This window comes from Pseudofulvimonas gallinarii (genome assembly GCF_004343305.1).
Taxonomy (GTDB): Bacteria; Pseudomonadota; Gammaproteobacteria; order Xanthomonadales; family UBA2363; genus Pseudofulvimonas; species Pseudofulvimonas gallinarii.
Genome location: NZ_SMAF01000002.1, coordinates 80,137 through 137,807, shown reverse-complemented (window position 1 = coordinate 137,807; position 57,671 = coordinate 80,137). Strand labels below are relative to the sequence as shown.

Here is a 57,671-nt window from a genome sequence, read left to right as displayed (position 1 = left end):
AGGCGCGCTGCGTCGCCGGCCGGGCGTTGATGGCATCGAACCAGCGGCGCAGGTTGGGGAAGTCTGCCAGGTTCTGGCCGTGCGCCTGGTGCGGCGCGATCCACGGATGGCAGGCCATGTCGGCGATCGAGTAGTCGCCGGCGATGAACTCACGGTCGGCGAGGCGGCGGTCGAGCACGCCGTACAGGCGCGTGACCTCGCGCGTGTAGCGGTCGATGCCGTAGGGCACGGTTTCCGGCGCGTAGATGCGGAAATGACCCGCCTGTCCCGCCATCGGTCCGAGGCCGCCCATCTGCCAGAACAGCCATTGCAGCACTTCCGCGCGGCCGCGTACGTCGCCGGGAATGAAGCGCGACGTTTTCTCGGCCAGGTAGAGCAGGATCGCGCCGGATTCGAACAGGCTGACCGGTTCGCCGCCACCGACGGGATCGTGGTCGACGATCGCGGGGATGCGATTGTTCGGCGAGATCGCCAGGAACGTCGGAGCGAACTGCTCACCCTTCCTGATATCGACCAGGTGCGGCGTCCAGGGCAGCCCCGTCTCTTCCAGGAGCAGCCGGACTTTCATTCCGTTCGGCGTCGGCCAGTAATGCAGGTCGATCATGGTGGCGTTCCTTGTCGATGCGCTCAGATGTCCAAGGCGGCAAGGTTGCCCTTGCTTTCCAGCCAGCTCTTGCGATCGCCGGCACGCTTCTTCGACAGCAGCATGTCGACCAGTGCCTTCGTTGCGACCGGATCATCGACATCCAGGCGCAGAAGGCGACGCGTGTCCGGATGCAGCGCCGACTCGCGCAGCTGCGAGGGATTCATTTCACCCAGGCCCTTGAAGCGGGTGACGGAGACCTGGCCGCGCATCTTCTCGCGCTCGACGCGTGCCAGCAGTTCGTTCTTCTCGCCCTCGTCGAGCGCATAGAACACCTGCTTGCCGACATCGACGCGGAACAGCGGGGGCATCGCCACGAAAACATGGCCGGCCTCGACCAGGGCCGGGAAATGGCGCAGGAACAGTGCCGACAGCAGCGTCGCGATGTGCAGGCCGTCGGAGTCGGCGTCGGCGAGGATGATCACCTTGCCGTAGCGAAGGCCGGTCAGGTCAGGCTTGCCGGGATCGACGCCGATGGCGACGGCGAGGTCGTGCACTTCGGTGCTCGCCAGCACGCTGCCGGACTCGACTTCCCAGGTGTTGAGGATCTTGCCGCGCAGCGGCAGGATGGCTTGGAAGTCCTTGTCGCGTGCCTGCTTGGCACTGCCGCCGGCGGAGTCGCCTTCAACCAGGAACAGCTCGGTACGCGACAGGTCCTGGCTGCTGCAGTCGGCGAGCTTGCCGGGCAGCGCAGGGCCCTGCGTGACCTTCTTGCGGACCACCTGCTTCTCGGTTTTCAGGCGCGCGGTGGCGCGTTCGATCGCCAGCTGCGCGATGGCCTCGCCCTCGGCGACATGCTGGTTGAGCCACAGTGAAAAAGCATCGTGGACCGTGTTCTCGACCAGCGCCGCGGCAGTGCGCGAACTCAGGCGCTCCTTGGTCTGGCCGGAAAACTGCGGATCGGCGATCTTCACCGACAGGATGAAGCACAGCCGGTCCCAGACGTCCTCCGGCGCCAGCTTGACGCCGCGCGGCAGAAGGTTGCGAAAGTCGCAGAACTCCCGCAGCGCTTCCGTCAGGCCGGTGCGCAGGCCGTTGACATGGGTGCCGCCCTGCGCGGTCGGAATCAGGTTGACGTAGCTTTCCTGCACCAGCTCGCCTTCCGGCAGCCAGGCCAGCGCCCATTCGCAGGCATCGGTCTCGCGCTCGACGCTGCCGAGGAAGAGGTCGGCGGGCAGCACCACCTGGTCCACCAGCAGGCCGCGCAGGTAATCGCGAAGGCCGTCGGCGTAGCACCATTCGTCGCGTTCGCCGCTGGCCTCGTCGTGCAGGCGCACGGTCAGGCCGGGGCAGAGCACCGCCTTCGCCCGCAGTACGTGGCGCAGCGCACGCAGGCTGATGCGCGGCGAATCGAAATATTTCGGATCCGGCCAGAAGCGCACGCGGGTGCCGGTGTTCTTGCGGCCGACCGTGCCGACCACGGCCAGCTCGCTGGTGCGTTCGCCGTCGGCGAAGGCCATGTGGTATTCCTGCCCGCCGCGCTTGACGAACACTTCCAGCTTCTGCGACAGCGCGTTCACGACCGACACGCCGACGCCGTGCAGGCCGCCGCTGAAGCGGTAATTGCGATTGTTGAACTTGCCGCCGGCATGCAGTCGCGTGAGTATCAGCTCGACGCCGGGAATGCCCTCCTCGGGATGGACGTCCACCGGCATGCCGCGGCCGTCATCGGCGACCTCGCAGGCGCCGTCGCGGAAGATGGTGACCTCGATCGTGCGGGCATGGCCGGCCAGCGCCTCGTCGACGGAGTTGTCGATGACTTCCTGCGCCAGGTGGTTGGGACGCGCGGTATCGGTGTACATGCCAGGCCGGCGCTGGACCGGCTCAAGACCGGAAAGGACTTCGATATCGGCGGCGTCGTAACGGCTCATCGGTTGCAGGCGTATGCGGGTCAAACGGGTGCGCAGCATGGCCCGTGCCGGGTCACCGCGCAACACCCGACGGCGGCGCCGGGTCCAGTTTCCGACCGCAGGCGTGTGCCGCTGACAGGATCGGTGTGTCGGCCCCGTATTCCCCGCAAAGGCGCACAATCGGCGCCACGGGCGGGGGTGGTGCGATGGCCGGTTGGAAGGTGTGCCTGTTGGGCGTGGTCGTTCTGTGCACTCCAGCACAGGCCGCCCAGTATTTCGTCAACACGGTCGAGGATACGCCTGATGCGACACCCGCCGATGGCCTCTGTGCCGACAGCGCCGGGCGCTGCAGCCTGCGCGCGGCGGTCATGGAGGCCAATGTCGCGCCGGCGCCGGTTCCAGCGATCATCCATCTTCCCGCCGGCGATTTCCTGCTGGCGCTCGCCGGCACCGGCGAGGATGCCGCGCACAGCGGCGACCTCGACATCCTTCACCCTGTCACGGTGATTGGTGCCGGTCCGGCACTGACGCGCATCGATGGCGCGGCCCAGGACCGCGTCTTCGAGGTCCATGCCGGTGCGACGCTGCGCCTGCGACGCCTTGCGGTGTTGAACGGTCAGCTTGACGGCAGCGCGTCGGGCGGCGGTGCCGGCGTCAGGGTCGGCGACAGCGCGGCCCTGCACCTGCAGGAGGTCGAGGTGGCCGGACACCGGATGCGCGATCGCCCTGGCGGCATTGCGCTCGACGTTCGCGGTTGCGTGCAAGGCCGATACGTCCGGATCCGCGACAACGGGGACAAGGAAACGCCGGCGGCAGCGGGTTCGGTCACCATCCGGGTCGGGTCGCAGCCAGGCGATGAGGGTGCCTGCCTGCTGCTGGACGACAGCGAGATCAGTGGCAATTCCGCCGACGCCGCCGGCGCGATCCAGGCCGGTCCGGCCGGGGTGGTGCTGAGGCGAAGCCTGCTCAGCGGCAACACGGCTTCGGGCGCGGGCGCGCTGCAACTCGCGGCCGGCGTCGAGGCCCGGCTGGAGAACGTCACGATCAGCGGCAACCGCGGCGATCCGGGTGCCGTGCTGGTGGCGGTGGGCGCCCGGGTGGAAGTGCAGGGCAGTACCGTCACCGCGAACGGGCCACGCAGTGGCACGGCATCGCAGGTCGGCGGCATCCGTGACCTCAATGCGCCCCCCGGCCAGACCAGCCTGGCCAATTCCATCCTCGCCGGCAACGGCCCCGGCCTGCTGGCCGATGACTGCGCCGGCGTGGTTTCGTCAGGTGGCGGCAACCACTATGGCGACTGCAGCGGCCTGCAGTCGCTGCCCAACGATCGCCTGGAGGTCGCAGTGGCGCTGGGTCCGCTCGGCGACCACGGTGGCTTCACGCGCAGCCATCTTCCGCATGCCCAGGCGATCGATGACGGCTGGGCGGCCGGCTGTCTTCGCACCGACCAGCGCGGACAGCCGCGGGCGTTCGACCATGATGGCGACGACGACCCCGGCTGCGATGTCGGTGCGGTCGAGATGCAGTCGCCGCAGCCGACCTTCACCGTCAACACGCCGGACGACAGCGCGGACATCCTTCCCGGCGATGGGCACTGCGACGAAGGGCGGCAGCGCTGCAGCCTGCGCGCCGCGATCCATGAGGCCAACGCGCGGCCCGGTGTCGATATCGTCGCGTTGCCGCCGGGCATCTTCGTGTTCGGGCTGGCCGGCCAATCCGAGGATGCGGCGGCGACGGGCGACCTCGACGTCACCGATGACCTGGTGCTGCTCGGCGCCGGCTCGGCGTTGACGACGATCGATGCCGGCGCGCTGGATCGCGTCATCGATGTCCATGATGTGGGCGGTGGGCGTCATGTCGCCCTGCGCGGTGTCCCCTTGCGCAATGGCAGGTTCGCAGCCGGCGCAGGCCTGCAGGTCGCGGCCGGCGCCCAGGTCGATCTCGAGGACATCATCCTGCGTGACCACCGGAGTGACGGACCCGTGGCGGCGACGGCCTTGGCTGTGGGGGGACGGGTTTCAGGGCGTCATGTGCGGATCCTTGGAAACGTGGATGAGGGATGGGGTGCGACCATCGCGGTGGGAACGCTGGCAGGCGCCTGTGATGCAACCGGCGAAGAGGATCCGGACGCCACCCTAGATCTGGAAGATTGCGAGATCAGCGGCAATGTGGCCCTGCTGGCCGGCGCCCTGTCCGCGCGCTGCGGCCGCACGGTTCTGCGTCGATGCCTGGTTGCCGGCAATCAGGGGGGGGCAATGTCGGGGCGATGGTTTTCGACATCGGTGCGGCGGCGCTCCTGGAGAACGTGACGCTGACGGGAAACGGCGGCGGCGCGGTCGGGGCGATCTCCAACGACGGCTTCTCGCGGCTGGACATCCTCAACGGCACCATCACGCTCAACGGCGGCGTCGCTGGCATGCCGCTTCCGCTGACCGGCGGCATACGCGACGTCCATGGCGGTGCCGGCCTGACCTATCTGGCGAACACCTACCTGGCCGGCAATTTCGCGCAGACGGTTGCAGGCGTTCCGGACTGCAACAACGGCTTTTCGATGGGCGGCAACATCATTGGCGATGCGCAGCGCTGCCAGCAGTTCGCGCCGCAGCCGGACGACCAGCTCGACGTGGTGCCGCCGCTGCTGGCGCTGGCCGATCACGGCGGATTCACGCAGACGCACCGTCCAGCACAGGGCGCCAGTGCCATCGACCGTGGACGTGAGGCGCACTGTGCCACGGCGGACCAGCGGGGCGTGGCGCGGCCGCAGGATGGCGATGGCGATGGCACGCGCGCCTGCGATGTCGGTGCCTTCGAAGTCGAGGTCGACACGATTTTCGCAAGCGGGTTCGAGACGTCTGCGCCGGCGCGGGACCTTCCACCCCCGTAGCGGACGGCCCCGCGTGTTGTCGCGCAGCATCGGCAACGGGTTCGTTTTGATGGCGGGTGCGCTGCCGGTCCTGGTCGCTCGCATCCAGGGGTTCTTCTGGCGACCATGACCGGTGTCGACTCGCCCGCATTGGAGCGGTGCCATCGTCACGCGGGTTTGAACGGCGATCGACCACGACGGTCAACGCCGGCAATGTCGGCATGCCGGTATCGAGCCGGTGTCGACTGTTTCGAACGCCCGATCGCCTGCATCGGAACGATGATGCTTTTTGCCGGCGAGGTTCGCGTCGGTTCGCCTGCATCCTGTGGGCTGGAATCCTGGCGTCGCGAACGCACCGTGCGCAGCCGATGGATGCATGTGGAGGGCTATGCGACTAGTCTTTGTCCAAATCCAGGTGAAGCGGAGTACGCAGCATGCTGTCCACATTGCGGTGTCGAAGTTCACGAGACCATTGCGGTGCCGTTCCGGTCCGGTGGTTGGCTGGCTTGCTTCTGATGCTGCTCAGTGGTGCAGTCCCCGCCGCCGGCATGCCGATCACGTCCGGCCATGCCGGCCACTGGTTCGCGGTGGATCGCAGCGGCGAGGGCTGGGTGCTGGAAATGCGCAGCGCAGACAGTGCCTGGCTGTACTGGTTCACCTACGACGAAACCGGCGGGCAACGCTGGATGACCGCGACCGGGCAGGTGGTGGACGATGGCGAGGGTGGCCAGCGGATCGACTTCCCGCAACTGGTGGTGACGCGGGGAGCGCGCTTCGGCGCCGACTTCGATCCGGATGACGTCGTGCGCGAACTGGCCGGTTCGGCGCGGATCGAATTCAGCGGCTGCGACCAGGGCCATTTCAGCTACGAGGCCTTTGGGCAGGCACAGGCGTTTCCTGTGCAGCGACTGGCGCGGGTGATGGGCAGCCGCTGCGAAACGCCGCATGGCGTGACGGGCCGCGAGGTCGCCGATCACGCGGGGCAGACCGGTTCCTGGTACGACCCCGCCCACAATGGCGAAGGCTTCGCCGTCCATTGGTCGACGCCGACGCAGGCAATCGTGACCTGGTACAGCTACGACAGCGAGGGCCGCCAGCACTGGGTGCTGGGCACCGGCCGCCTCGATGCGGAAGAACGCCTCCGGATCGATGACCTGCACTCGACGCGTGGCGCGCGTTTCGGCGCAGCCTTCGATCCGGATGATGTCGAACGGTTCGCCTGGGGCACGCTGGACTTCGGGCTGCGGTGCGACGCGGGCGATGCCCGTTGCGCTTCGGTGATCCCCGCCTTCGGTGAAGGCGTCGCTTGACCTGCAACGCCTGACTTCACCGCACGAGGTGGCCTGTCCGTGGCAGCGCCCGAAGCTGGAGGACCTCTACGACGTCGAACAATTCGAGTCGCCGCACCTGGAAGATCCGCACACGGCAGGCGTGCGGATGGACGTGCTCGTCAACGACGGAAGAGTTCTGGGTGTCGAATTTGTCGAGCACAAGCTCTATGCGTGGCAACCGGGCAGCGGGCAGCTGGCCGTGGAGGACGACGATCTGCCAGAGGGAGGGATCGTCTTCGCGCCCTATGGCCAGCGCACATCGACGCTGGCCTCGTCCGACGGGTCGACGCTGGCCGTCACTGTCGACCATGCGGGACGGCAGCTGCCGTATCTCAAGCAGGCCGATGGCTGGTCGCTTCTGCCGGGGCTGCCCGAGGATGCCTGGCAACTTCACGCCATGAACGTCTCGCCGAACGGCGAGTGGGTCGTGGGCGGACAGATCGCAGCTGTCGTTGGTAGATCGTGGATATGGGGAGGCACGGAAGGTTTCGCATTCCTGCCGCCTTTGCAGGCTGCTGACTCGCAGCTGCTCCACACGGGCGCCTGGCTGCCGCTCCACGTCTCTGCCGACGGCCAGGTTCTGGTCGGCCATGGCTATGTTCCAGGACCTTTCACGGCGTCATCGATTCCTGCCTACACGGTGCGATGGAACAGGCGCGAAGAACCGGTTCTGCTTCGCGATGGCGAGGGGAAATTGCTGGACCAGGCGCGAGCGGCGAGTGGTGACGGACGTATCGTGTTCGGCGCGGGCCGTGAGCGGGGGAATCCGTTGCATCCCTATTGGGGCAACCCCTGGTACTGGATCGAGGGCGGCCAGCACGCCTGGCTGGGTCGGGACCTCGACGGTGAGGGAATGGGGGAATGGCGGTACTGCATGCCGAAAGACAGCAGTGCGGACGGCAGCGTGATGGTGGGGGTGTGTTCGCGCAACGACGGCAGCCATCGAGAGCGGGCATTTATGTGGACTTCCCACACGGGCCTGGTTTCGCTTCCGGTCGATGGGGATCCGGACATCTTTGTGGACATACCAACGTGGGCGTGAGTGCCGATGGGCGCGACATCCTGCTGGTCGACCGCATCAACGATGCGCCACCACGTTGGCGCAGCCGCGTGATCCGGCTGAAGCCGCGAGGATTCGCCGGCACGCCCTGACCACCAGCGTCGGGGCCTGCCGATGTACCGTCGCCTTCCCTGAGGTGGCGCGGCGCAGGCTGAGCGCCGAACGGCTCGAATCGGGCGCGCCATCGCTGGCCAAAAGGCTGTCTGGTTGCCGGGGATCGGCAAAGCCACACCCAGGCGTCGCCCGGTCGCGTCGCCTTCAGGATACACAGCAGTGCATGGGTGGTGGGCGTGGTGCTCGCCTTGACGTTCCGTCCGGGCGATCGACGAGCTGTGCTGTTCGTCACGAAATGTGGTTCACAGTTGTGTCTTGCGACACAGCTTTTTCCATGCGTTCCGGTATGGTCAATCGCGGCGCACACGGGAGGTGTGGCCACGGTCCATAAGATCAGAGTGCCGAGGGAGATACTTCATGGTTGGACGTACACATGTATTCGCCAGCATGGCGCTGGCGTTGGGCTTCGCCTTTCCGGTGATCGCGCAGGATGAGGACGCGGCGCTGCTGGCGCATCTGATGGCAGAGGAAGCGCAGCTGGTTTCCATCCGCGCGGCGTTCCCGCCGCTGTTCGCCGAAGCCTACGCGCGCTATCCGCAGATTCCGGCCGGCGTGCTTGAAGCCATCGCCTATTCGCAGAGCCGCTGGCTGCCGCTGGCCGGTGATCCTGGCCACGAGAACCATCACCACATGCCGACGGCGTGGGGCGTGATGGGCCTGTATGGCGGCGAAGGTTTCACCGACCAGCTTGCCCGGGCCGAAGCATTGATCGGCGTGCCCGCCGAACGCATCGCCAGCGACCCGCGTTACAACATTCTTGCCGCCGCAGCCCTGCTGGCGCGCGAGATCGATGCCGACCAGGTCGGCAAGCGCGGCGGCACGCCCGACGTGGCTTCCATCGCCCCGGCACTGGCGCGTTACGCCGGCTTCACTCCGGACACGGCGAAGAGTGCGGTCGGCGATTTCGCGCGCGACAGCTTTGCCTACGACGTGCTGCTGGCGATCGACCGCGGCGTCAACGAAAAGGGCATGGTCGTGCCCGAGCGGGCGGTCGAATGGGAAAACGCCTTCCCGGTCGAGAAGCTCGTCCAGCTGAAGGCGCCGTTCGTCCGCCTGGACGTGACGCGTGACGTAATCGATACCGGCGGCTATGCGCTGGATCCGGTGAGCGAAACGCTGGTCGACCTGGAAGCGCTGAAATCCGGCGAGCCGGCACCGGCGCTCAAGAGCACCGACTATGGTCCGGCGATCTGGGATCCCGCGCATTCCACCAACTACACCGCGTCGCGCAGCGCGGCGGTCAGTGCCGTGACCATCCACACGGCGCAGGGCAGCTACGCCGGGACCATCTCGTGGTTCAAGAACTCCACGGCCAATGTCAGCGCGCACTATGTCATCCGCAGTTCGGATGGCCAGGTGACGCAGATGGTGCGTCACGCGCACACTGCCTGGCACGTGGGCAGCCACAACTCCTACACGCTGGGCATCGAGCACGAGGGTTACGTCAACAACAGCTCCTGGTACACGACGGCGATGTACAACGCCTCGGCGGCGCTGGTCCGGCACTTCTGTGCGACGTACAGCGCGATCACCTGCTCGTCGGCGTACAAGGGTGCGGCCAGCAGCGGCATCAACGTGCTCGCCACCAGCGTGAAGATCAAGGGCCACCAGCACTTCAGCAACCAGACCCACACCGATCCGGGCATCAACTGGAACTGGGCGAATTACTACAACCTGCTCAATCCGGGCAGCGGGGGTGGCGGTGGCACCGGCACCACGCGCGTCCTCGACTCCTTCGAGAGCAGCGTCGGCCACTTCAACACCTCGCCGGCCTACTCGGGCAGCACGACCGGCATCGCGACGTCGTCCACCGCGCAGCGCGACTGCACCATGCGCCGGAACGGCAGCTGCTCGCTGCAGGTGAAGCTGGTCGACAACGCCAGCAGCTCGGCGGCCTGGGCGGTTAGGCTGCTGTCGGGTGGCGGTACGCCGTCCGCCAACACCAGCCTGTCGAAGGCCAACGGCCGCATCGGCTTCTGGGTGTACTCGGGTGGTACCGGCATGACGGCCGCCGTCGGCATCGACGACAGCGACGGCACCGAGCGCTCGATCAGCCGCAGCATCCCGGCCAACACCTGGACCTACCTGGAGTGGAACCTGGCGGATGCCGCGCAGTGGAACGCCTGGGTTGGCGGCAACGGGGCGATCACCGCCTCCACGGTGACCCTGGACGCGATCTGGCTGTTCCGCGCCCAGACCAGCTACAACGTCTTCGTCTATATCGACGACGTCCAGATCAGGAACTGACCGGACAGCGGGGGTGAATTCGGCCGCGTCCGGCGGGGACTCGGCCTTTTTCTTTCCGATCAATGAATTGCGGGGCGGCCAAGGCGGCTGGCCGGGCGCGGGGAGGCGCGCGGCGCGGCGGGAACTGCTAGAATTCGCCTTTCCCGGCGCATCTCCCATGACTCCACTGATATTTGTGACCGGCGGTGTCGTGTCCTCCCTGGGCAAGGGCATCGCAGCGGCGTCCCTGGCGGCCATCCTCGAATCACGGGGGCTGAAGGTGACGCTGATGAAACTGGACCCCTACATCAACGTCGATCCGGGCACCATGAGCCCGTACCAGCACGGCGAGGTCTACGTCCTTGACGACGGGGCCGAGACCGACCTCGACCTGGGTCACTACGAGCGCTTCGTGCGCACCCGGCTGACGCGCCGCAACGCCATCACCACGGGGCGGATCTACGCCAACGTGCTGCGCAAGGAGCGTCGTGGCGACTATCTTGGCGCCACGGTGCAGGTCATTCCGCATATCACCGACGAGATCAAGCGCTGCATCGACGAGGCCGTTGCCGGCTACGACGTCGGCCTGGTCGAAATCGGCGGTACGGTGGGCGACATCGAGTCGCTGCCGTTCCTGGAGGCGATCCGCCAGCTGCGCAGCGAGCGCGGTCCGGAGAAGACGCTGTTCATGCACCTGACGCTGGTGCCCTACCTGAAGGCCGCCGGCGAGCTGAAGACCAAGCCGACGCAGCATTCGGTGAAGGAGCTGCGCTCGATCGGCATCCAGCCGGACGTGCTGCTGTGCCGTTCCGAGCAGCCGATCCCGGAAGGCGAGAAGCGCAAGATCGCACTGTTCACCAACGTGCCGGAGAAGGCGGTCATCGACGCCATCGACGTGCCGAACATCTACCGCATCCCGATGTGGTACCACGCCAAGGGTCTGGACAACATCGTCATCGAGCGGCTGCATCTGGCTGGCAAGGTGCGCGAGGCGGACCTGTCCGAATGGGAACGCGTCGTCGAGGCCTTCGAACATCCGCGCGAATCGGTCAGCATTGCCATCGTCGGCAAGTACGTCGAGCACAAGGACGCCTACAAGTCGATCGCCGAGGCACTCACGCACGGCGGGATGAAGCAGGGCGTGCGCGTCGACATGCGCTGGATCGAGGCCGACGACATCGAGGCGCAGGGCGTCGGACTGCTTGCCGGCGCCGACGGCATCCTGGTGCCGGGCGGCTTCGGCCAGCGCGGTTTCGAGGGCAAGGTCATGGCGGCGCGTCATGCGCGCGAGCGCGGCGTGCCGTATTTCGGCATCTGCTACGGGCTGCACGCCGCCGTCGTCGAGTTCGCCCGCAACGTCGCCGGACTGGGCGGCGCCAACAGCACGGAGAACGACCGCGCATCGCCGCACCCGGTGATCGCGCTGATCACCGAGTGGCGCACCGCGACCGGCGCCGTCGAGCGCCGCGACGAAACCTCCGACAAGGGCGGCACCATGCGCCTGGGCTCGCAGCTGTGCCGGCTGCAGCCGGGCACGCTGGCGCAGCGCCTGTACGGCGCCGATGAAGTCCATGAACGTCATCGTCACCGCTACGAGTTCAACGACCACTACCGCGAGCAGCTGGGCGCGAAGGGCATGGTCATGAGCGGCGTGTCCGAGGATGGCAGCCTGGTCGAGATGATCGAGCTGGCCGACCACCCGTGGTTCCTGGCCTGCCAGGCGCATCCGGAGTTCACCTCGACGCCGCGCGACGGCCACCCGCTGTTCGTTGGATTCATCAAGGCCGCGCTGGCCGAGCGCGGGCGCCGCCAGGCTGCCGCCGCGCCGGCAGTCGCAGCCGGCAAGGAGGCGGTGGCGCCATGAAACTGTGTGGCTTCGAGGTCGGCGCCGACCGGCCGTTCTTCCTGATCGCCGGCCCCTGCGTGGTCGAGTCCGAACAGCTGCAGGTCGATACCGCCGGCAAGCTGAAGGAGATCACCGGCCGCCTCGGCATTCCCTTCATCTTCAAGAGCAGCTTCGACAAGGCGAACCGCTCCTCCGGGCAGAGTTTCCGCGGGCCGGGCATGGAGGAAGGGTTGCGCATCCTCGCCGAGGTGAAGCGCCAGCTCGACCTGCCACTGATCACCGACGTGCATGAATACACGCCGATGAACGAGGTGGCCGCGGTCGTCGACGTGCTGCAGACGCCGGCCTTCCTGTGCCGGCAGACCGACTTCATCCAGAACGTCGCCCGCGCCGGCAAGCCGGTGAACATCAAGAAGGGCCAGTTCCTGGCGCCCTGGGACATGAAGCACGTCGTCCAGAAGGCCTTCGACGTCGGCAACCACGACATCATGGTCTGCGAGCGCGGGGTCAGCTTCGGCTACAACAATCTCGTTTCCGACATGCGCTCGCTGGTGGTGATGCGCGAGACCGGTTGCCCGGTGGTGTTCGATGCCACCCATTCGGTGCAGCTGCCGGGCGGGCAGGGTGCCAGTTCCGGTGGCCAGCGCGAATTCGTGCCGGCACTGTCGCGCGCCGCCGTCGCCGTCGGCGTCGCCGGTGTGTTCATGGAAACCCATCCCGATCCCGACAAGGCGCTGTCCGACGGCCCCAACGCCTGGCCGCTGGGCAAGATGGAAGCGCTGCTGGAAACGCTGCTCGAACTGGACCGCATCGCCAAGCGGCCCGGATGCCTTTGAGATGAATCGCCTTGCCGCGCTCGCACTTGTGCTGCTCGTCCTTCTGTCCGGTTCCGTTCGGGCGGCGGAAAAGATGGCCGACCCCAGCCGCGTCCGGGTGACGGGCACGCGGATCGCGCCGGGCGAACAGGACAACAGTGGCGCCGTCGCCCATGTCGGCAAGCGCGGCATCATGGGCGTGCTGTCCGAGGGCGTCGACAACTGGTGTGCACGCGACTCGCTGAGCGTCGCGCACGAGGAGGCGTCATTCCAGCTGGACGGCCAGACCTTCGATGCCGCCGCCTTTGCCGATCATGTCGCGACCCGCGCCGACGGAATTCGCTGCATCGTGCTGACCGGCGAGCGCGCCGGACAAGCCGACATGACCCTGCTGCAGGAAAAGCTGGTTACCGGGCTGGGATTGACGATCCAAATCAAGACGGCGGACTGATGGCCGTCGAACCGGTCGGGCGTGTACCAAAAAGGGGTGCGCGCCGGCGGGTCGTGTCAATACGGATTCTTCAACAGATTGGATGGGAAGCCATGACTGCAATCACCAAGATCCACGCGCGCGAGATTCTGGATTCGCGCGGAAATCCCACCCTCGAAGCCGAAGTGATCCTCGACAACGGCGTGACCGGCCGCGCCGCCGTGCCGTCCGGCGCATCGACCGGCGCCCGCGAGGCGATCGAGCTGCGCGACGGCGACACGTCGCGCTACCTGGGCAAGGGCGTGCGCAATGCGGTGGCCAACGTCAACGGCGAGATCGCCAAGGCGCTGGCCGGCTTCGACGCCGCCGACCAGCGCGGTCTGGATGAAAGGCTGATCGCGCTGGACGGCAGCGAGAACAAGGGCCGCCTCGGCGCCAACGCGCTGCTGGGTGTGTCCATGGCGGCCGCACATGCGGTCGCCACCGCGGCCGGCAAGCCTCTGTGGGCGCAGCTGCTGGGTGACCGCGAGGCGGTGCTGCCGGTGCCGATGATGAACATCATCAACGGCGGCGCGCATGCCGACAACAACGTGGACATGCAGGAATTCATGATCCTGCCCGTGGGTTTCGACTGCTTCTCCGAGGCGCTGCGTTGCGGCGCGGAGATCTTCCATGCGCTCAAGTCGGTACTGAAGAAGCAGGGCCTGAACACCGCCGTGGGTGACGAGGGCGGTTTCGCGCCGGACCTGAAGTCCAACGAGGAAGCGGTGGAGGTCATCCTCCAGGCCATCGACCAGGCCGGCTACAAGGCCGGTTCGCAGGTGATGCTGGGCCTCGACGTCGCCAGCTCGGAGTTCCACCGCGAGGGTCTTTACGACCTGGCCGGCGAAGGCCGCAAGCTGGATGCCGACGGCTTCGCTTCGCTGCTGGCCGGCTGGTGCGACCGCTATCCGATCGTCACCATCGAGGACGGCATGGCCGAAGACGACTGGGCCGGCTGGAAACTGCTCAGCGAGCGCCTCGGCGACCGCGTGCAGCTGGTGGGAGACGACCTGTTCGTCACCAACCCGGCGATCCTGCGCCAGGGCATCGACCAGGGCATCGCCAATGCCATCCTCATCAAGGTCAACCAGATCGGCACGCTGACCGAGACCTTCGACGCCATCGCCATGGCCGAGCAGGCCCGCTACGCGCAGGTCATGTCGCACCGCTCCGGCGAAACCGAGGACACCACCATTGCCGACCTGTCGGTGGCCACCAGCGCCACGCAGATCAAGACCGGCTCGCTGTGCCGCTCCGACCGCGTCGCCAAGTACAACCAGCTGCTGCGCATCGAGGAGGCGCTGGGCAGCCGGGCGCGCTACGCCGGCCGCCAGGCTTTCCCCAATCTGAGCCGCCTGCCGGGCTGAGCGCGACAGTGGCGACATTGGCTCTAAACTGCGATCTGGTCCGATCCGGCCCCGCGGCGGAGCTGCCGGGGCCGGCCCCACGTCGTCAGCGGAGCCGCCATGTCGCCAGCACCGATGCCGCACGCTCCGTTCACCCGCGATCCCCCGCCATGCAGCGCGTGCTGATTGTCGTGATGCTGTTCCTGATCGTGTTCCTGCAGCTGAAGCTGTGGGGACGCGACGGCGTGCCCAAGGTGCGGGCGCTGGAGCAGTCGATCACCGCGCAGCAGGCCGAGAACGCCCGACTGAAGGCGCGCAACGCTGCCCTGGAAGCCGAGGTACGCAACCTCAAGGAAGGACGCGAGGCCATCGAGGAGCGCGCCCGCGCAGAGCTGGGCCTGATCGGCCGGGACGAGACCTTCTATCACGTCATCGATGGCGCGGCGGTGCCCGCACGGCCAGAACGCAAGCCATGAGTGGCGAGGTGTGGGTGGTGGTGCCGGCCGCGGGCATCGGCCGTCGCACCGGACTGGACTACCCCAAGCAGTACGTCGAGCTGGCTGGCCGGCCGCTGCTGTACTGGACGCTGGAAGTCCTGTTGCGGCATCCGCGCATCGCCGGCGCCGTGGTCGCTCTGTCTGCGGACGACAGGCACTGGCCGGGCTGGTCGGCGCTGGAGGGCAAGCCCGTGCTCACCGCGACCGGCGGCGATGATCGCGCGGCTTCGGTACGCGCCGGCCTGGAGGCGCTGGAAGGGCGCGTGGGCGGCGACGACTGGGTGCTCGTCCACGACGCCGCGCGCCCCTGCCTGGACCATGCCGACCTCGACCGCCTGCTGGACCTGGGCTGCGCGCATCCGGTCGGCGCGCTGCTGGCCGCGCCGGTGGCCGACACCCTCAAGCAGGCGAACGACCGCGGCGAATCGCTGGGCAACCTGCCGCGCGAGCGCGCCTGGCGCGCGCTGACGCCGCAGCTGTTCCGTCATTCCGCGCTGTGCTCGGCGCTGGATCGCGCCCGTGCTGACGGTGCAACGGTGACCGACGAGGCCAGCGCCTTCGAGCATCTCGGCCTGGCGCCGCTGCTGGTGCCCGGCAGCGCCCGCAACCTCAAGGTCACCACTGCCGGGGACTTCGAACTGGCGGCGTTCCTGCTCCGCGCCGCCGGCCGTGGCGGCTGAACCTGCGCACTGATCTAGACTTGCCGCAACATCGCATGCATTGTCCGCCCTGCCGGCGGATCCAACGACGATAGGTTGCCATCGCATGAAACCGCCCCGCATTGGCCAGGGTTATGACGTCCACGCCTTCGGACCCGGCGACCACGTCGTCATCGGCGGCGTCCGCATCGCGCATTCACATGGCGTCGTCGCGCACTCCGATGGCGACGTCGTCATCCATGCGCTCTGTGACGCGGTGCTGGGTGCGCTGGCGCTGGGCGACATCGGCAAGCATTTCCCGCCCGGCGACGAGCGCTGGCGCAATGCCGAAAGCCGCCACTTCCTGCGCCATGTGCGGCAGCTGGCCGCCGATGCCGGCTACCTGGTCAGCAACGCCGACGTGACGGTGATCTGCGAGCGGCCAAGGATCGGCCCGCATGCGGAAGCCATGCGCGTGAACCTCGCGTCCGACCTGAGCATCGGCATCGAGGATGTCAGCATCAAGGCGACGACGAGCGAAGGCCTGGGCTTCACCGGACGCAATGAAGGCATTGCCGCGCTTGCCGTGGTGCTGCTGTGGCCGCACCGATGATCACCGCGCGCATCCGCGTCAGCCCCGAGGATTTCGAAGTCGAGGAACAGCTCGGCTTCGAACCGGATGGGCAGGGTGAACACCTGCTGCTTTGGATCCAGAAGCGCGGCGTCAACACCGCGTGGCTGGGCACGCAGCTCGCCGCCTGGGCCGGGGTGCCCGCGTCTTCGGTCAGCTGGTCGGGCATGAAGGACCGCCACGCGGTGACACGGCAGTGGTTCAGCATCCACCTGCCGCGACGCATCGCGCTCGAACACGGGCCGGCGCTGGATGGGGTGACGGTGCTGGCGCGCAGCTGGCACGGCCGGAAGCTGCGCCGCGGCAGCCATCGCGGCAACCGTTTCGTCATCACGCTGCGCGAGGTGCAGGGCGACCGCGATGCCGCGGAAGCGGCGCTGGTGGCGGTGGCAGAGCGCGGAGTGCCCAACGCGTTCGGCGAGCAGCGCTTCGGTCGCGACGCGGGCAACCTGGCGCGTGCGCGATCCTGGCTGGCGGCGGATCGGCCGCGCAGGCTGCCGCACGAACAGCGCGGCCTGCTGCTGAGCACGGCGCGTTCGCACCTGTTCAATCTCGTTCTGGCCGAGCGCGTCCGACGCGACGACTGGGACCGTGGCGTTCCCGGTGACTGCTTCCAGCTCGACGGGAGCGGCAGCTGGTTCGGCCCCGAAGCCGACATCACCGACGAACTCCATCGACGCGTCGGCAGTGGCGACATCCATCCGACCGGCCCGCTGTGGGGCGCCGGCGCATCGCCAGCCACGGCCGAGGCGGCCACGATCGAAGCCGAGGCCCTGGCGGAAGAAGCAGTCCTGTGCGAAGGCCTGGCGCGCTTCGACCTGCGCCAGGAACGGCGTGCGCTGCGACTGCGACCCATGGGTTTCAGCCGCGAATGGCTGGGCGACGACGTGCTGCGCGTCCGTTTCCAGTTGCCCCGTGGCTGCTTTGCCACCGCGGTCCTCGCCGCTTTCTGCGACACCGTCGATGCCAGCCAATCGGCGGACTACCAGCGATCCGGGCCATGAGTCGTCGTGGCGCACCGCCACCCGGACAGCCGGGCCTGCCCATCGGTGACGAAGCGGTGACGTCCGCCCTGCGACCGCTGGCCGATCGCATGCGGCCGACTTCGCTGGATGATCTGGTCGGCCAGTCGCATGTCGCCGGCGCCGGCACGCCGCTGCGTGCGGCACTGGAGTCCGGCAAGCCGTACTCGATGATCCTCTGGGGACCGCCCGGCTGCGGCAAGACGACGCTGGCACTTCTGGTCGCACGTTATGCCGAGGCCGAATTCATCGCCATCTCCGCCGTGCTTGGCGGCATCGCCGAGGTACGCGCGGCGACCGCGCGCGCGGCGGCGAACTTCGAGCAGGGTCGGCGAACCGTGCTGTTCGTGGACGAGGTGCACCGCTTCAACAAGGCGCAGCAGGACGCGTTCCTGCCGCATGTCGAGCGCGGCACGCTGGTCTTCGTCGGCGCCACCACCGAAAACCCGTCGTTCGAGCTGAATTCCGCGTTGCTGTCGCGCTGCCGCGTCCATGTGCTGAAGGCGGTCACCGCCGCGGACATGGTGCCGGCGCTGCGCCGCGCGCTGGTCGATCCGGAACGCGGCCTGGGCGATCGCCCCTGGCAGGTCGATGACGCGACGCTGGCGCAGATCGCGGATGTCGCCGACGGCGACGTCCGCCGTGCGCTGACCGTGCTGGAAATCGCCGCCGAACTGTCGGGAGACGCCGATCACTTCGACGAAGCGCTGCTGCAGCAGGTGCTGGCCGACCGCGGTCGTCGCTTCGACAAGGGCGGCGAGCAGTTCTACGACCAGATTTCGGCACTGCACAAGTCGGTGCGCAGTTCCGATCCGGATGCGGCGGTGTACTGGTTGGCACGCATGCTCGACGGCGGCGCCGATCCCGGCTATGTCGCGCGTCGGCTGTTGCGCATGGCCAGCGAGGACATCGGCCTGGCCGATCCGCGCGCGCTGGATCTCGCGCTCAATGCCTGGAACAGCTATGACCGACTGGGTTCGCCGGAAGGTGAGCTGATGCTGGCGCAGTGTGCGATCTATCTGGCCGTGGCGCCAAAGAGCAATGCCGCCTACATGGCCTGGAACCAGGCACTGGCCGATGTCCGTTCACAGGGCACGCTGGAAGTGCCGGTCCACCTGCGCAACGCGCCCACGCGCCTGATGAAACAGCTCGGATACGGTCGCGACTACCAGTACGACCACGACGTCGAAGGTGGCGTCGCGCTCGACCAGCAATGCCTGCCCGATGCGCTGGCCGGGACGCGCTATTACGAGCCGGTCGCCCGCGGCCTGGAAATCCAGATCAGGGACAAGCTCGGGGCCTTGCGCGCCGCACGCGACAAGGCGCGGCGCTGAAGCTTCGACCGGATCCGGTGGGTGAATCGCCAGGTCGCGAGATGCCAATCCCGCACCGGGCGCGTCCAGGCCGCCACGAAGCCGGCCACGAACGCCATGGCCCGCCATTGCTGTATTACGTTTGCCACGGCGTTGGCCGACCCCCTGCAGGTCGGCCGTGAAAATCGCCGGCAGACGCGGGTGAGGCGCGGTGCCGGATGCGCCGTTTGCCGGAAATCCCGGGTTCCACCTGTAACAAAGCGGCATTGGAGGGATGGTGCGCTTGCGGCGACCGCTACGATGCCGGTACTGTTTTTCGGAGCAGGCGGTACAGGGGATCTCAATGAAATCTTCGACGGTTCGACGCCGGACGCAGGAGGAGCGCCGCGCTGAAACCCGGGCACGCATCGTCAAGGCGTGCGGTGCGCGAGCTGCGCGGCAAGGGCTACACGGGTTTCCGGGTCGACAAGGTATCGGTGGCTGCCGGTGTTTCCCGTGGCGCACAGACGCATCATTTCCCGACCAAGGAAGCGCTGGTGCTGGCCGCGCTCGAGAGCCTGTGCGAGGCCTCCGCAAGGGCCAGCCTGAAGGTGGCGGAATCCCTCCAGCCCGATGACGATGTGCTGGCGCACGCCCTTGCGGACGCCGGGCGCTTCTACCTCGGCACGAATTACCCCATCGCGTTGTCGATGCTCAACCTCGGCGACCACGAATCCGGTCTGCGCAGGAAAGTGCAGGCGATGGCGCGCAAGTATCGCCTGCCGATCGAGCGCGCCTGGCGGGAGGCACTGGTGCGCACGGGGGCGGATGAGGACACGGTGCGTACCGTGCTGGATCTCTCCTTTGCGGTGTACCGCGGCATGGCGGTGGGGCGCCTGTTGTGCAGGAACGCGGCGGACATGGCGGCATTGGAGCACTGGGCCGGGATTGCACGCGCCTGCCTGGAAGGTGAGATAGCCCTTTAGCCCGTCCAGGGCGTGGCGCGCGGAAAGCGGATCAGTACCCAGCGTTCGTGACTGCATGCCTGGCCAGCGCCCAGGTCACGTGCTCGCGCACCAGTGCCGACGGATGCGTGGATCGTGCCTGCAGCGCGGCAATGACCTCGGGCGTGCCCTTGGCATTGCCGAGCGCCACGGCGATGTTGCGCAGCCAGCGCTCGTGGCCGATGCGGCGGATCGGCGAGCCTTCGGTCCGACGCAGGAATTCCGCCTCGTCCCAAGCGAACAGTTCGACCAGTGTCGCCTGGTCGAGGCCGTTGCGCACGGCGAAATCCGCTTCGCGCGTTGGCTGCGCGAACTTGTTCCAGGGGCAGACCAGCTGGCAGTCGTCGCAGCCGTAGATGCGGTTGCCGAGCAACGGCCGCAGCGATTCGGGAATGGCGCCCTGCAGTTCGATGGTCAGGTACGAAATGCACAACCGCGCGTCGAGTTCGTAAGGTGCGACGATGGCGCCGGTCGGGCAGGCGCCGATGCAGCGTGAGCAGGTGCCGCAATGGTCCGTGGCGCGTTCGTCGCTGGCCAGTGGCAGGTCGGTGTAGAGCTCGCCGAGGAAAAACCAGGAGCCGGTCTTCGAATCGAGCAGGTTGGTGTGCTTGCCCAGCCAGCCCAGTCCGGCATTGCGTGCCAGCGGTTTCTCCAGCACCGGCGCCGAATCGGTGAACACGCGATAGCCGAACGGGCCGATGTGGTCGGCGATCCGGTCCGCCAGCTTCTGCAGTCGGCCGCGCAGCAGCTTGTGGTAGTCGCGGCCCAGCGCATAGCGGGACACGTAGGCGCGCTGCGGATCGTCCAGCGTCTCCTGCATCGGTGCGGCATCGGCGGGCAGATAGTCCATGCGCGCACAGACCACGCTCATCGTGCCGGGCACCAGTTCGGCCGGCCGGGCGCGCTTGAGGCCGTGGCGGGCCATCCATTCCATGTCGCCGTGGCGGTACAGATCCAGCCAGCGCTGCAGCGCCGCCTCGTCCTCGCGCAGGTCGATGTGCGCGATGCCGACGGCCTGGAAGCCCAGTTCGCGGCCCCATTGCAGGATGGCCGGTTTCAGTGTCGCGGGATCGATGGCGGACATGGCGCCATTGTAGGTGCCGACGTACGGGTACCGCTGAACCTACAATCCCCGCATGAACCTGTCCCTGTACACCGCCGCCGAGGTCCGTGCCTTGGAGCGACGCCTCGCGGACGAAGGCCTGCCGCCGTCGGTGCTGATGCAGCGCGCCGGCGCCGCCATCGCCGCGCAGGTGCACAGCCAGTGGCCGCAGGCGCGCCGCGTGCTGGTGCTGGCGGGCGGCGGCAACAACGGCGGTGACGGCTATGTGTCGGCCCGGCTGCTTCGTGAGCGCGGCATCGAGGTGACCGTGATCGCGACCGCCGAGGCGAAAGCGCCGGAAGCCGCCGAGGCCGCCGCCGCGTGGCGCGCGGCGGGCGGCCAGGTCCGGCGGTGGCGGTCGCAGGCGCCGCTGCCGGAAGCCGATCTGGTCGTCGACGCGTTGCTCGGCATCGGACTGGCACGCGCACTGGATGGCGATCTGGCAGCGCTGGTCGGCGTCGTCAACCGCAGCGCTGTGCCCGTCCTCTCGGTCGATCTGCCCAGCGGGCTCGACGCCGACAGCGGCCACGCGCCCGGCGCGGTCATCGCGGCGACGCGGACGCTGTGCCTGCTGGCGCGCAAACGCGGGCTGCATACGGGCCGGGCACGCGATGTCACAGGGGTCGTCGCCTTTGACGGGCTGGGTGTGGAGGGGCCGCAAGACGGCGACGCGGCGCGACTGCTGGATCCAGCCGATCTATCCCGGCTGCTGCCGCCCAGGCGTCCGGGGACGCACAAGGGAGAGCAGGGCCATGTCCTGGTCCTCGGTGGCGACAGCGGCATGTCGGGCGCGGTTCGACTGGCCGGCCAGGCCGCACTGCGTGCGGGTGCCGGCTGGGTGAGCATCGGCAGCCGCTCCGCCCATGTCTCGACCATTGCATCGGGCCAGCCGGAACTGATGGTGCATGGCATCGACGCGACCGATGCGCTGGAACCGGTTTTGCGGCGCGCCGACGTGCTGGCGCCTGGTCCGGGACTGGGGCAGGGGGCCTGGAGCCGCGCGTTGTTCGAAGCCGCGCTCGCAGCGGATCGACCCATGGTCATCGACGCCGATGCGCTCAACCTGCTGGCGCAGGCGCCGCGGAAACTGTCCCACACCTGCATCCTGACGCCGCATCCGGGCGAAGCGGCGCGTCTGCTCGAAAGCAGCGTGCGCGACATCGAAAGCGACCGGTACGCCACTGCGCGCGCGCTGGCCGATCGTTACGCGTGTACCGTCGTGCTCAAGGGTGCCGGAACGCTGGTCGATGATGGCCGGCGTGTCCGCGTCTGTCCTTTCGGCAATCCGGGCATGGCCTCGGCCGGCATGGGCGATGCGCTGACTGGCACGATCGCCGCCTTGCTCGCGCAGGGGCTGGCGGCCTTCGATGCGGCCTGCGCCGGCGTCCTGGCCCATGCGCTGGCCGGGGATCGTGCCGCCGCAGCCTCGCCGCGCGGATTGCTGGCCTCGGATCTGATCGCGCAGCTGCGCGAGGTCGTGAATCCATGACGACGTTCGATATCGACCTGCCCGACAGCGCCGCCACCGAAGCCGAAGGCGCGCGCCTGGCATCGCTGCTGCGCGATGGCGGCGTCGTCTTCCTCAGCGGTGAACTCGGCGCCGGCAAGACGACGCTGGTGCGCGCGCTGTTGCGTGCGCTGGGGCACGAGGGCGCGGTGCGCAGCCCGACCTACGCGATCGTCGAGCCGTACCGCATCGGTACGCTCGAGGTCTATCACCTGGACCTCTACCGCATCGCCGATCCGGATGAACTTGAATACCTCGGGCTGCGCGAGTGGCTGCGGCCGGGCGTGCTGGTGCTGGTGGAATGGCCACAGCGCGGTGCCGGGCTGCTGCCGCCTCCGGACCTGCACCTGCATCTCGACTACGCCGGCGAAGGCCGGGTCCTGCATGTCCAGGCCGGTGACCGCCTGCGCCCGATGTCCACGGTAACGCGCAGGTGAGGGCAAGGGTGCCTTGCGCACGCTTCGCTGCCGCCACCGCCGCTGTCGCCCAACCGGATCCCGATGCAGCCGTACTTCCGCGGCAACGCGGTCGTCGCGAGGCGATCCCTGCAGAGCCGGGCCGGCAGTCGTCAATCCCGGTGACCATCGCCGGGTCAGTACGGTCGAGGTGACGGCCGGAAACGTGCTCGAAGTGGCAACGGCCGGCAACGCCAGCACCAGATACTGCGGGACGCGCGACGACAGCGGTGAGTGCATCGGCATTGATGGCGGCGTGCGCAGCCTCACGCGGGGCGAAACCGCGGCGCTGGTCGAACCGCGGCGCGTCGGTAGCGGTCGCGGCGAATCGCGACGGCTGCAGGCCGTCCGTCGCGCCCGGCAGGCGGTGACGTTGGGCTACTTCCGCCCCTGGGTACAGGGCAGGCCGCCGATCCTTGCCATGTCATGGGCGATCCGGGCCACCGACTGAACGGCAGGCTCGCCCTGTCGCGGCGAGTGGCCGGACCATCGCGGCGTGCGCCCTTCGGCATTGGCCGGTCGCGGTGGCTGGCATAGCCTGTCCTCGTTCTCCGTGATCCAAGGACGTACCGATGCGCGTGACCCGTCTGCTCGTTCCGCTGCTGATCGCCGCGGCCGTGCCTGTCCTGCAGGCCGCCGACCTGCATCGCAACCCGCAGCACCTCCAGCCCCGCGATGTCTTCGACCTGGAATGGGCGGACAGCCCCGCGGTGTCGCCGGATGGCCGGCAGATCGTCTACCAGCGCAACCACTTCGACATCATGAAGGATCGTCGCCGCAGCCATCTGTGGCTGTTGAGTGCCGACGGTTCCTCGCACCGGCCACTGACCAGCGGCCAGGCCGGCGACGGCCCGGCGTCGTGGTCACCGCAGGGCGACCGCATCGCCTGGGTGTCAGGCCGTGATGGCTCCAGCCAGATATGGATGCGCTGGATGGACACCGGACAGACGGCGGTGATCTCGCAACTCACCGAATCGCCGGGCAACCTGGCGTGGTCGCCGGACGGCAAGTGGCTCGCCTTCACCATGCGCGTGCCGGCTGACACCAGGCCGCTGGCGCAACTGCCGCGCAAGCCGGCCGGCGCCGAGTGGGCGCCGGAAGTCCGCGTCATCGACAGCCTGACCTATCGCGCCGACGGCGGTGGCTATATCCGTCCCGGCCACTCCCATGTGTTCGTGCTCGCCGCCGAGGGCGGCACGCCACGCCAGGTCACGCGCGGCAACTTCCAGCATCGCGGTGCGCCGGCGTGGAGTCCGGACGGCAAGTCGCTGTACGTGTCCACCAACTACCACGAGGACTGGCAGCACCAGCAGCAGGAAAGCGAGATCTATCGCATCGATGTCGCCACCGGCCAGGCCACGGCCCTGACCAGCCGGGCCGGCCCGGATCGCAGCCCGGCCGTGTCGCCGGACGGTCGCCAGATCGCCTACCTCGGCTATGACGACCGCAAGCTCGGCCACCACGTCACCAAGCTGTACCTGCTCGACCTCGCCAGCGGCCGCTCGACGGCGCTGGCGGAAAGTTTCGAATACAGCATCGACAACGTCGCATGGGATCGGGACGGCCGCGGCCTTTTCGTCGGCTACGACCGCCATGGCAAGGGCCACATCGGCTGGATCTCCGCCCGCGGCGGCGAGGTCCAGTCGCTGGTCGACGACCTCGGCGGCACGTCGATGGGCCGTCCCTACACCGGCGGTCGCTTCCATGTCGGCAATGGCCGCATCGCCTATACGCGCGGCACCGAATACCGGCCCTCCGACATCGCCGTCTTCGAACGCGGGCGACCGGCGCGCGTGCTGACCGACCTCAACACCGACGTGCTCGGCAGCAAGAGGCTGGGCAAGGTCGAGGAGTTCCGGGTGAAGTCGTCGGCTGACGGCCTCGATATCCAGGCCTGGATCGTCACGCCCCCCGATTTCGATCCGTCGAAGAAGTATCCGCTTCTTCTGGAAATCCACGGCGGCCCGCATTCCGCCTATGGCCCGCAGTTCGCGCCGGAGACACAGCTGTACGCTAGCGCCGGCTACGTGGTGGTGTACGTCAATCCGCGTGGCAGCACCAGCTACGGCCAGGCCTTCGCGGACCACATCCACCACAACTATCCCAGCCACGACTACGATGACCTGATCACCAGCGTCGATGCCGTCATCGCGCGTGGCTACATCGACAGCGAACGCCTGTATGTCACCGGTGGTTCCGGCGGCGGCGTGCTGACGGCGTGGATCGTCGGCCACACCGACCGCTTCCGCGCCGCCGTCGTCGCCAAGCCGGTGATCAACTGGACCAGTTTCGTGCTGACTGCCGACTTCTCGCCGATGTTTGTCAACTACTGGTTCCCGATGAAGCCCTGGGAGCCGGGCGCGCAGGAGCATTACTGGCGCCGGTCGCCACTGGCCTACGTCGGCAATGTCAGCACGCCGACCATGCTGATCACCGGCGAAGAGGACTACCGCACGCCGATTTCGGAGACCGAGCAGTTCTACCAGGCCCTGCAGCTGCGCCGGGTCGAGACGGCGATGGTCCGGATCCCCGGCGCCTCGCATGGCATCAACGCCCGTCCCAGCCACATGCTGGCGCAGGTGCTCAACACCCTGGCCTGGTTCGAGCGCTACAAGCCGGAGTCCGGCAAGGGCGACTGACCGGCTGCGGTCCCGGACGGCCGGTTCATGGACCGCTGAATCGTGATGCAGGTCTCCGTCACCCAATACATAGGGGCGACGGGCACTTGCAAGGGGAACATCTGGTGGTCGATCAGAAGTATCAGGTGACGAAGAGCTCGTAGGGTGCGGATTCTCAAGCAAAAACTGCTTGCAATCCGAAAATGGACTGGCGTAGAGTCCGCCGCATGGGCCTCCTTCGCCGTCTGTCGTGGTTGCTGTCGATCGGCTTCCTGCCGACGGCGCTCCTGCACGCGGCGGAAATACAGCGCCTGCAGACGCAGCAGCAGGACGGCCTGACCCGCACCATCGTGCATCTGGACGGCGCGCCGGAATACAAGGTTTTCACCTTGGCCAATCCGGACCGCGTGGTCATCGACATCAGGAACGGTCGCCTCGCCGGCGGTTTCAACAGCTCGCCGGCCGGCCTGGTCGAAAATGTCCGGCACGGCCGCCAGGGCAGCGACCTGCGCATCGTCCTCGACCTCGCCGCCACCGCGCAGGCGCGCAGCTTCGTGCTCAGCCCGAGCCAGCGTGACGGCCATCGGCTGGTGGTGGAACTGGAACAGCAAGGCACCGCAAGCGAGCCCGGCCCGGTCCTGACCGTTGCCAATGCGGCGCCCAGTGGCGAGCGCGACATCATCATCGCCATCGACGCCGGCCATGGCGGCAAGGACCCCGGTGCCATCGGTCCGACCGGCGCGCGCGAAAAGGACATCACGCTGCAGGTCGCGCGCGAGTTGAAGGCCGTCATCGATGCCGAGCGCGGCCTCAGCGCCATCCTGATCCGCGACAGCGACGTGTACCTGCCGCACGCCGAGCGCTACCAGAAGGCGCGCCGCGAGGAGGCCGACCTGTTCGTGTCGATCCACGCAGACGCCTTCACGCGTCCGGATGCGCGCGGTTCGTCGGTGTTCGTCATGTCGACGCGTGGCGCCAGCTCGGAAGCGGCGCGCTGGCTGGCCGAGCGCGAGAACGCGGCCGAGCTCGTCGGCGGCGTATCGCTGAGCGACAAGGACAACATGCTGGCCACCGTGCTGCTGGACCTGTCGCAGGGCGCGACGCTGGAAGCCAGCAATGCCGTCGCCGAAAACGTCATCCGCGCGATGGCGAGCGTCGGCAACGTGCACAAGAACGAGGTGCAGCGCGCCAACTTCATGGTGCTGCGTTCGCCGGATGTGCCGTCGCTGCTGATCGAGACCGGCTTCATCAGCAATCCGGTCGAGGAACGCAACCTGAAGGACGCGCAGTTCCGGCGCCGGCTGGCGCTGGCCATCCGCGACGGCATCAAGGATTACTTCAGCGTCGCGCCGCCGCACGGCACCTGGTACGCGGCCAACGTGAAACCTGTCGAACGCCACCACACCGTGAGTCGCGGCGAAACGCTCGCCGTCATCGCGCGGCGCCATGGCGTTTCGGTCCAGTCCATCCGCAGCGCCAATGGTCTCGCCTCCGACCGCATCCTGGTCGGCGCGGTGCTGCGCATTCCGGTTTCGTCCTGAGGGACGGGCATGGGGGGGAAGGGCAGGGCGCGCCGAAAGGCGCGCCCTCAGCCTTTCGTCCAGGGCGGTCCGCGTCATCGAACGGCCGGGTCCCATTGCCGAACAGCACATCGGCCGTGATCGCTCCACAGCATGCCGTTCGACGGCCGTTGCATGGCCAGGAGCAGGCAACGAAACCGATCGCCGACGGCATGGATGTCGCTTGCCGACGCTTGGGGGCGCCTTCCGCAACGCGCGCCCAGGGCCTTTGCCGCATTCGCGAGGGCAGCCGAAATGGGGAAGCACCACACAGTACCGATGCCGAAACGTGTGGGCCGCGGCGGCCGCAACCGCTACCATCGCGTTCCTCCCATGCCTTGAACGCTTCCGCACCGCATGTCCGGATTGAAACTCATCGTCGGCCTGGGCAATCCCGGTCCCGAATACGCACAGACACGCCACAACGCCGGTGCCTGGTTCGTCGAATCGCTGGCCGAGTCGGCGGCCGTGCGCCTGGGCCGTGACGCCAAGCTGCACGCCGAGCTCGGCAAGGCCGGAATCAACGGACACAACGTCTGGCTGGCGCGGCCAACCACCTTCATGAACCACAGCGGCCGTGCGGTCATCGCGCTGCTCAACTATTACCGCATCGAACCGGAGCAGATGCTGGTGGCGCACGACGAACTGGATCTGCCGGCCGGTACGGTCAGGCTGAAGTTCGATGGCGGCCACGGCGGCCAGAACGGCCTGCGCGACATCATCGGCCAGCTCGGCCACGGACGGTTCCACCGCCTCCGGGTCGGCATCGGCCATCCCGGCCACAAGGATCGCGTTACCGGCTGGGTGCTGGGCCGGCCCGGGCAGGACGACGAGCGCGCCATCCGCGACGGTGTCGATGCGGCGCGCAACGAAATCGGACTGGCTGTCGCCGGGGATTTCGAGGCCGCGATGCGCCGGCTGCATACGCCGCGAACCTGAACCCGGGCGCATTCCGCGTTCATCCACGCTGCCGTACCATCCGGCGACGTTCCCGGAGATCCGAAGATGTCCCGACTGCGCCTGGTGATCGGCAACAAGAACTACTCGTCGTGGTCGCTGCGGCCCTGGCTGTTCATGCGCCATCACGGCCTGGATTTCGAGGAAGTGCGGCTGCCGCTGGACAGCGACACTTTCCGCCAGCGCATCGTCGAACTCTCGCCGAGCGGGCGCGTCCCCGTGCTGCATGACGGTGAACGCGTGGTCTGGGATTCGCTCGCCATCCTGGAATACCTCGCAGACCTTCAACCGCCGCTGCGCGGCTGGCCGGAAGAGCAGGGCGCCCGCGCGCTCGCGCGCTGCATCAGTGCGGAAATGCATGCCGGCTTCGCCGACCTGCGCGGCGAACTGCCGATGAACTGCGGCCGCCGCAGCAGCCTGCATGCGATCAGCGCAGGCGCGCGCCGCGACATCGAGCGCATCCAGTCGATCTGGCGGCAGACACGCCAGGCGCACGGCGATGGCGGACCCTTCCTGTTCGGCCACTTTGGTATCGCCGACGCGATGTACGCGCCCGTCGCGGTGCGCTTCCGGGGCTATGGCGTGCCGCTGGATGCGGACAGCCAGGCCTATGTCGAGGCGATCTACGCCCTGCCGGCGATGCAGGACTGGCTGGCTGGCGCAGCCGCCGAAAGCGAGCGCCTGGCGAAGTACGAAACCATCGGACACTGACCGGAGAGAAAGCACATGTTGGGAATCGGAGCCAACCGGGAGCGGATGGTGGCACCGGAGCGGGCGCTGGCCGGCCGCGACGAGCCGATGCCGCTGGAGAACAGGCATTTCGTCCTCGATGCACCGCTGCGGGATGAATTCCCCGGCCTGGCGCGCGCCGTGTTCGGCATGGGCTGTTTCTGGGGCGTCGAGCGCGTGTTCTGGCAGTTGCCGGGCGTGGTCAGCACCGCGGCCGGCTATGCCGGCGGCTACACCCCGAACCCGACCTACAAGGAAGTCTGCAGCGGCGAAACCGGACACACCGAAGTCGTGCAGGTCGTGTTTGATCCGTCGAAGATCGGCTACGGTGACCTGCTGCGCGTATTCTGGGAAAACCACGATCCGACCCAGGGCATGCGCCAGGGCAACGACCTGGGCACGCAGTACCGCTCCGCGATCTACACGCTGGACGCTGCGCAGCACGACGCCGCCGTCGCCAGTCGCGAGGCCTACCAGGCGCGGCTGTCACAGTCGGGCTTCGGCGCCATCACCACGCAGATCGAACCGGCCGGCCCGTTCTATTTCGCCGAGGATTACCACCAGCAGTACCTGGCGAAGAACCCCGACGGTTACTGCGGCATTGGTGGCACCGGCGTGAGCTGCCCGATCGGCCTGGGCGCCTGAGGAATCGATGGCGTTTCCCTGGAAGCCGGTCCGCTACTGGCTGTTGCGCGTCGCATTGCTGGGCCTGGGCATCGGCCTGGGCTTCGCGCTGCCTTATGGCTGGTACCTTGACCGGCAGGTCGCGCAGCACTTCGCCGCCTTCACCGCGAGCAGCCAGCCCAGCCGCGTCTATGCACGGGCGCTGATACTGCGCCCGAACATGGCGATGACCGCGGCGACCCTGGAAGCGGAACTGCTGGCATCGCAATACCAGTCGCAGCCGCAGGCGATGCGACCCGGCACCTACGAACGCGAGGGTGAAAGTTTCCTGATCCACACGCGCGAGTTCGATGATCCGTCCGGCCGCTGGCCGGCGCGGCGCTTCCGCGCCACGATCGGTCGCCAGCGCGTGCAGACCCTTGCCGAAGCCACCGGTCGACTGCTGCAGGAGGCGCGCATCGATCCGGCGCGCATCGCCACCTTCTATGGCCCGCAGCAGCGCGAGCAGCGCCCCTTGCGGCTGACGGAAATGCCGCCGCTGCTGATCGCCGGCGTGCAGGCGGTGGAAGACCGCGACTTCAAGCACCACCGCGGCGTCGATCCCGTGGCCATCGTGCGCGCGGCGTGGCGGAACCTGACGACCAGCCGCACCCAGGGCGGCAGCACGATCACCCAGCAGCTGGTGCGCAACCTGTTCCTCAGCCTGGAACAGACCTGGACGCGCAAGATCAACGAAGCCTTCCTCGCCGTGCTGATCGAGGCGCGGCAGGACAAGGGACTGATCCTGGAGATGTACCTCAACGACGTTTTCATGGGCCAGCAGGGTGGCCAGGCCGTGCATGGCATGGCTGCGGCGTCGGAGTTCTATTTCGCCCGCGACGTCGACGAGCTGGGCGTGCCGGAAATCGCCCTGCTGGTCGGCCTGATTCAGGGGCCGTCCTGGCACAACCCGCGCCGCCATCCCGATCGCGCACGCAAGCGTCGCGACCTGGTGCTGCACCATTTCCACGAGACCGGCCTGATCAGCCAGGCCGAATACCGGCATGCGCAGGCGCAGCCGCTGGGCGTGACGGCGCAACCCGGCCTGGCGCGTAATCGCCATCCGGCGTTCCTCGACATGGTGCGCGTGCAGCTCGGCCGTGGCCTCGACAGCGCTCAGCTGGGCAGCGAAGGGCTCTCCATCCACACCACGCTGGCTCCGTCGGCACAATCCGCCGCCGAGAACGCCGTGGTCGACGCGGTCGGAAAACTGCGCAACGCCGAACAGCTCGATGCGGCGGTGATCATCACCGACCCGCACAGCGGCGACGTGCTCGCCGCCGTCGGTGGCCGCGAGACACGCGGCAGCGGTTTCAACCGCGTCATGCAGGCGCAGCGGCCGATCGGATCGCTGGCCAAGCCCTTCGTGTACCTGGCCGCGCTGGCGCAGCCCTCGCGCTGGTCGCTGGCCACGGTGCTCGACGATGCGCCGATCCGCGTGTCACTGCCGGGCGGACGCAGCTGGGAGCCGAAGAACTTCGACGGTCGTCCACACGGGCCGACGCTGATGATCGACGCGCTGGCGAAGTCCTACAACCTGGCCACTGTGCAGCTGGGCATGGCGGTGGGCGTGGACCGTGTCGCCGCGCTGATGTCCTCGCTGGCCGGTGGCCTGCCGGTTGCGGCGAACCCTTCGCTGACGCTGGGCGCGATCGATCTCAGTCCGATGCAGGTCGCGCAGATCTACGGGTTCCTGGCCTCCGGTGGCCAGGGACGACGCCTGCGCGCGCTGACCGGCGTGCTCGACGCGCGTGGACGCGTGCTCGCCCGCGTGGCGCCGGCGCAGGCGACTGCCACCAACCAGGCCGCGGTAGCGCTGGTCGATTTCGCCATGCAGGAAGCGGTGCGCAGCGGCACGGCGCGCGCCATCGCAGCGACGCCGCTGGCCGCGTTTTCGCCAGCGGGCAAGACCGGTACCAGCAATGACGGCCGCGACAGCTGGTTCGCCGGCTTCACCGGCAACCTGCTGGCCGTGGTCTGGGTCGGCAACGACGACAATGCCGCCCTCAACCTCACCGGATCCAGCGCCGCCTTGCCGGTGTGGATCGAGGTCATGCGTCGGCTCCCGCAGGCACCGCTTTCGGTCGATGCGCGTGCGGCGGTGGACTGGCAGAGCATCGCCGCCGATGGCCAGGCGATGCCGTCGCGTTGCGACGACACAAGGACGCTGCCCTTCGTACCCGGCTTCGCGCCGGACATGCCGCGATGGGGTGGCTGCATCGACAACGCCGCTGGCGACCTTCTGCGTCGCATCGGCGGCACAAGGGACTGAACCATGAGCAGGATGCGCACCGCGCTAGTTTCCCTGAGCCTCTCCCTCCTCGCCGCCTGCGGCCGCGAGATCGTGCGCGAGACGCCGCCACCGCCTGCGGCGCCGCCCGTCAACGTCATTGCCGTCATCCGCGACGGTGCCGCCGAATACCGCGGCGAGTTCCACGTCGAGGTGATACGCGACGCCGACATCACGCACGCCATCGAAGAGGCCAGCCGGGCGGAAATGCGGGGTGACCGTCGCGCGGCGGAAGAAGCCCTGCGCGGCGCACTGGACGATCCGGAAGCGCGCCAGCGCTATGCCGAACTGCTGCTGGCGCGCGGCCAGGCGGCCGAGGCGGAGCGGCTGGCGCGCGAAGCCTGGGAAGCCGGTGCCAAGGTCGGTGAATGGTGTGCGCGCAGCTGGCTGACGGTCGCCGAGGCGCGCCGGATGCAGAACGCTCCCAATGGCGCCGAGCAGGCGCGTGAGCGCGCCCGCGGCTGCATGCCGCCGAAGGTCGAGCGTTACTGAAGCGATCGGGTCCTGCCGCGTCTCCGCGGCAAGTGCCGCAGGGAAGAACACTCCAGCCTGCCGTGCATCCGGCAGGCCGGTCGGTGCTTTCGTTCAGTGGGCGTGGTCGCGGAGGATCGCCTCGGCCATCTGTTCCAGGCGGGGCAGATCGAGGATGCGCAGTTCGCGGCGGTCGATGTCGAGGACGCCGTCGGTGCGCAGGCGACGCAGCACGCGGCTGACCGTTTCCGGTGCCAGGCGCAGGTAGTTGGCGATATCGGTGCGCGCCATCGGCAGGTGGAAGCGCGTACCGGAAAAGCCCCGGCGCGCATAACGGCGCGACAGCGAGACGATGAAGGCGGCCATGCGCTCGTCGGCGCTGAAGTCACCGGACAGCAGGGCGGCCTTGCCGATGTCCTCGCTGAGCAGCCGGAACAGGCGCGACTGCAGGCCGGGCATCGTGCTGGCCAGCGAGCTCATGCGCTGGAAGGAGAAGCGGCAGAGCACCACGGTGTCCAGGGCGACCGCGTTGCAGGGATAGATCTGCGGATGGATGGCGTTGAGGCCGACCACTTCGCCCGGCAGGAAGAAGCCGAGCACCTGCTCGCGGCCTTCGCGATCGAGGATGTAGGTCTTGACCGTTCCGGCCCGGACCGCGGCGATGGCGTCGAAGGGATCACCCTCGCGGAAGATGTGCTGGCCTTCCTCGTAATGACTGACGTCATCGACCAGCATGGCCTGCATCTGTGCCACCGCGCCGTCGTCGTAGCCTTCGGAACAGCAGGCATCGGCAAAGGCGCAGGTCGAACAGGAGTACGGGCGGCTGCGCGACCCGGAAGGAGGTTCCTGGACGGGCGGCGGCTGTGGCGGTGCGGCGGGATGGACGGACATGGCGTTGTGAACCACCGGCCCGAATCGGGCGTTGATCAAGGTCAACGCCCATCATACGCCGCCGCATGGCAACTGGCTGAACAGACTCACGTTCGCACACGCGGGAAGACGGCCCGCGGCGGACCGTCCTCCCGGATGCGGGCGGCGTCACGGCGTTCCTGCCGTGCGCCGCGTTTTCGGGCCGGGCTTACTCGACGACCAGGTCGCCCTTCATCAGCGACCAGTGGCCCGGGAACGAGCAATAGAAGGTGTAGGCCGTTCCGGCGGTCAGGGCGTTGCCCGGGAACTTGACGCTGGTGGTCTGGCCGCCGCCGATGACCTCGGTGTGCGCGATCACGCGGGCATCGTCCGGGGTGACGTAGTGGTTGGCCGCGCCCGCCTTCATGCCGTCCTGGGCCGCCACCTGCCAGACGTCGGTCGGCGAGATCACGACGTTGTGGCCCATGACGTTGGCCGCCAGCGAACCGCTGTGGGCAAGCTTGATCTCGATTTCGGGGCAGGAGGACGAGACCGTCACGGAGGTCTTGTCGAACTTCATCTGGTCATTGCCGACCAGGTCGATGGTGCAGTTGGCCGCGAACACGGCTGGGCTGGCGATCAGTCCGGCAAGCAACAGGATGGAACGCATGGCGTCATACCTCGGGTTGGTTACGGAAAGGCTGCATGGGAATGTGACTCGCAGTCTGCGCGTGCAAGGCTGCATGCTCCCTGACCTGGATCAGGCTGCCGGTCCCCGCCGCGGTGGTCGGGAACGCCGTTCAGCCGCCGTATCCCTGTCCGTATTTCGGCCGGAACGAAAACGGCCCGCCGGATCACGGCGGGCCGCAGGGTCACAACGGGCCGACAATGATCAGCTGTCGTCGCGGAAGCGGCGCAGCCAGATCGCGGCAGCGAGCAAGATCACGCCAACGACCAGCCCGATCCACGTTTCAGGGGCGACCAGGACCGCGTGCATGCGGTCCCAGCTGACCGCCTGCGCGAACGGATTGTCCGTGCCCGGCCCTTCGCGCCAGTTCCACGGACGGAACAGCATGCTGCCCGGCGAACTGAAGATGCGTCCGACGATGTGCTCCCAGAACCAGCTGCCCGGCGTGGAAAGCCGGCTCGCTGTTTCGACAAAGCCGTAGACCACGCCGGCAAGGCAGGGAATCAGCAGGGCCCACACGAACGGGACGCGCTTGGACCAGCTCGACGCCAGAAGCAGCCAGGCCAGGCCCGGAATCGCCCACAGCATATGCACCGGCACCGTCGCCAGCATCTGCAGCCAGACCTTGCCGAGCAGTGCCGGCTGCCACAGGAACGGCAGCGGATTCACGCCATGCAGGGCCGCGTAAAGCGACACCAGCACCAGGAAGCCGACATGCAGCAGCATCGTGGCGAAGATCGCCAGGAACGGCGCCACAAGCACGGCGGTGGCCAGCTTCGACAGCACCGTCATCGTGTCCGTCGCGGGCAACGACTTCCAGAACAGGATGCTGCGGTCCTTGCGCTCCTCGTACAGCGTGTTGATGCAATAGAACAGGACCACGAAGTACAGGACCATCTGGTTGATGAGCCCCAGGCCCCAGAGGCCGATCTCCAGGCCCTGTCGGAACTGCGCCATCTCCGCAGGGCCCAGCTCCTTCAGGGCCAGCATGCCGAGCGTGCGCACGTCGACGTTGCCGACCAGGTTCATGCGGAAGGCTTCGCCGACCAGCATCGACAGCACGACCAGTCCGAGCAGGACCGCCGCGGTCCAGACCTGCGCGGACCAGAGGCCGCCGCGGTGTTCCCAGTACTCGCGCCTGAGCAGCGCTACAAAGGTCGACAGGGTGGAGCCGGCGCCGCCGGGCAGGCGGCTGACAGTCGCCAGGGCGTTCATCAGTGCTTCTCCTTCATGATGGCGACAAACAGGTCGGCCAGACCGGGCGTGCGGGTCTCGCCCAGTTCGGCCAGGCGTTCGCGCGGCACGCCGTCGAACAGCATCGCCGACTTGCCGAACAGCGAGTTCTCGTGCAGCGGCTTCAATGCCAGCGCCTGCTCGCGGCGGTCGGGATTCACCAGCACCTCGGTGAAGCGTGCGGGCAGCGAATCCATGGTGGCGTCGAGCACGAAGCGGCCGTCCTGGATGAACAGTACGTCGCTGAGGATGTGCTCGATTTCCTCGACCTGGTGGGTGGTCACCAGGATGGTCTTCTCCTGGTCGAAATAGTCGTTGAGCAGTGCCTCGTAGAACGACTTCCGGTGCAGGATGTCCAGGCCCAGCGTCGGCTCGTCCAGCACCAGCAGTCGCGCGTCGATGGCCATGACGATGGCCAGGTGCAGCTGAACCACCATGCCCTTGGACATGGCCTTGACCTTCATCGCCGGGTCGATCCTGGTGCGCTCGAGGAAGGCCATGCATTTGCCGCGCGAGAAGTTCGGATGCACGTGTTCGACGAAGTCGATCAGTTCACGCGCCCGGATCCAGCGCGGCAGGATCGCGGTGTCGGCAATGAAGCAGACTTCCTTCATCAGCCGCTGGCGTTCGCTGTGCGGGTTGTAGCCGAGGACCTTGAGCTCGCCCTGGTAGGGCGTCAGGCCGAGGATCGCCTTCAGGGCGGTGGTCTTGCCGGCGCCGTTGGGACCGATCAGGCCGACGATGCGACCCGGCGGGATGGTGAAGCTCACGTTGTCCAGCGCACGGGTGGCACCGTAGGCCTTGCTCAGCCCGCGTGCCTGGATGATGGCGGTCATGCGGATATCTCCCTTGGAATCAGAAGTCGCGCAGCAGGACGGCCGGATCGATCTCCAGGCGCCTGATGCGGGCGGCGATCTGCGGCCACTCGTCGTTGAGGAAGCGCTCGCGCTCGCGCTTGCGCAGCTCCCGGTCGGCGCCTTCGGTCACGTACAGCCCGAGGCCGCGACGCTTCTCGACGATGCCTTCGTCGGTCAGGGACTGGTAGGCCTTGGTCACCGTGATCGGATTGATCGCCAGCTCCCCGGCGACCTGGCGGACCGACGGCAGCGCCTCGCCGGGACGGATGGCACCATCGAGGATCTGCGCCAGCACGCGTTCGCGCAGCTGGACGTAGATCGGGGTGTTGTCGGCCCATTGGCTCACCATGACCGCTTTCCCCCGGCGGTACCGAAGGAGAAGAACGGCCAGCGGCGGTTCGGTCCCTGTGCCGCGCTGGTCTGGCGGGCGGCCTGGGCAACCTCGGCCACGTCGGCCGGCGCCGCTTCGTGACGCGGTGGCGCGGACGGGCTGGATGCCAGCGCGGCACCGTTGCCGACGGTGGCGTCGAACAGGGCACCGGCTCCGAGTACGGTTCCCAGCAGCGCGGCGGTCAGGGTCAGGCGATGGATGAAGGGGCGGAGCATCGGTGTTCTCCTGTCGTGGTGTGCTGGTAAAGTACAACACCACTGCAATAGCACGCAAGCATGCCGGAAGTCATGCTGCCGGCTTCCCCCGGTCGGCGTATGCTTTCCATTCAGGAAAAGACCGGCTGGAGAAGCGTGATGAAGACATGGATTGCATTTGCCCTGGCCGTGTCGGCCACCCCGGCCGCTGCCGCCTGCCAGGCGCCGCTGCTCGACGTCGAGTTCCGGCCCTTGGCGCAGCGCGACCCGGTGAATCTCTGCGAACGCTTCCAGGGCCAGGTACTTCTGGTGGTGAACACCGCCAGCAAATGCGGACTGACACCGCAGTACGAAGGGCTGGAAGCCCTGCACGGGAAGCTGTCGGAGCGCGGTTTCGCGGTCATCGGCTTTCCCTCCAACGATTTCCTCGGCCAGGAACCCGGTACCGAGGAGGAAATCCAGGAGTTCTGCGCCAGCACCTATGGCGTCCGCTTCCCGATGTTCCAGAAAGTGACGGTGAAGGCGGACAACGCGGTGCCGTTCTACCACGCGCTGGCGGCGCAGGCCGACGGCACCTATCCGGCGTGGAACTTTCACAAGTACCTGATCGGGCGTGACGGCGAGGTCGCCGCCAGTTTCGGCAGCCGCACGCCGCCGGACGATCCGGCGCTGGTGGAGGCCATCGAGGCCGAGCTGGCCAAGGCGGCACCTGAATCGCCCTGAGGGCGCGGGGAACCAAGCGCCGCCATCGCGGTCCAGACCCTCCGTTGCCGATTCCCGGTGCCGCCATCACAATAGTGGACGCGCCGGGCCACGGTGTGCAGCTGCGGCTGCCCAGGCCGTATGCCGGCAGCTGAATTCCCATTCCCAGGAGAAATACATGTCCGTTTCGTTCAAGAGCGTCCTCGCGACGTCCGCCGTGCTGGCTGCCGCCGTGTCGACCGCGGTGGCTGCCGATCTCACCACTGACAAGGACAAGGTCAGCTACATGGTCGGCATGGATGTCGGCCGCAGCCTCGCCCAGATCAAGGATGAGATCGACGTGGACGTCCTGGTCCAGGGCATCAAGGATTCGATCGCCGGCAGCGCCACCAAGCTGACCGAGGAGCAGGCCAACGAAGTGAAGCAGGCGTTCATGCAGCGCATGCAGAACAAGGCGATGGAAGAGCGCACTGCCGCCGCCGCCGCCAACCGCAGCGAAGGCGAGGCCTTCCTGGCCGCCAACAAGAACAAGCCGGGCATCCGCACCACCGATTCCGGCCTGCAGTACCAGGTGCTGACCCAGGGCAATGGCGACAAGCCGGCCGCCACGGACCGCGTCAAGGTCCACTATGTCGGCACGCTGATCGACGGCACCAAGTTCGACAGCTCCATCGATCGCGGCACGCCGGCCGAGTTCGCGCTGAACGGCGTGATCAAGGGCTGGACCGAAGGCCTGCAGCTGATGCCGGTGGGCAGCAAGTACAAGTTCTTCGTGCCGTCCGACCTGGCCTACGGCGAGCAGGGCACGCCGGGTCCGATCGGCCCGAACGCGACGCTGATCTTCGAAGTCGAGCTGCTCGAGATCGTCAAGTAAGACCGGTCCCCGCGCGCCTCGCGCGTAATGGGTCACATCGAACGGCGCACCTGTGGCGCCGTTCCTGTTTGTGGGAGGGGGTGGTTGCGCGTGCGGGGATGTATTCGCCCGCACGAGGGCAATTGCCACGCCGGGCGGTAGACTTGCCGCGGATTGCAGGAATACACGAATGCGGATCACGATTTTCGGGACCGGCTACGTTGGCCTGGTCACCGGTGCATGCCTGGCCGAGGTCGGCAACGACGTGCTTTGCCTGGACGTCGATGCCGGCAAGCTTGCACGCCTTGAAGCCGGGGACATTCCCATCTTCGAGCCTGGGCTGGCGCCGCTGGTGCGCGAGAACCGCCAGGCCGGCCGCCTCGCCTTCAGCGGCGATGCCGCCCGCGGTGTCGCGCACGCCGAGGTGATCTTCATCGCGGTGGGTACGCCGCCCGACGAGGATGGCAGCGCCGATCTCAGCCATGTGCTGGCGGTGGCGCGCAGCATCGGCGCGCACCTCACCCGGCCCGTGGTGGTGGTGAACAAGTCCACGGTTCCGGTCGGCACCGCCGACCGGGTGCGCAAGGCGATCGCCGCGGAACTGGCGACGCGCGGCGTCGTCGTCGCCTTCGAGGTCGTGTCCAACCCCGAATTCCTCAAGGAAGGCGACGCCGTCAACGACTGCCTGCGACCGGATCGCATCGTGATCGGCAGCGACAGCGAACATGCCGTGGCACAGCTGCGGCGGCTGTATGCGCCATTCAACCGCAACCACGAGCGCATCGTCGTCATGGACGTGCGTTCGGCGGAACTCACCAAGTACGCGGCCAATGCGATGCTAGCGACCAAGATCAGTTTCATGAACGAGATGGCGAACATCGCCGAGCGCGTCGGTGCCGACATCGAACAGGTCCGTCGCGGCATCGGTTCAGATCCTCGCATCGGCTACCACTTCATCTATGCCGGCGCCGGCTATGGCGGTTCCTGTTTCCCCAAGGACGTCAACGCGCTGGATCGAACCGCCCGCGAACATGGCTACCGTCCGCGCCTGCTGGAAGCGGTCGAGGCGGTCAACGCAGCGCAGAAGGGCCGCGTGCACGAGTTGATGCGCGGCCATTTCGGATCACTGCGCGGCCGTCGTTTCGCCTTGTGGGGACTGGCCTTCAAGCCGAACACCGACGACATGCGCGAAGCGGCCAGCCGCACGCTGCTGGAGCGCCTTTGGGCGGACGGCGCGCTCGTGCGCGCCTGGGATCCGGAAGCGCTGGCGGAAACCCGGCGCATCTATGGCGAGCGCGACGACCTGGTCCTGTGCACCGATCCCTGGTCCGCACTCGAAGGGACCGACGCCCTGGTCGTGATGACGGAGTGGAAGGCGTTCCGCAGCCCGGACTTCGCCCGTATCCGTTCGGCGTTGTCCGAGCCAGTCATCTTCGATGGCCGCAACATGTACGAACCGCAGGTGGTGGAGGAGGCCGGGCTGGCCTATTACGGCATCGGTCGCGGTCGTTCGGTGGCCGCGCCGGCCTGATTCCGGCCGGCGCGCGCGCCCGCCGGTGCGGCGACCGGTGGCTTCGCCGCCGCTTGCATCGCCGTGCCGCTGTGGGCAATCTGTCCAGCCGCATTCGCGCCGCCCACATCCAGTGTCCGTTCCATGACCAGTTCCCTGCGTGACGCCCTGCGCCAGAGCGGCGTGCTTGACCAGTTCAAACCCGTCGAACGGCGCGACAGCAAACCCGCCCGCAAAGACCCCGGCGGCCAGGGCCCGGGTCGCCGGGGCGCGGAGGCAAAGGCGCGCGGCAAGGGCGGACAGGGCCGAGGCAACAACAACGGCAACGGCGCTGGACGCCCGCCACGGACGGACGAGGAAATCGATCTGGCCAAGGCCTACGCCTTGCGCGCCCAGTTCGAGCAGCGCGAGCGCGAGCGCAAGCTTCAGGAAGAGCGCGAGGCCGCCGAGCGCCGGCGCAGGCAGCGTGAACAGGTCGCGGCGCTGATCGAAGGCCGTACGCTCAACCGCGAAGACGCCGAAGCCATCCGCAACTTCGAATACGGCGGCAAGATCCGCCGCGTCTACGTCACCGACGAGCAGCTGGAGCTGCTGAACAGCGGACAGCTTGGCGTCGTGCAGATGCGCGGCCGCTACCTGCTGGTCGACCGCGCGCTGGCCGAGGAAGTGCAGGCCATCGACGCCCATGCGATCGCACTGATCGTCGATCCGGAGTGATACAGGAACCCACGCCCCCATGCAGATCCAGAGCAAGCTGCCGAACGTCGGCACCACGATCTTCACCGTCATGTCGCAGCTCGCCATGCGCCAGGGTGCGGTCAACCTGGGACAGGGTTTCCCGGATTTCGAGGGGCCGCGGGAACTGTTCGACGCGCTGGCACGCCATGTCCGCGAGGGACGCAACCAGTACGCCCCGATGACCGGCGTGCCGAAGCTGCGCGAACAGATCGCCCTGAAGACCGAAAAACTGTACGGGCGCCGGATCGATGCCGACTCCGACATCACGGTCACCAGCGGCGCGACCGAAGCCCTGTTCGCGGCATTCGCCGCCGTCGTGCGCAGCGGCGACGAGGTCATCCTGCTCGATCCCTGCTATGACTCCTATGCGCCGGCCGTCGAACTCAACGGTGGCCTCTGCGTGCGCATTCCGCTGCGCCTGCCCGACTTCTCGGTCGACTGGCAGCGCGTGCGCGACGCGGTGACGCCGCGCACGCGCATCATCCTGATCAATTCGCCACACAATCCGTCCGGCGCGGTGCTGCATCGCGCCGACATGGATGCGCTGGCGGACATCGTCCGCGACACCGGCATCCTGGTGATCTCCGACGAGGTGTACGAACACATGGTGTTCGACGGCGTGCCGCATTACAGCGTGCTCGGCCACGACGAACTCGCCTCGCGCAGCTTCGTCATCAGTTCCTTCGGCAAGACCTACCACTGCACCGGCTGGAAGGTCGGCTACTGCGTTGCGCCGCCGGCGCTGTCCGCGGAATTCCGCAAGGTTCACCAGTACCTGACGTTCTGCACCTTCAATGCCGCGCAGTGCGCGATCGCCGACGTGCTGGAATCGATCCCGCAGCACTACCTGGAACTGCCGGCGTTCTACCAGGCCAAGCGCGACCATTTCCGTTCGCTGCTGGCCGGGTCGCGCTTCCAGCTGCTGGACGTGCCGGGCGGGTATTTCCAGCTGGTCGACTACTCGGCCATCAGCGAGCTGGATGACCTGGCGTTCTGCGAATGGCTGGTCGCCGAACACAAGGTCGCGGCGATCCCGCTGTCGCCGTTCTACGAGACCGCGCCGGACGCACGTCTGGTCCGCCTGTGCTTCGCCAAGAACGAGGCCACGCTCGCCGACGCGGCCGAGCGGCTGAAGGCGGTCTGACATGCAGCCGCTGCGCGTCTCGCTTGTCCAGGGCAGCACCCGCTGGCACGATCCGGACGGCAACCGCGACTACTACGGTGGACTGATCGCGCCGCTGGCCGGCCAGACCGACCTGGTTGTGCTGCCGGAGACGTTTTCATCCGGCTTCAGCAACGACGCCGTGCACGGGGCGGAGGACATGTGCGGCGCGACGGTCGCGTGGATGGCGAAGATGGCGCACGCGCTGGGCGCGGTGGTCACCGGCAGCATCGTCGTGCGCGAGGGTGACCGCGTGGTCAACCGCCTCGTCTGGATGCGTCCGGACGGCAGCCATGACCACTACGACAAGCGCCACCTGTTCCGCATGGCGCGCGAACACGAGCGCTACGCCGGCGGTTCCCGCCGCCTGCTGGTCGAACTGAAGGGCTGGCGCATCCTGCCGCAGGTCTGCTACGACCTGCGCTTCCCGGTCTGGCTGCGCAACCGCTACGACCGCGAGGCGCAACGCTTCGAATACGACCTCTGCCTGTTCGTCGCCAACTGGCCGGCACCGCGGCGCGAACCCTGGCGCACGCTTCTGCGCGCGCGCGCGATCGAGAACCTGTCCTACTGCATCGGCGTGAACCGCGTCGGGACCGACGGCAACGGCCTGGAATACGCCGGCGACAGCGCCGCCATCGATCCGGTCGGCACCGTGCTGACCGAACTGGCGTGGAGCGAGCAGGTGCATACGCTGGCACTGGACCCGCAGCGCCTGCTGGACCATCGCGAACGCTTCCCCGCCTGGCGCGACGCCGACGATTTCGAACTGCTCTGAGATCGCGTTCCTGTCGCTCCGAGGGCACGGTCAACGGGTCCGGCGCCATGCCGCTGCGTAATAATTTCAACGCGGGCCGCACCGCCGGACCCGTGCGGGATTCCATGCCGCGCGACCGCGCGGAAGCGTGAAGGCCGACTATCTGCCGGTGAGGCTGTGATATTGCCGCCGCGCATCCAGCGGCTATGCTCGCCCGACGCCAGTTCGGCGAGACGGTCGGAGAGTGCGATGAGCGGATCCGGACACGCCGGCAAGACGGTACACCCGGACAACGACAAACCGGCACCGGTCGTGGTCCCGGCTGCGCAGCCGGCGACACTGGAGCCGTCGACGCGCGCCGCCCTCGACCGGCTGGTCGGCATGGAATCACTGCTGCGCGCCGCCGCGGGACTCACCGTCGCCGCGGTGATCGTGCTCGCCCTGTATTTCGGCCGTGAGCTGCTGGTGCCGATCGCGCTGGCGGCGTTCCTGGGTTTCCTGCTCGACCCGCTGGTCACGCGGCTGAAGCGCCTGGGCCTGCCACGAACGGTGGCGGCGATTTTCGTCACCGTGGCCGCCGTGGCCATCATCGCCGGCGTGGCGGCCTATATGCTCAGCCAGATGCGCGCGCTCAGCGCCGACCTGCCCACCTACCAGGGCAGCATCCGTTCCAAGCTGGTGGAACTGCGCCAGCAGCTGAAGGCGCCGAGCGACTGGGATGGCGCGCTGTCGACCTTGCGCGTGGTGAGCAAGGAAATCGAACAGGTGGACGAGCCCCCCCGGCCAACACAGACCGTCGTGATCGCCGATCCGGAGACCGGGCCCGTCCGCACCGCGGCGCTGTGGATGGAGCGCATCGGCGGTCCCGCCGTGACGGCAGGGATCGTGCTGCTGTTCGTCGTGCTCATCCTGATCGACCGCGATGGACTTCGTGACCGCATCCTGCGCGTGATGGGCGGCGGCAACCTGCATGTCGCCACCGATGCGCTGAGCGAAGCGGGTACGCGCATCGGCCGCTACCTGCGCATGCAGCTGATCGTCAATGCCACCTATGGCGTACCGCTGGCGCTCGGGCTGTTCCTCATCGGCGTGCCGGGCGCTTTCCTGTGGGGCGCGTTCGCAATCGTGCTGCGCTTCGTGCCCTATCTCGGTCCCGTGCTCTGCGCGGTATTCCCGCTGCTGCTCGCGTTCGCGGTCGATCCCGGCTGGTCCATGGTGATATGGACGCTGGGCCTGATCGTCATGCTCGAGGTCGTCAGCAACAACATCATCGAGCCCTGGCTGTACGGCGCCAGTACCGGACTTTCGCCGCTGTCGATCATCATCGCGGCGATGTTCTGGACGACGCTGTGGGGGCCGGTCGGGCTGATCCTGTCGACGCCGCTGACGGTCTGCCTGCTGGTGCTTGGCCGCCACCTGCCCGGGCTTTCGTTCTTCGAAACCATGCTGGGCAGCGAACCGGTGCTGGACGTGCCCAACCGCCTTTACCAGCGCCTGCTCGCCGGCAACGTCATCGACGCGACCGAACTGGCGACCGATGCCATCGACGGTTACGCGGCGCAGTACGAGGGTGCGGACGCCACAGCCGATGCCGTGGTCGAGTTCTACGACGCGGTGGCCATTCCGACCCTGCGGCTGGCCAGCGCGAACCACACCGCGGCGGCGACCGCCCAGCACCGCCTGCAGTTCACGACCGGCATGGCGGAACTGCTTCAGGAGATCCAGGACGAATGGCCGGTCCGCGCCGGCGACGACGACGCGCGGCGCGGCGCCCGCATCCATTGCCTCGGCGCACGCTGGGAAGTGGACGCGCTGGCGGCGCAGATGGTCGCGCATGCCCTGGGCCTGCATGGCCTGGACGTGCGCATCACCGCGCTGGTCGGGGGGCGGGTGACCGCCTCCGGCATGGAAAGGCTGCGGCCTGGCGATGTGGTCTGCATCTGTGCCTTCCACCCGGCACCACAGGCCCTGTTGCGCCAGATCAGCCGGCGCGTCCGCCGCCTGCAGAAGGACGTGCGCGTCATTGCCATGCCGCTGGCGCTGGTGGGCCAGCTCGACGACCAGGCGCACCTCGGCCTGACGGTGGACGAGTGCGCGGGCACGGTTCGCGAGATCGCCCGTCGGCTCACGCTGGCGATGCAGGCTTCAGGCGACGCCGCCACCGAGGGTGTGCCTGCGCAGCCGGCGAGGCGGGAACCTGTTCATGCCGGTTTCGAAATCGACGACGCCTTGTGCGAACGGCACCGTGACCTGGTCCGCCAGGTAGCCGATGCCTTCGACGTCGCGCACGCGCAGATCAGCTGGAGGGACGGCGGCGAACTGGCAGTGTCGGGCTCCACGCTGGTCGTTGCCGGTGAGGGCGCCGTCGCCCGGCTGCCGGAAACTGAGACCGCCTGTCGCCTCGTGCTGGCATCCGGTGCGCCCGTGGTCATCGAAGACGTCCTGCGCGATCCGCGAGTCGCCGAGCTGCCGGCTTTCCTGCGCCACCGCATCCGCTTCTACGCCGGTGTTCCATTGCGGCGAGCCGATGCCGGGGTGGTCGGCAGCCTGTGCATCATGGACACCCAACCTGGGCGCCTCGACGACAGTGAGCTCGCACTGCTGACTTCAATGGCGGACAGGCTGTCGTCAACGCTCGACGCCTCCTGATCTACCGCCCGGCGTCAGGGCGTCGGGTTTTACCGGATCAGCGTGGAGCGGCGGGACGCGCGGCGCTGACGGCCAGCGCGGGCGCCGGATCGCAGTTGCGCTTTGGCCGATGTTGCCCCCTGGACCTGCTGCGGGAGCGTGGCATCGTGGCCAGCCACGGCTTGGGCGCGAGCCGTTGCCGCCGGCCGTCCGGCTGCACCACGCGGTTGATCAGATCCCGGCCTGGACGCCCGCCGCGCGCCAGTGCGCGCTTGCCGGCAGCGCCGGGAAACGCTGCACCAGCATGTCGGCCTGCTGCCAGTCGATGCCGGCGACATCGGTGCGGCCGGCGACGAGCGCATCCAGCAGTGCTTCCTGGGCGTGGGTGCGTTCCTCGGCTTCCAGGTAGGGCAGGGCGCTGAAGCTCACCATCGAGTAGTGTGGCATGAAGTGGCCGGGGTGCCGGCGCTGCAGTTCATCGGCGACCAGCCGCTTGAGCTTGTAGTCGGGGTCGTCGACGTGGTCGCGCATTTCCAGGTAGTTGTGCAGCGACATGCGCGCGATGGCGTCGGCATTCGGCTTGCGGTCCGCGGCAAAGCTGGCGAACAGCGCGGCCGGATCGTCCAGTCCGCGTGCCGCGACCAGTTCGGCCAGCGTCAGTGCGTCTTCGAAGCCGCAATTCATGCCCTGCCCGTGGAAGGGCACGATCGCGTGCGCCGCATCGCCGATCAGCAGGGCGCGACCTTCCAGGTGCCAGCGGTCCAGCCAGAGCGTGCCGAGCAGGCCGGTGGGATGGCGGAAGAAATCGCCGGTAAGGTCGTCGATCAGGCCGACGGCATCCGGGAACTCGGTGGCGAAGAAGGACGCCACGGCCGCGGCCGAATCAAGACTGGCGAAACTCGGTTCGCCTTCGCTGGCCAGGAACAGCGTGCCGGTGAAACTGCCGTCGATGTTCGGCAGCGCGATCAGCATGTAGGCGTCGCGTGGCCAGATGTGCAGGGCATTCGGTTCCAGCTTGAAGCCGCCGTCGGCGGTGGGAGCGATGGCGACCTCCTTGTAGCCGTGACCCAGCGGCTCGAACCGTTCGCCAAGGTGGGTGCGCGCGGCCATCGCCGCGCGGACCGCGGAGCCGGCGCCATCGCAGCCGACGATCAGGCCTGCCGCGTGGCGACGTTCGCTGCCATCGGCGTCGACGAGGAGCAGTTCGTTGCCGTCCCAGTCGATGCCGGCGAGCCGGGTGTCGAAGTGCAGCCGTGCGCCGGCCGCTTCGGCGGCGTCGAGGAGCGTGAGGTTGAGCCGGCCACGATGCACCGACCAGATCACTTCGCTGTCGTCGCGGCCGTAACGCTGCAGCGCGGTGGGTCCACCCAGCTCGTGCACCATGCGGCCGCGCATCATGACCGTCTCGGCCATGACCTCGTCGCGCAGGCCCGCCGCATCCAGCGCGCGCAGGCCGCGTGCCGCCAGGGCAAGATTGATGGAGCGCCCGCCTTCATAGCCGAGCCGGCGCGGATCGCCACGACGCTCGAACAGTTCGACCCGATGTCCCTGCCGCGCCAGAAGTATTGCCAGCAGGCTGCCGACCAGGCCGGCGCCGATCAGGGTAAGGACGGGCGTGTCACGCATGCGCTTGCCTCGGATGTGCGGTGGATGCGCCGCCTGCGCTGGCGCCGGGCGATGGTATCAGCCCGGCCGTGAGGATGATCCGCGCAGCCGTTCCTGGCGCTTCGATGTACAGGTCCCGCCAGCGCGGACGAGGCGGGCTGGACGCGCTAACATCGATCCGTCCTGGGGGAGAGTGGGCCATGCGGAAACTGCTGCTGACGGGTGCCTTGCTTTGGGCGGGCCCGGCCTGCGCCGAATCGGCGCATTACATCGTGTTCGAGGTGGACGACGGCGGCTAGCCGCGGCCGATGTTCCATTCACTGGTTGAAATGTCGCTGGCGGACAAGGGCACACCGCAGCAATTGCCGCCGCTGGCATCCGACCGGGAGTTCCGGCGCTTTTCCTGGCGGACGATTCATGAGGGCGTGGCCGGTCCGGACCAGGTCGTGCAGGTTCCGCGTTTCCTGCGTGGCGAGTTCGCCCGTGATCCGGAGGCCGGCGACCATGGGATCGAGCACCATCACCACCTGCAGCCCGAACGCATCGCGTTCGTGGTGCGCGTGCCCGTCGCAGGCGCGCAGGCCATCGAACTGGTCGGCGAAAACAGACTGTCCCGCTTCGACCTCGCGGCGCTTGCACGTGACGGCTCGCGGCTGCCACTGGCGGGCGTCGAGCCGGCGAAGGTCACCAGCCATGCGGCCGCCGGCGTGCGCAGCGGGGCCGGCAATCCGGCCAACCGCGTCGACATCCTCGTGCTCGGCGACGGCTATACCAGCGCCGAGCAGTCCGTGTTCAACACGCACAGCGAAGCCTTGTGGGGCTCGATGTTCAATGTCACGCCGTACAAGGAATATGGGAACTTCGTGAACTGGACGACCGGCTTCGTCGCCTCCGCCGAATCCGGCGCCGACCATCCGCCGTACCAGGCCGGCTGCAACACCGCCAGCTGCTGCGCCGACAGCAGCGCCCAGAGCGACCCGCGCGCCGGCATGGTGGTGGACACCGCCTTCGATGGCCGTTTCTGCACCAGCCAGATCCATCGCCTGCTCACCGTCAACACCAGCAAGGTGCTCGCCGCAGCAGCCGGTTATCCGGACTGGGACGTGATCCTGGTGACCGTCAACGATCCGGTGTACGGCGGCGCCGGTGGTTCGATCTCGGTGACCTCGGCACATGTGCAGGGGCCGCTGGTGGTGATCCACGAATACGCGCACACCTTCCATCGCCTGGCCGACGAATACACCTCCGCGTATCCGGGCTTTCCGGCCTGCAGCGACATTGGCGGCGGCCCGGCCTGCGAGGCGAATGTCACCAACCAGACCGCCCGGGACCTCGTCAAGTGGCGGCACTGGTACGACCCGACCAGTATCCCCGTTCCGACGCCGTCGGGTACGCCGGGCACCGGTCTGTTCGAAGGCGCGCGCTACCTCACCAGCGGCATGTACCGGCCGACCGGCAACAACTGCCTCATGCGTTCGCTGGGCACCGCGTTCTGTACCGTCTGCCGGCAGGAATACGTGAAACGGCTCTACGCCGGCTGGCCCAATGGCGTTCCCGCCGGCGGCATCGACCTGATCGAGCCGGGCAGCGAATCCCCTTCGCCGGCGGTTCCGGTCGCCTATGTTCCCGGCACCAGCCAGATGTTCAGCGCCGCGCTGCTGCGGCCCGAAGGTGGTTCGGTCAGCGTGCAGTGGCTGCTGGACGGGCAGCCGATCGCCGGCGCCGACAGCGAGAACCTGGTGTTCAACGATCCGTCGCCCGCCCCGTCCGCACGCACCCTGGAGTTGCGCGTCAGCGACCAGACTCCGTTCGTGCACGCGCAGATGGCGGATGGACTGCTGGTGCATACGCGTACCTGGACCCTGCAGCCCAGCGACGTGCTGTTCGCCGACGGCTTCGAATGAGTGCGGTGGCGGGCGCCTGCGTTGCCGGACGCCCGTGGCCCGCACGCAAGGCGTCGGGCGGTTGTTTCCCGGGCGTCGTTGCTCAGGCCGGGCGGCGTGCGTCGCGCCAGGCGGCGGTGGCGTCGAGGAAGCGCAGTACGTCGCTGTAGCGGTTGTAGAGCGGTGCCGGACTGATGCGGATCACGTCCGGTTCGCGCCAGTCGCCGATGACGCCGCGCGCCGTGAGCCAGTCGAACAGCGAACGCCCGGCGTCGCGTCCGTCGCGCACGCGCAGCGACAGTTGCGCGCCGCGGCGTGAAGGTTCGCGTGGCGTGACGATGTCCAGCACGTCGTCGAGGCGGGATTCGACCTGCTCGGCCAGCCAGCCTGTCAACGCCACCGACTTTTCGCGCAGGCGCTCCATGCCGGCCTCGCGGAACAGCTGCAGCGACACGCGCAGCGGTGCCAGCGCCAGGATGGGCGGATTCGACAGCTGCCAGCCTTCGGCGCCAACGGTCGGCTGGAAATGCGGCCCCATGCGGAAACGCGTGTCCTTGTCGCTGCCCCACCATCCTGCGAAGCGGGGGAACTCTGCGCCGGCGTGGCGCTCGTGCACGAATGCGCCCGCCACGGCGCCTGGTCCGCTGTTGCCATACTTGTAGTGGCACCAGGCGGCGAAATCGACGCCCCAGTCATGCAGTCTCAACGGCGCATTCGCGAAGGCATGCGCGAGGTCGAAGCCGGCGATCGCACCGACGCCCTGGGCCTGCGCGGTGATGGCGGCGATGTCGAACAGCTGGCCGGTGCGGTACTGCACGCCGGGCATCAGCACCAGCGCCAGCCGTTCGCCATGCTGCGCGATGGCCGCGGCAATGGCGGCATCGGAGATCGTGCCGCCCGGCTCGTCGGCCTCCAGTTCGATCAGGTCGGTCGACGGATCGAAGCCGTGGAAACGGATCTGCGATTCCACCGCGTAGCGGTCGGACGGAAATGCCCCGGCTTCGATCAGGATGGCCGGGCGCTGCTTCGTCGGGCGATAGAAGCTGACCATCAGGAAGTGCAGGTTGGCGGTGAGCGAATTCATGGCCACCACTTCCGACGGCAGCGCGCCGGCGACCAGCGCCATGTCGTCGCGCACGAACTCGTGGTAATGCATCCACGGCAGGTCGCCCTTGAAGTGGCCTTCGACGGCCAGTTCGCTCCAGCAGCGCAGTTCATGCGCAATGGCGTCGCGCACGGCGCGAGGCTGCAGGCCCAGGGAATTGCCGCAGAAATAGGCCCATTCGCGCCCGTCGCCGTCACGCGGCACCAGGAAACGGTCGCGGAAACCGGCGAGCGGATCGAGTGCGTCGCGGTCGAGCGCGAACTGTTCGATGGAATCGAGGCGCATGGGCGGCATCCGGGCAGTTGCGGGACGACACGCCCCGATGTCCGCGATTCTAGCGCAGGGTCGCAGGCCGTCCTTGCGCTGTTGTCAGGCCGGACCGTTGGCGAGGCCTTCAAGCAGCGCGGCGAAATCGCAGGCGAAACCTTCCATGTCGAAGAGGCCGCTTTCCTGCCTCGCGCGCGCCAGCCGCTCGCGAAGCGCCTGCCGCGACTCGCCGCTGTCGGCGATCTCCTGCGCGCGGGCGACGAATCCGTCGTCGCTGTCGGCGTTCATGTCGGCCAGCCCGAGATGGTGGTTGAGGCTGCCGGCGACGCGTGATGCGAATGTCCCGCCGGGCAGGGTCAGCACCGGACAGCCTGCCCACAATGCATCCGACGCCGTCGTGTGCGCGTTGTAGGGGGTCGTGTCCAGGAACAGGTCGGCATGCCTGTAGCACGCCAGGTACACATCGTGCGGTTGCTTGGGCAGGAAGACCAGGCGTTGCGGGTCGATGCCGCGCGCGGCGGTCATCCGCCGGAGGTTGTCCATGGTTTCCGGCTGCCTGCCGGCCAGCAGCCACAGCACCGAACCCGGAACGGCTTCAAGGATGCGCCAGAACCGCGACATCGATTCCGGCGAATACTTGTAGGCATTGTTGAAGCAGGCGAAGACGACGCCGTCGTCGGGCAGGCCCAGTTCGGCGCGCGGCGGCGGCGTTCCGACCACGCGCGTGCTGTCCGAGGGCTGGAAGCAGCGTGGCAGCCAGACGACGTTTTCGCTGAAATGCCCGCGCGCAGCGTCGGGAATCACGAAGGGGTCGGCCACGAGGTGGTCGATCCAGGGCGCGCCCGATGTTCCCGGATACGCCAGCCAGTTCACCTGAACCGGCGCCGGACGCTGTGCAAAGAGTTCGGCCACCGAGCCGCCGCCCCAGCCGCGCAGGTCGATCAGGATGTCGGGCCCGTCTTCGCGTACACGCCTGGCCATCGTGCTGTAACTGTCGCCCGCGAGGTCGCGCCACAGCGCGAAGCCTTCGCGCAGGCGTTGGCGCAGCGCGCCCTGGTCATCGGGCGTGGTCGCGTAGCCGACCGTTTCGATGCGGCTGCCGCGCAGCTTTTCGATCAGTTCGACGATCAGCAGCGCGGTCGGGTGCTGGCCGAAGCCGGACGACACGAATCCCACGCGCAATGCATCGCGGTGCCCGCGAGTCCGGGCCGCCGATGGCGTGTGGCTGCCCCGACCGACCAGCCGTTGCGTGACCTCGCGGGCGGCGAGGGTGGCGACCTGCCGCTGCTGCGCCGCCGTTGCGGTTTCGCTGAGGAATGCGAACGGCGCGATGCCGGGAGCCTCCTGTGCCAGCAGGTCGGCCAGTCGTCGGCTGCCGTTCGCAAGTTCGGCGTGCCGGCACAGGTGTCGGCGCAGGTACTGCGCGAGGCTTGCCGCGGCCGCGTGTGAAGGTTCGATGGCAAGCACCTGTTCGCACAGCTGGATCGCGCGCGCCCACTCGCCCAGTTCGTCGGCGCATTGCGCGAGTCCGTAAAGCGCGTCGGGATTGCCCGGTTCCAGCCCCAGCGAACGGGCGAAGGCCGCAGCCGCGATGCGGAAAGCACCCAGTGCATGCTGTACCTGCGCCAGTGCCAGCCATGCCGGTGCGTAGCCGGCGCCTTCGCGGACGGCGCGCTCGGCCTCCACCAGCGCATCCCTGCCGCGGTCCATCGCCAGCAGGCAGGCGGCGAGGTTGCCGCGGGCCGGCACATAGCCCGGTGCGACCTGCAGCGCGCGGCGGTACTGCTGCTCCGCCTCCTGGAATCGCTGCTGGTCGAACAGGAGCCCGGCGAGATTGTTCAGCGCCGGCACGCAGGCGGGGTCATGGCGCAGGGCCTCGCGGTAATGGCGCTCGGCCGTGGCGTCGTCATCCCGTCGTCGCGCGAGTGCGCCAAGATTGCACAGCACCGAAGTCGAAGCCGGTTCGCACTGGTGTGCGCGAACCAGCATTGCTTCCGCGGCGCCGACATCGCCCTGCTGCAGCGCCAGTACGCCGAGCAGGCGCCAGGGTTCGGCGACTTCCGGGTGGCCCTGCGCCAGGGCCGAAAGTGCGCGCCGGGCGGCGTCGACCTGGCCTGTCTCGAGCAGGCGAAGTGCGTGTTCAAGTGCGGCGTCGGGCAGCATGCTCATGGCCGCAACCCTCCCGGGTAGTGGATCGTCCGGCAAGTGGCATCACGGCACTCAGGCATCGCCGAGCGCCTGCAGTTCATCGGCCTGGTGTTCGCGGGTCAAGGTTTCGATGACCGGATCGAGGTCGCCGGCGACGATCTCGTCGAGCGAGTACAGCGTGAGGTTCACGCGGTGGTCGGTCAGGCGGCCCTGGGGAAAGTTGTACGTGCGGATGCGCTGGCTGCGGTCGCCGCTGCCGACCTGCAGGCGGCGCGACTGCGCCTGCTGCGCGGCCTGCTGTTGGCGCTGCTCGTCGGTGAGTCGCGCCGCGAGCAGGCTCATCGCCCGTGCGCGGTTCTTGTGCTGGCTGCGCTCGTCCTGGCATTCGACGACGATGCCGGTCGGCAGGTGGGTGATGCGGATCGCCGAATCGGTCTTGTTGACGTGCTGGCCACCGGCGCCGGAGGCGCGGAAGGTATCGACCTTGAGGTCGGCCGGATTGAGCTGAACCTGTTCGATCTCGTCCAGTTCCGGAAGGATCGCCACGGTGGCCGCCGAGGTATGGATGCGGCCCTGCGATTCGGTGGCGGGTACGCGCTGCACGCGGTGCGTGCCGGATTCGAATTTCAGGCGCGAATACACGCCTTCGCCCTCGATGCGCACGACCGCTTCCTTGTAGCCGCCGTGTTCGCCTTCGCTGGCGCTGAGCAGTTCGACACGCCAGCCGCGACGGTCGGCATAGCGCGTGTACATGCGCAGCAGGTCGCCGGCGAAGATCGCAGCCTCGTCGCCACCGGTGCCGGCGCGGACTTCAAGGAAGATGTTGGCATCGTCGTGCGGGTCGGCCGGAATCAGCGCCAGGTGCAGGGCGTGTTCGAGTGACCCGCGTTCTTCTTCGAGCCGGGCGATCTCTTCCTGCGCCATTGCGCGCATGTCCGGATCGGCCAGCATTTCGCCGGCCGCGACATGCTCTTCCCGGTTCCGCCGCCAGGCGGCCAGCGTATCGGCCACTGGCGACAGCCGCGCGTATTCGCGCGACAGTTCGCGGAAGCGCGTCGCGTCGCCGGCGACATCCGGTTCGGCGAGCAGGCGGCCGACTTCCTCGTGGCGTTCGGCAAGCACTTCAAGCCGGCGCAGGATGCGCTCTGCGATCACGGGGCTTCCCCGTCCGTGCTGAACAGCCGCTCGGCCGCGTTCAGAAGCGTCATGTCGCCCTGTTCGGCGGCGGCGCGCAGGCGTGCGCTGGGCGCGTGCAGCAGCCGGTTGGTCAGCGTGTGCGCGAGCAACTCGAGGACTTCCTCGGCCGGCCGTCCGGCGGCGAGCTCGGCACGCGCCTTGGCCAGCGCTTCCCGGCGCATGTGCTCGCCATCGGCGCGCAGTCGCCGCAGCGGCCCGGTGCTGCTCTGCGCACGCAGCCAGGTCAGGTAATGGTCGACCTGCAGGTCGATCAGCACTTCCGCTTCGCGCGCACCGGCGCGACGCTGGTCGAGGTTGCGCTCGATGATCTGGCGCAGGTCGTCGACGGCGTAGAGGAAGGCGTCCTCGAGCTTCGAGCAGTCCGGGTCGATGTCGCGCGGCACGGCCAGGTCGAGCAGCAGCATCGGGCGACGGCGGCGCGCCTTCAGTGCTGCGGCGACCTGCGGCTGTTCGAGCACGCGATGCTGCGAGCCGGTGGCGGAGATGACGATGTCCGCCTCATGCAGGTGGCGGTCGAGATCGGACAGCGGCAGCACGAATGCACCGCAGCGCTGCGCCAGCGCCTGCGCGTTGGCAACGGTACGGTTGGCGATCAGCAGCCGACCGGTGCCGGCCTGTTCGAGATGGCGCAGGGCCAGCTCGATGGTTTCACCGGCGCCGATGAGCAGCACTGTGGCGGTGCGCAGGTCGATGAAGGATTCCTGGGCGAGCCGGACGGCGCAGTACGCCACCGAGACCGGATGGCGGCCGATCGCCGTTTCCGTGCGTACGCGCTTGGCGACGCTGAAGCTGTGCTGGAACAACCGCTCCAGCGATGCGCCCAGCGTGCCGACCTCATGGGCCTGGCGCCAGGCGTCCTTGAGCTGCCCGAGGATCTGCGGTTCGCCCAGCACCATGGAGTCCAGGCCACTGGCGACGCGGAAGACGTGCCGTGCGGCGTCGGCATCGACGTGGCGGTAGAGGAATTCGTCCAGGCTGCCGGATGCCAGCGACTGCGAGTCGTGCAACCATTGCATCACCGCCGCTTCCTGGCCCGGTTCGATCCGCGTGATCACCTCGGTCCGGTTGCAGGTGTTGACCAGCGCCGCTTCCTTGACGCCGGGCATGGCGGTCAGCGCCGGCAAGGCGACGCGCGCGGCGTCCTCGCCGAACGCTACGCGTTCACGCCAGGCCAGAGGTGCGCTGCGATGATTGATCCCGAGAACGAATAGAGTCATTACGGCTGAAGGTCCCGGCGCAGCGCGCGGCGGGCTTTGGCAGAATGTGATTGTGCGGGCACAGCGGACCCGCATCAAGCCAAGGAACCCGCATGCAAACGACTCGTATTCCGAAACTGCTCATTCTTCTGGCCGCCGGCACGCTCGGAGCGTGCGCCACGACCGGCCAGCGCGGCGGTGCGGAGTCCACGGCCGGCGGATCCGGGCCGATGCTCGGCATTCCCGAGCAGACCCTTGATGCCCTGCCACTGGAACACCTGCTTGCGGCCGAGTTCGCCCTGCGCGAGGACAACCTGGACAGCGCCGCGGCGGCCTACCTGGAGGCGGCGCAGCAGAGCGACCAGGCCGACATCGCCCGGCGCGCGACGCGTGTGAACCTGTCCGCGCAGCGCTGGGACGATGCGGCCGTCGCCCTGGAGCGCTGGCGCGAACTGGGTGGCCAGTCGCGACCCGATTTCAGCCAGGCCGAGCTGCTGCTGTCGCTGGGTCGTGGCGAGAGCGAAACGGCTTACAGCCAGATCGTCCAGTTGATCGCCGAAGGCGGCATGCCGGCCGCACGTCTGGCCGGCGGCGCACTCGAAGCGGCGCCCGACCGTGGCCTGGCGATCCGCATCCTTGAACGGCTGGTGGCGTCCGGCGACCTGCCGGCAGACAAGGCCACGTATATCGGCCTCAGCCAGCTCGCCCTGAAAATGGAGCGCAACGACCTGGCCGAGCGGCTGGCCGCGCTGGCCAGCGAGCGCCTCCCCGATGCGGCGGAGGTGTGGTTCTGGCGCGCGCGCCTGGCGAATGCCGGCGGCCACGCCGACGAGGCCCGGCGCATCCTCGACCAGGCGCTGGCGACGCATCCGGACGATCCGGAAGTGCGCCGTACCTATGCGGTGCTGCTGCGCACCGAACTGGACGATCCGCGGGCTGCCGCTGCCGCCCTGGCCGATCTGCCGGCCGACGATGAAACCCTTGTCCTGCGCGGGGCCTATGCCCTCGAGGCCGGAGACTGGAAGCAGGTGATCGAGGTCCACGATGCCCTGTCGACATTGCCGCAACCCCATCCCGTGCCGCGCCTGCTGATGCTGGGTGGCATCGCCGAGGCGCTGGGCGAGGTCGCCGCGAATGCGACGCCGCCGCGACAGGTCGAGATCGTCCGCTGGCGGGAAAAGGCCGTCGCCTGGTATTCGGGCGTGCCGGAGGGCGCCGGCAACGATTACTCGCGCGCGCTGCTGCGCCTGGCGGTGCTGGACCAGGAGGCGGGCCGGATCGAGGCGTCGCGGCAGCGGCTGATGAGCATCCGCGACCGGGCCGATCCGGATTCGGAAGCGTTCGCCGACAGTTTCCTGCTTGAAGCCGAACTCCTGTCGCGCGTCGGTCGTGATGCCGATGCCCTGGCGGCACTGGATGCCGGCCTCGCCGCGCTGCCCGACGAGCAGCGCATGCGCTACGCGCGCGGCCTGACTCGGGAACGGCTCGACCAGGTCGACGGCGCGCTCGACGATTTCCGCGCGCTGACCGAGCTGGATCCGGACAATCCGGTTTATCTCAACGCCTACGGCTACACGCTCAGCGATCGCACCGACCGCCAGGAAGAGGCGCTGGTGCTGATCGAACGGGCGCACCACATCGATCCGGAGGATATCGCCACGCTCGACAGTCTCGGCTGGGTGCTGTTCAAGCTGGGTCGTCACGAGGAAGCGCTGGTGCACCTGCAACGCGCGCACGCGGCACAGCCGGAAGGCGAGATCGCCGCGCATCTCGGCGAGGCCCTGTGGACCGTCGGACAAAAGGAGGAGGCACGCAGGGTGTGGCGCGCAGCGATTGAACAGGATCCCGACAATCGCGCGCTCATGAACACCATCGCGCGCCTGAAACCGTGGTGATGCCGGCGTCGGCGGGATTCAGGGTTCAATCTTTTCCAACGGTCCTCGCGACCCGTTCCGCGTCCGAGCAGTGGACTGGTCGCACCGCGAGCGCACCGCGGCGCCCGCCGTTTTTCCGTCCGGCCGTGCTCGCTGTCCTGCTGCTGTTGGCTGCGTGTGCATCGACACCGCGAAGGGACGCGGCGTTGTGGCAGTCGCCCGACGGGGTGGATCCGTCGTCGATCAACGCGTTCCGCATCGCCGGGCGGCTGGCGGTCAGCGATGGGCGTGATGGCGGCAGCGCCAGTTTCGTGTGGGTGCAGCGTGGCGGGCGCTTCGAATTCGAACTGCGGCAGCCGGTCAGCCAGAAGACCTGGCGCCTGAGTGGTGACAATCGCGGCGCAAGGCTGGAAGGTGGCGAGGGCGGTACGCGCCACGCCGGTTCGGCCGAGGCGCTTCTGTCCGATGTGCTGGGCTGGCACGTGCCGGTCGCGGCGCTGCGCGACTGGGTTCGTGGCCTACCGCATGACGGCACACCGATGGAGTCGGCCGAACGTGATGGCGATGGGCGCCTGCACCGTTTCAGCCAGGATGGCTGGCAGGTCGCCTACACGGCGTGGCGCGAGGACGGCGCGCTGCCTGTCCGCATCCGTGCCCGGCAGGCGAACTACAGCGTCCGCCTCAACATCCAGGACTGGGCGGTTGCCCGTGAGTGAGCCCTTTCCGCGCGGGTTGCGACTGACTGCCCCCGCCAAACTGAACCTCTGGCTGCATGTGAACGGTCGCCGCGAGGACGGCTATCACCTGCTTCAGACCGTGTTTCACCTTTTGGACTGGGGCGACCGCCTCGTCCTGCGTCGTCGTGAAGATGGCCGGATCGTCCGCCAGGGTGGCCTGGCCGAGGTGACCGAGGAGGACGACCTGGCGATCCGCGCGGCCCGGCTGCTCCAGGCCGAGTCCGGCATCGACGCCGGGGCGGATATCGAGGTCGAAAAGCGCATACCGGCAGGCGCCGGACTGGGTGGCGGCAGCTCCGACGCCGCCACCGTCCTGCTCGGCTTGAACCGGCTCTGGGGACTGGAGTGGCCGGTCCGCCGACTGGCGGGCCTGGGCCTGCACCTGGGCGCCGACGTTCCGGTGTTCGTCGCCGGCCGCAGCGCCTTCGCCGAGGGCGTGGGCGAGGCGCTGACCCCCGTGGACCTGCCGGAGCAGTGGTATGTCGTCGTCTGGCCTGGTATCCCCGTCGCAACGGCAGCCGTTTTCCAAGCGCCTGAATTGACAAGAAACACGCCAGCTTTGACAATATCGGCCCTTTCCGGCACCCCTGAAACCCGCAACGACCTGCAGCCCGTCGCGATCCGGCTCTGTCCGGCCATTGGCGAGTCGCTGGCATGGTTGTCGCAGTGGGGCCAGGCGCGGATGAGTGGCAGTGGCTCCGCCGTGTTCCTGCCGGTGGTCGACGAAGACACCGCGCGCGGGATTGTCCGCGACAGTGCGTGGCCGGCCTGGGCCGTCCGGGGCGTCAACGTCTCGCCGACACTGCGGGAACTGGAAGCCGTCCCCGGCGCGCCCTGAAGGCGTCTGGCGGGGGCAGGGCAGGATGCCGGGGCGCTGCGGATGATCGCGAGAGCGGATCGACAGCGCGCAATGCGGTACAGGATGTACCGCCACCCGACGCGGCAACGCGGCGGGTGGCGAAGGAGCGGGCTTTGCCCGGCCCTGCGAAGTGGAAGTCGCGGCAGGATGCCGGGGCGCTGCGGATGATCGCGAGAGCGGATCGACAGCGCGCAATGCGGTACAGGATGTACCGCCACCCGACGCGGCAACGCGGCG

50 protein-coding genes and 1 pseudogene (1 of these 51 running past the window's edge) are annotated in these 57,671 nt (G+C 68.1%); 36 read left to right on the top strand and 15 right to left on the bottom strand.

Annotated elements, in window-relative coordinates; genetic code table 11:
• Positions 1-604, bottom strand: partial view of a glutathione S-transferase N-terminal domain-containing protein gene (locus tag EDC25_RS02280; RefSeq protein ID WP_123522056.1) — the 5' portion only. Its footprint begins 83 nt before the window's first position; 604 of the gene's 687 nt are visible here — the first part of the coding sequence; its start codon is at positions 602-604; its stop codon lies off the left edge, out of view.
• Between the two features lie 23 nt (positions 605-627).
• Positions 628-2,514, bottom strand: a complete 1,887-nt coding sequence (gene parE / locus EDC25_RS02275; RefSeq protein WP_123522055.1) for a DNA topoisomerase IV subunit B — start codon at positions 2,512-2,514, stop codon at positions 628-630.
• 215 nt (positions 2,515-2,729) lie between these two features.
• On the opposite strand from parE, the gene EDC25_RS02270 reads away from it, so the two are divergent.
• From EDC25_RS02270 to EDC25_RS02200, 15 genes are all read left to right on the top strand, one after another.
• Positions 2,730-4,802 (top strand): choice-of-anchor Q domain-containing protein, encoded by a 2,073-nt coding sequence (locus EDC25_RS02270; protein ID WP_279432522.1) that lies wholly within the window; start codon positions 2,730-2,732, stop codon positions 4,800-4,802.
• The gene (locus EDC25_RS02265; protein ID WP_132577195.1) at positions 4,760-5,377 is read left to right on the top strand and encodes a choice-of-anchor Q domain-containing protein; all 618 of its coding nucleotides are present in this window, start codon (positions 4,760-4,762) and stop codon (positions 5,375-5,377) included. Before EDC25_RS02270 ends, EDC25_RS02265 begins: the two co-directional genes overlap by 43 nt.
• A gap of 485 nt (positions 5,378-5,862) precedes the next feature.
• Positions 5,863-6,666: a hypothetical protein gene (locus EDC25_RS02260; protein WP_165910862.1), complete on the top strand. Its 804-nt coding sequence runs from the start codon at positions 5,863-5,865 to the stop codon at positions 6,664-6,666.
• Positions 6,650-7,729, top strand: a complete 1,080-nt coding sequence (locus tag EDC25_RS02255) for a hypothetical protein (RefSeq protein WP_123522051.1) — start codon at positions 6,650-6,652, stop codon at positions 7,727-7,729. The genes EDC25_RS02260 and EDC25_RS02255 overlap by 17 nt, the downstream gene beginning before the upstream one ends.
• 489 nt (positions 7,730-8,218) lie before the next feature.
• The gene (locus EDC25_RS02250; protein ID WP_205984963.1) at positions 8,219-10,108 is read left to right on the top strand and encodes an N-acetylmuramoyl-L-alanine amidase; all 1,890 of its coding nucleotides are present in this window, start codon (positions 8,219-8,221) and stop codon (positions 10,106-10,108) included.
• A gap of 157 nt (positions 10,109-10,265) precedes the next feature.
• The gene (gene pyrG, locus EDC25_RS02245; protein ID WP_123522050.1) at positions 10,266-11,951 is read left to right on the top strand and encodes a CTP synthase; all 1,686 of its coding nucleotides are present in this window, start codon (positions 10,266-10,268) and stop codon (positions 11,949-11,951) included.
• Entirely contained in the window at positions 11,948-12,769 is an 822-nt protein-coding gene (kdsA, locus tag EDC25_RS02240; protein ID WP_123522049.1) for a 3-deoxy-8-phosphooctulonate synthase, read from the top strand. Before pyrG ends, kdsA begins: the two co-directional genes overlap by 4 nt.
• Position 12,770: 1 nt before the next feature.
• On the top strand, positions 12,771-13,199 hold the full coding sequence (locus EDC25_RS02235) for a hypothetical protein (protein WP_123522048.1): 429 nt from the start codon (positions 12,771-12,773) through the stop codon (positions 13,197-13,199).
• 92 nt (positions 13,200-13,291) lie between these two features.
• Complete coding sequence (gene eno / locus EDC25_RS02230) at positions 13,292-14,587, top strand: phosphopyruvate hydratase (protein WP_123522047.1); 1,296 nt, start codon at positions 13,292-13,294, stop codon at positions 14,585-14,587.
• Positions 14,588-14,736: 149 nt separating this feature from the next.
• On the top strand, positions 14,737-15,042 hold the full coding sequence (gene ftsB / locus EDC25_RS02225) for a cell division protein FtsB (protein WP_123522046.1): 306 nt from the start codon (positions 14,737-14,739) through the stop codon (positions 15,040-15,042).
• On the top strand, positions 15,039-15,743 hold the full coding sequence (gene ispD / locus EDC25_RS02220) for a 2-C-methyl-D-erythritol 4-phosphate cytidylyltransferase (protein ID WP_123522045.1): 705 nt from the start codon (positions 15,039-15,041) through the stop codon (positions 15,741-15,743). The genes ftsB and ispD overlap by 4 nt, the downstream gene beginning before the upstream one ends.
• Positions 15,744-15,828: 85 nt before the next feature.
• Entirely contained in the window at positions 15,829-16,314 is a 486-nt protein-coding gene (ispF, locus tag EDC25_RS02215; RefSeq protein ID WP_123522044.1) for a 2-C-methyl-D-erythritol 2,4-cyclodiphosphate synthase, read from the top strand.
• Positions 16,311-17,336, top strand: coding sequence for a tRNA pseudouridine(13) synthase TruD (gene truD, locus EDC25_RS02210; RefSeq protein WP_123522243.1), 1,026 nt, complete (start codon positions 16,311-16,313; stop codon positions 17,334-17,336). Before ispF ends, truD begins: the two co-directional genes overlap by 4 nt.
• Positions 17,333-18,688, top strand: a complete 1,356-nt coding sequence (locus EDC25_RS02205; protein WP_132577193.1) for a replication-associated recombination protein A — start codon at positions 17,333-17,335, stop codon at positions 18,686-18,688. The genes truD and EDC25_RS02205 overlap by 4 nt, the downstream gene beginning before the upstream one ends.
• Positions 18,689-19,089: 401 nt before the next feature.
• The gene (locus EDC25_RS02200; protein WP_170160042.1) at positions 19,090-19,632 is read left to right on the top strand and encodes a TetR/AcrR family transcriptional regulator; all 543 of its coding nucleotides are present in this window, start codon (positions 19,090-19,092) and stop codon (positions 19,630-19,632) included.
• A gap of 31 nt (positions 19,633-19,663) precedes the next feature.
• Here the strand turns inward: EDC25_RS02200 and queG are convergent, their stop codons facing one another.
• Complete coding sequence (queG, locus tag EDC25_RS02195; RefSeq protein WP_123522043.1) at positions 19,664-20,734, bottom strand: tRNA epoxyqueuosine(34) reductase QueG; 1,071 nt, start codon at positions 20,732-20,734, stop codon at positions 19,664-19,666.
• Positions 20,735-20,786: 52 nt separating this feature from the next.
• Between queG and EDC25_RS02190 the strand changes: the two genes are divergently transcribed.
• The 10 genes from EDC25_RS02190 (at position 20,787) to EDC25_RS02145 (ending at position 32,022) form a co-directional block, all read left to right on the top strand.
• Positions 20,787-22,241, top strand: a complete 1,455-nt coding sequence (locus tag EDC25_RS02190) for an NAD(P)H-hydrate dehydratase (protein ID WP_132577192.1) — start codon at positions 20,787-20,789, stop codon at positions 22,239-22,241.
• Positions 22,238-22,696 carry a tRNA (adenosine(37)-N6)-threonylcarbamoyltransferase complex ATPase subunit type 1 TsaE gene (gene tsaE, locus EDC25_RS02185; protein WP_123520861.1) on the top strand — a complete coding sequence of 153 codons (459 nt, stop codon included), beginning with the start codon at positions 22,238-22,240 and terminating at the stop codon, positions 22,694-22,696. Before EDC25_RS02190 ends, tsaE begins: the two co-directional genes overlap by 4 nt.
• Before the next feature lie 184 nt (positions 22,697-22,880).
• Positions 22,881-23,165, top strand: coding sequence for a hypothetical protein (locus EDC25_RS02180; protein WP_168708773.1), 285 nt, complete (start codon positions 22,881-22,883; stop codon positions 23,163-23,165).
• Between the two features lie 121 nt (positions 23,166-23,286).
• Positions 23,287-25,353 (top strand): S9 family peptidase, encoded by a 2,067-nt coding sequence (locus tag EDC25_RS02175; RefSeq protein WP_132577191.1) that lies wholly within the window; start codon positions 23,287-23,289, stop codon positions 25,351-25,353.
• 206 nt (positions 25,354-25,559) lie between these two features.
• Positions 25,560-26,873 (top strand): N-acetylmuramoyl-L-alanine amidase, encoded by a 1,314-nt coding sequence (locus EDC25_RS02170; protein WP_165910861.1) that lies wholly within the window; start codon positions 25,560-25,562, stop codon positions 26,871-26,873.
• A gap of 375 nt (positions 26,874-27,248) precedes the next feature.
• Positions 27,249-27,830, top strand: coding sequence for an aminoacyl-tRNA hydrolase (gene pth, locus EDC25_RS02165; RefSeq protein ID WP_123520857.1), 582 nt, complete (start codon positions 27,249-27,251; stop codon positions 27,828-27,830).
• A gap of 66 nt (positions 27,831-27,896) precedes the next feature.
• Complete coding sequence (locus EDC25_RS02160; protein WP_123520856.1) at positions 27,897-28,559, top strand: glutathione S-transferase family protein; 663 nt, start codon at positions 27,897-27,899, stop codon at positions 28,557-28,559.
• Positions 28,560-28,574: 15 nt separating this feature from the next.
• Complete coding sequence (gene msrA, locus EDC25_RS02155) at positions 28,575-29,222, top strand: peptide-methionine (S)-S-oxide reductase MsrA (RefSeq protein WP_123520855.1); 648 nt, start codon at positions 28,575-28,577, stop codon at positions 29,220-29,222.
• Between the two features lie 7 nt (positions 29,223-29,229).
• Complete coding sequence (gene mrcB, locus EDC25_RS02150; RefSeq protein WP_123520854.1) at positions 29,230-31,512, top strand: penicillin-binding protein 1B; 2,283 nt, start codon at positions 29,230-29,232, stop codon at positions 31,510-31,512.
• 3 nt (positions 31,513-31,515) lie between these two features.
• On the top strand, positions 31,516-32,022 hold the full coding sequence (locus EDC25_RS02145) for a hypothetical protein (protein WP_132577189.1): 507 nt from the start codon (positions 31,516-31,518) through the stop codon (positions 32,020-32,022).
• 93 nt (positions 32,023-32,115) lie between these two features.
• On the opposite strand, the gene EDC25_RS02140 is transcribed toward EDC25_RS02145, so the two are convergent.
• The 6 genes from EDC25_RS02140 to EDC25_RS02115 all read right to left on the bottom strand — a co-directional run bounded on the left by EDC25_RS02140 (position 32,116) and on the right by EDC25_RS02115 (position 36,234).
• Complete coding sequence (locus tag EDC25_RS02140; protein ID WP_123520852.1) at positions 32,116-32,892, bottom strand: helix-turn-helix domain-containing protein; 777 nt, start codon at positions 32,890-32,892, stop codon at positions 32,116-32,118.
• Positions 32,893-33,079: 187 nt separating this feature from the next.
• A complete protein-coding gene (azu, locus tag EDC25_RS02135) occupies positions 33,080-33,520 on the bottom strand; it encodes an azurin (RefSeq protein WP_123520851.1) in 441 nt (146 codons plus the stop codon).
• A 222-nt stretch (positions 33,521-33,742) separates the two neighbouring features.
• Positions 33,743-34,753 (bottom strand): hypothetical protein, encoded by a 1,011-nt coding sequence (locus EDC25_RS02130; RefSeq protein WP_123520850.1) that lies wholly within the window; start codon positions 34,751-34,753, stop codon positions 33,743-33,745.
• Positions 34,753-35,607, bottom strand: a complete 855-nt coding sequence (locus EDC25_RS02125) for an ABC transporter ATP-binding protein (protein WP_123520849.1) — start codon at positions 35,605-35,607, stop codon at positions 34,753-34,755. The genes EDC25_RS02130 and EDC25_RS02125 overlap by 1 nt, the downstream gene beginning before the upstream one ends.
• 19 nt (positions 35,608-35,626) lie before the next feature.
• Entirely contained in the window at positions 35,627-35,977 is a 351-nt protein-coding gene (locus tag EDC25_RS02120; protein WP_123520848.1) for a GntR family transcriptional regulator, read from the bottom strand.
• Entirely contained in the window at positions 35,971-36,234 is a 264-nt protein-coding gene (locus tag EDC25_RS02115) for a hypothetical protein (protein WP_123520847.1), read from the bottom strand. Before EDC25_RS02115 ends, EDC25_RS02120 begins: the two co-directional genes overlap by 7 nt.
• A 138-nt stretch (positions 36,235-36,372) precedes the next feature.
• Between EDC25_RS02115 and EDC25_RS02110 the strand changes: the two genes are divergently transcribed.
• From EDC25_RS02110 to EDC25_RS02080, 7 genes are all read left to right on the top strand, one after another.
• Positions 36,373-36,936 carry a glutathione peroxidase gene (locus tag EDC25_RS02110; protein WP_123520846.1) on the top strand — a complete coding sequence of 188 codons (564 nt, stop codon included), beginning with the start codon at positions 36,373-36,375 and terminating at the stop codon, positions 36,934-36,936.
• 157 nt (positions 36,937-37,093) lie between these two features.
• Positions 37,094-37,789 carry a BamJ family beta-barrel-assembly machinery protein gene (gene bamJ, locus EDC25_RS02105; RefSeq protein WP_123520845.1) on the top strand — a complete coding sequence of 232 codons (696 nt, stop codon included), beginning with the start codon at positions 37,094-37,096 and terminating at the stop codon, positions 37,787-37,789.
• Between the two features lie 169 nt (positions 37,790-37,958).
• Complete coding sequence (locus EDC25_RS02100) at positions 37,959-39,299, top strand: UDP-glucose dehydrogenase family protein (protein ID WP_123520844.1); 1,341 nt, start codon at positions 37,959-37,961, stop codon at positions 39,297-39,299.
• 123 nt (positions 39,300-39,422) lie between these two features.
• Entirely contained in the window at positions 39,423-39,995 is a 573-nt protein-coding gene (locus EDC25_RS02095; RefSeq protein WP_123520843.1) for a DUF2058 family protein, read from the top strand.
• Positions 39,996-40,014: 19 nt separating this feature from the next.
• Positions 40,015-41,160, top strand: a complete 1,146-nt coding sequence (locus tag EDC25_RS02090) for a pyridoxal phosphate-dependent aminotransferase (RefSeq protein WP_123520842.1) — start codon at positions 40,015-40,017, stop codon at positions 41,158-41,160.
• Position 41,161: 1 nt separating this feature from the next.
• Positions 41,162-41,956: an amidohydrolase gene (locus EDC25_RS02085; RefSeq protein ID WP_123520841.1), complete on the top strand. Its 795-nt coding sequence runs from the start codon at positions 41,162-41,164 to the stop codon at positions 41,954-41,956.
• Between the two features lie 228 nt (positions 41,957-42,184).
• Positions 42,185-44,584 (top strand): AI-2E family transporter, encoded by a 2,400-nt coding sequence (locus tag EDC25_RS02080; RefSeq protein WP_123520840.1) that lies wholly within the window; start codon positions 42,185-42,187, stop codon positions 44,582-44,584.
• A 210-nt stretch (positions 44,585-44,794) separates the two neighbouring features.
• On the opposite strand, the gene EDC25_RS02075 is transcribed toward EDC25_RS02080, so the two are convergent.
• A complete protein-coding gene (locus tag EDC25_RS02075) occupies positions 44,795-46,189 on the bottom strand; it encodes an FAD-dependent oxidoreductase (RefSeq protein WP_123520839.1) in 1,395 nt (464 codons plus the stop codon).
• 287 nt (positions 46,190-46,476) lie between these two features.
• Between EDC25_RS02075 and EDC25_RS02070 the strand changes: the two genes are divergently transcribed.
• A complete protein-coding gene (locus EDC25_RS02070) occupies positions 46,477-48,072 on the top strand; it encodes a M64 family metallopeptidase (protein WP_123520838.1) in 1,596 nt (531 codons plus the stop codon).
• Positions 48,073-48,154: 82 nt separating this feature from the next.
• Here the strand turns inward: EDC25_RS02070 and kynU are convergent, their stop codons facing one another.
• From kynU to hemA, 5 genes and pseudogenes are all read right to left on the bottom strand, one after another.
• Entirely contained in the window at positions 48,155-49,441 is a 1,287-nt protein-coding gene (kynU, locus tag EDC25_RS02065; protein ID WP_123520867.1) for a kynureninase, read from the bottom strand.
• An 84-nt stretch (positions 49,442-49,525) separates the two neighbouring features.
• Entirely contained in the window at positions 49,526-51,412 is a 1,887-nt protein-coding gene (locus EDC25_RS02060) for an O-linked N-acetylglucosamine transferase, SPINDLY family protein (RefSeq protein WP_377599941.1), read from the bottom strand.
• A 12-nt stretch (positions 51,413-51,424) separates the two neighbouring features.
• Positions 51,425-51,586: pseudogene (locus EDC25_RS15145) on the bottom strand (tetratricopeptide repeat protein); the annotation flags it as partial.
• A 57-nt stretch (positions 51,587-51,643) separates the two neighbouring features.
• Entirely contained in the window at positions 51,644-52,723 is a 1,080-nt protein-coding gene (gene prfA / locus EDC25_RS02055; protein ID WP_123520866.1) for a peptide chain release factor 1, read from the bottom strand.
• Complete coding sequence (gene hemA, locus EDC25_RS02050; protein ID WP_123520836.1) at positions 52,723-53,985, bottom strand: glutamyl-tRNA reductase; 1,263 nt, start codon at positions 53,983-53,985, stop codon at positions 52,723-52,725. The genes prfA and hemA overlap by 1 nt, the downstream gene beginning before the upstream one ends.
• 92 nt (positions 53,986-54,077) lie before the next feature.
• Here hemA and EDC25_RS02045 point away from each other — a divergent pair, with 92 nt between their 5' ends.
• The 3 genes from EDC25_RS02045 to ispE are packed head-to-tail and all read left to right on the top strand — an operon-like array spanning position 54,078 to position 57,413.
• Positions 54,078-55,859: a tetratricopeptide repeat protein gene (locus EDC25_RS02045; RefSeq protein ID WP_123520835.1), complete on the top strand. Its 1,782-nt coding sequence runs from the start codon at positions 54,078-54,080 to the stop codon at positions 55,857-55,859.
• The gene (gene lolB, locus EDC25_RS14980) at positions 55,859-56,554 is read left to right on the top strand and encodes a lipoprotein insertase outer membrane protein LolB (RefSeq protein WP_132577188.1); all 696 of its coding nucleotides are present in this window, start codon (positions 55,859-55,861) and stop codon (positions 56,552-56,554) included. The genes EDC25_RS02045 and lolB overlap by 1 nt, the downstream gene beginning before the upstream one ends.
• A complete protein-coding gene (gene ispE, locus EDC25_RS02035) occupies positions 56,547-57,413 on the top strand; it encodes a 4-(cytidine 5'-diphospho)-2-C-methyl-D-erythritol kinase (protein ID WP_240639567.1) in 867 nt (288 codons plus the stop codon). Before lolB ends, ispE begins: the two co-directional genes overlap by 8 nt.
• The last annotated feature ends 258 nt before the right edge of the window (positions 57,414-57,671 follow it).

Excerpts from the sequence above, each read along its gene's own strand:
- parE (WP_123522055.1), bottom strand. The coding sequence starts at position 2,514 with ATGAGCCGTTACGACGCCGCCGATATCGAAGTCCTTTCCGGTCTTGAG.
- EDC25_RS02265 (WP_132577195.1), top strand. The coding sequence starts at position 4,760 with ATGGTTTTCGACATCGGTGCGGCGGCGCTCCTGGAGAACGTGACGCTG.
- EDC25_RS02250 (WP_205984963.1), top strand. The coding sequence starts at position 8,219 with ATGGTTGGACGTACACATGTATTCGCCAGCATGGCGCTGGCGTTGGGC.
- pyrG (WP_123522050.1), top strand. The coding sequence starts at position 10,266 with ATGACTCCACTGATATTTGTGACCGGCGGTGTCGTGTCCTCCCTGGGC.
- kdsA (WP_123522049.1), top strand. The coding sequence starts at position 11,948 with ATGAAACTGTGTGGCTTCGAGGTCGGCGCCGACCGGCCGTTCTTCCTG.
- EDC25_RS02235 (WP_123522048.1), top strand. The coding sequence starts at position 12,771 with ATGAATCGCCTTGCCGCGCTCGCACTTGTGCTGCTCGTCCTTCTGTCC.
- eno (WP_123522047.1), top strand. The coding sequence starts at position 13,292 with ATGACTGCAATCACCAAGATCCACGCGCGCGAGATTCTGGATTCGCGC.
- ftsB (WP_123522046.1), top strand. The coding sequence starts at position 14,737 with ATGCAGCGCGTGCTGATTGTCGTGATGCTGTTCCTGATCGTGTTCCTG.
- ispD (WP_123522045.1), top strand. The coding sequence starts at position 15,039 with ATGAGTGGCGAGGTGTGGGTGGTGGTGCCGGCCGCGGGCATCGGCCGT.
- ispF (WP_123522044.1), top strand. The coding sequence starts at position 15,829 with ATGAAACCGCCCCGCATTGGCCAGGGTTATGACGTCCACGCCTTCGGA.
- truD (WP_123522243.1), top strand. The coding sequence starts at position 16,311 with ATGATCACCGCGCGCATCCGCGTCAGCCCCGAGGATTTCGAAGTCGAG.
- EDC25_RS02205 (WP_132577193.1), top strand. The coding sequence starts at position 17,333 with ATGAGTCGTCGTGGCGCACCGCCACCCGGACAGCCGGGCCTGCCCATC.
- queG (WP_123522043.1), bottom strand. The coding sequence starts at position 20,734 with ATGTCCGCCATCGATCCCGCGACACTGAAACCGGCCATCCTGCAATGG.
- EDC25_RS02190 (WP_132577192.1), top strand. The coding sequence starts at position 20,787 with ATGAACCTGTCCCTGTACACCGCCGCCGAGGTCCGTGCCTTGGAGCGA.
- tsaE (WP_123520861.1), top strand. The coding sequence starts at position 22,238 with ATGACGACGTTCGATATCGACCTGCCCGACAGCGCCGCCACCGAAGCC.
- EDC25_RS02175 (WP_132577191.1), top strand. The coding sequence starts at position 23,287 with ATGCGCGTGACCCGTCTGCTCGTTCCGCTGCTGATCGCCGCGGCCGTG.
- EDC25_RS02170 (WP_165910861.1), top strand. The coding sequence starts at position 25,560 with ATGGGCCTCCTTCGCCGTCTGTCGTGGTTGCTGTCGATCGGCTTCCTG.
- pth (WP_123520857.1), top strand. The coding sequence starts at position 27,249 with ATGTCCGGATTGAAACTCATCGTCGGCCTGGGCAATCCCGGTCCCGAA.
- EDC25_RS02160 (WP_123520856.1), top strand. The coding sequence starts at position 27,897 with ATGTCCCGACTGCGCCTGGTGATCGGCAACAAGAACTACTCGTCGTGG.
- msrA (WP_123520855.1), top strand. The coding sequence starts at position 28,575 with ATGTTGGGAATCGGAGCCAACCGGGAGCGGATGGTGGCACCGGAGCGG.
- mrcB (WP_123520854.1), top strand. The coding sequence starts at position 29,230 with ATGGCGTTTCCCTGGAAGCCGGTCCGCTACTGGCTGTTGCGCGTCGCA.
- EDC25_RS02145 (WP_132577189.1), top strand. The coding sequence starts at position 31,516 with ATGAGCAGGATGCGCACCGCGCTAGTTTCCCTGAGCCTCTCCCTCCTC.
- EDC25_RS02140 (WP_123520852.1), bottom strand. The coding sequence starts at position 32,892 with ATGTCCGTCCATCCCGCCGCACCGCCACAGCCGCCGCCCGTCCAGGAA.
- azu (WP_123520851.1), bottom strand. The coding sequence starts at position 33,520 with ATGCGTTCCATCCTGTTGCTTGCCGGACTGATCGCCAGCCCAGCCGTG.
- EDC25_RS02130 (WP_123520850.1), bottom strand. The coding sequence starts at position 34,753 with ATGAACGCCCTGGCGACTGTCAGCCGCCTGCCCGGCGGCGCCGGCTCC.
- EDC25_RS02125 (WP_123520849.1), bottom strand. The coding sequence starts at position 35,607 with ATGACCGCCATCATCCAGGCACGCGGGCTGAGCAAGGCCTACGGTGCC.
- EDC25_RS02120 (WP_123520848.1), bottom strand. The coding sequence starts at position 35,977 with ATGGTGAGCCAATGGGCCGACAACACCCCGATCTACGTCCAGCTGCGC.
- EDC25_RS02115 (WP_123520847.1), bottom strand. The coding sequence starts at position 36,234 with ATGCTCCGCCCCTTCATCCATCGCCTGACCCTGACCGCCGCGCTGCTG.
- EDC25_RS02110 (WP_123520846.1), top strand. The coding sequence starts at position 36,373 with ATGAAGACATGGATTGCATTTGCCCTGGCCGTGTCGGCCACCCCGGCC.
- bamJ (WP_123520845.1), top strand. The coding sequence starts at position 37,094 with ATGTCCGTTTCGTTCAAGAGCGTCCTCGCGACGTCCGCCGTGCTGGCT.
- EDC25_RS02100 (WP_123520844.1), top strand. The coding sequence starts at position 37,959 with ATGCGGATCACGATTTTCGGGACCGGCTACGTTGGCCTGGTCACCGGT.
- EDC25_RS02095 (WP_123520843.1), top strand. The coding sequence starts at position 39,423 with ATGACCAGTTCCCTGCGTGACGCCCTGCGCCAGAGCGGCGTGCTTGAC.
- EDC25_RS02090 (WP_123520842.1), top strand. The coding sequence starts at position 40,015 with ATGCAGATCCAGAGCAAGCTGCCGAACGTCGGCACCACGATCTTCACC.
- EDC25_RS02085 (WP_123520841.1), top strand. The coding sequence starts at position 41,162 with ATGCAGCCGCTGCGCGTCTCGCTTGTCCAGGGCAGCACCCGCTGGCAC.
- EDC25_RS02080 (WP_123520840.1), top strand. The coding sequence starts at position 42,185 with ATGAGCGGATCCGGACACGCCGGCAAGACGGTACACCCGGACAACGAC.
- EDC25_RS02075 (WP_123520839.1), bottom strand. The coding sequence starts at position 46,189 with ATGCGTGACACGCCCGTCCTTACCCTGATCGGCGCCGGCCTGGTCGGC.
- EDC25_RS02070 (WP_123520838.1), top strand. The coding sequence starts at position 46,477 with ATGTTCCATTCACTGGTTGAAATGTCGCTGGCGGACAAGGGCACACCG.
- kynU (WP_123520867.1), bottom strand. The coding sequence starts at position 49,441 with ATGCGCCTCGATTCCATCGAACAGTTCGCGCTCGACCGCGACGCACTC.
- EDC25_RS02060 (WP_377599941.1), bottom strand. The coding sequence starts at position 51,412 with ATGCTGGTTCGCGCACACCAGTGCGAACCGGCTTCGACTTCGGTGCTG.
- hemA (WP_123520836.1), bottom strand. The coding sequence starts at position 53,985 with ATGACTCTATTCGTTCTCGGGATCAATCATCGCAGCGCACCTCTGGCC.
- EDC25_RS02045 (WP_123520835.1), top strand. The coding sequence starts at position 54,078 with ATGCAAACGACTCGTATTCCGAAACTGCTCATTCTTCTGGCCGCCGGC.
- lolB (WP_132577188.1), top strand. The coding sequence starts at position 55,859 with ATGCCGGCGTCGGCGGGATTCAGGGTTCAATCTTTTCCAACGGTCCTC.